Source organism: Zhongshania guokunii (genome assembly GCF_040892635.1).
Lineage (GTDB): Bacteria > Pseudomonadota > Gammaproteobacteria > Pseudomonadales > Spongiibacteraceae > Spongiibacter > Spongiibacter guokunii.
The window spans coordinates 1-57,671 of record NZ_JBFRYA010000020.1; the positions used below are offsets into that span (position 1 = coordinate 1).

General features: G+C 51.3%; 46 protein-coding genes and 1 pseudogene (1 of these 47 running past the window's edge). 43 read left to right on the plus strand and 4 right to left on the minus strand.

Annotation, left to right across the window (positions count from 1 at the left end; all coding sequences use genetic code 11):
• Positions 1 to 274: 274 nt before the first annotated feature.
• The 3 genes and pseudogenes from AB4876_RS17130 to AB4876_RS17140 all read left to right on the plus strand — a co-directional run bounded on the left by AB4876_RS17130 (position 275) and on the right by AB4876_RS17140 (position 3,152).
• Entirely contained in the window at positions 275 to 1,480 is a 1,206-nt protein-coding gene (locus AB4876_RS17130; RefSeq protein WP_368382960.1) for a tyrosine-type recombinase/integrase, read from the plus strand.
• 47 nt (positions 1,481 to 1,527) lie between these two features.
• Positions 1,528 to 2,547: pseudogene (gene ligA / locus AB4876_RS17135) on the plus strand (NAD-dependent DNA ligase LigA); the annotation flags it as partial.
• On the plus strand, positions 2,547 to 3,152 hold the full coding sequence (locus tag AB4876_RS17140; RefSeq protein WP_368382961.1) for a transglycosylase SLT domain-containing protein: 606 nt from the start codon (positions 2,547 to 2,549) through the stop codon (positions 3,150 to 3,152). The pseudogene ligA and the gene AB4876_RS17140, both read left to right, overlap by 1 nt.
• A 31-nt stretch (positions 3,153 to 3,183) precedes the next feature.
• Here the strand turns inward: AB4876_RS17140 and AB4876_RS17145 are convergent, their stop codons facing one another.
• The gene (locus AB4876_RS17145) at positions 3,184 to 3,624 is read right to left on the minus strand and encodes a VOC family protein (protein ID WP_368382962.1); all 441 of its coding nucleotides are present in this window, start codon (positions 3,622 to 3,624) and stop codon (positions 3,184 to 3,186) included.
• Between the two features lie 91 nt (positions 3,625 to 3,715).
• Between AB4876_RS17145 and AB4876_RS17150 the strand changes: the two genes are divergently transcribed.
• From AB4876_RS17150 to AB4876_RS17170, 5 genes are all read left to right on the plus strand, one after another.
• Entirely contained in the window at positions 3,716 to 4,189 is a 474-nt protein-coding gene (locus AB4876_RS17150) for an NAD(P)H-dependent oxidoreductase (RefSeq protein WP_368382963.1), read from the plus strand.
• Positions 4,190 to 4,394: 205 nt separating this feature from the next.
• The gene (locus AB4876_RS17155) at positions 4,395 to 6,773 is read left to right on the plus strand and encodes a TonB-dependent receptor (protein WP_368382964.1); all 2,379 of its coding nucleotides are present in this window, start codon (positions 4,395 to 4,397) and stop codon (positions 6,771 to 6,773) included.
• A gap of 344 nt (positions 6,774 to 7,117) precedes the next feature.
• A complete protein-coding gene (locus tag AB4876_RS17160; protein ID WP_368382965.1) occupies positions 7,118 to 9,709 on the plus strand; it encodes a TonB-dependent receptor in 2,592 nt (863 codons plus the stop codon).
• 78 nt (positions 9,710 to 9,787) lie between these two features.
• A complete protein-coding gene (locus tag AB4876_RS17165) occupies positions 9,788 to 10,765 on the plus strand; it encodes an XdhC family protein (RefSeq protein WP_368382966.1) in 978 nt (325 codons plus the stop codon).
• Entirely contained in the window at positions 10,765 to 11,364 is a 600-nt protein-coding gene (locus tag AB4876_RS17170; RefSeq protein WP_368382967.1) for a nucleotidyltransferase family protein, read from the plus strand. Before AB4876_RS17165 ends, AB4876_RS17170 begins: the two co-directional genes overlap by 1 nt.
• A 4-nt stretch (positions 11,365 to 11,368) precedes the next feature.
• On the opposite strand, the gene AB4876_RS17175 is transcribed toward AB4876_RS17170, so the two are convergent.
• Positions 11,369 to 12,247, minus strand: coding sequence for a LysR family transcriptional regulator (locus AB4876_RS17175; protein WP_368382968.1), 879 nt, complete (start codon positions 12,245 to 12,247; stop codon positions 11,369 to 11,371).
• Between the two features lie 143 nt (positions 12,248 to 12,390).
• Here AB4876_RS17175 and leuC point away from each other — a divergent pair, with 143 nt between their 5' ends.
• The 20 genes from leuC (at position 12,391) to AB4876_RS17275 (ending at position 36,013) form a co-directional block, all read left to right on the plus strand.
• Complete coding sequence (leuC, locus tag AB4876_RS17180) at positions 12,391 to 13,812, plus strand: 3-isopropylmalate dehydratase large subunit (RefSeq protein ID WP_368383008.1); 1,422 nt, start codon at positions 12,391 to 12,393, stop codon at positions 13,810 to 13,812.
• A 10-nt stretch (positions 13,813 to 13,822) separates the two neighbouring features.
• Entirely contained in the window at positions 13,823 to 14,473 is a 651-nt protein-coding gene (gene leuD / locus AB4876_RS17185) for a 3-isopropylmalate dehydratase small subunit (protein WP_008249644.1), read from the plus strand.
• Positions 14,474 to 14,519: 46 nt separating this feature from the next.
• A complete protein-coding gene (leuB, locus tag AB4876_RS17190) occupies positions 14,520 to 15,602 on the plus strand; it encodes a 3-isopropylmalate dehydrogenase (protein ID WP_368382969.1) in 1,083 nt (360 codons plus the stop codon).
• A 74-nt stretch (positions 15,603 to 15,676) separates the two neighbouring features.
• Positions 15,677 to 16,795, plus strand: coding sequence for an aspartate-semialdehyde dehydrogenase (asd, locus tag AB4876_RS17195; protein WP_368382970.1), 1,119 nt, complete (start codon positions 15,677 to 15,679; stop codon positions 16,793 to 16,795).
• Complete coding sequence (locus tag AB4876_RS17200) at positions 16,795 to 17,760, plus strand: Asd/ArgC dimerization domain-containing protein (protein WP_368382971.1); 966 nt, start codon at positions 16,795 to 16,797, stop codon at positions 17,758 to 17,760. The genes asd and AB4876_RS17200 overlap by 1 nt, the downstream gene beginning before the upstream one ends.
• 137 nt (positions 17,761 to 17,897) lie before the next feature.
• Positions 17,898 to 21,497, plus strand: a complete 3,600-nt coding sequence (locus AB4876_RS17205) for a FimV/HubP family polar landmark protein (protein ID WP_368382972.1) — start codon at positions 17,898 to 17,900, stop codon at positions 21,495 to 21,497.
• The gene (gene truA / locus AB4876_RS17210) at positions 21,490 to 22,353 is read left to right on the plus strand and encodes a tRNA pseudouridine(38-40) synthase TruA (RefSeq protein ID WP_368382973.1); all 864 of its coding nucleotides are present in this window, start codon (positions 21,490 to 21,492) and stop codon (positions 22,351 to 22,353) included. The genes AB4876_RS17205 and truA overlap by 8 nt, the downstream gene beginning before the upstream one ends.
• A 75-nt stretch (positions 22,354 to 22,428) precedes the next feature.
• Positions 22,429 to 23,064, plus strand: a complete 636-nt coding sequence (locus tag AB4876_RS17215; RefSeq protein ID WP_368382974.1) for a phosphoribosylanthranilate isomerase — start codon at positions 22,429 to 22,431, stop codon at positions 23,062 to 23,064.
• A complete protein-coding gene (gene trpB, locus AB4876_RS17220; protein ID WP_368382975.1) occupies positions 23,065 to 24,288 on the plus strand; it encodes a tryptophan synthase subunit beta in 1,224 nt (407 codons plus the stop codon).
• 12 nt (positions 24,289 to 24,300) lie between these two features.
• The gene (trpA, locus tag AB4876_RS17225; protein ID WP_368382976.1) at positions 24,301 to 25,110 is read left to right on the plus strand and encodes a tryptophan synthase subunit alpha; all 810 of its coding nucleotides are present in this window, start codon (positions 24,301 to 24,303) and stop codon (positions 25,108 to 25,110) included.
• A 184-nt stretch (positions 25,111 to 25,294) separates the two neighbouring features.
• Positions 25,295 to 26,164: an acetyl-CoA carboxylase, carboxyltransferase subunit beta gene (gene accD, locus AB4876_RS17230; protein ID WP_368382977.1), complete on the plus strand. Its 870-nt coding sequence runs from the start codon at positions 25,295 to 25,297 to the stop codon at positions 26,162 to 26,164.
• A 14-nt stretch (positions 26,165 to 26,178) separates the two neighbouring features.
• Positions 26,179 to 27,489: a bifunctional tetrahydrofolate synthase/dihydrofolate synthase gene (gene folC / locus AB4876_RS17235; RefSeq protein WP_368382978.1), complete on the plus strand. Its 1,311-nt coding sequence runs from the start codon at positions 26,179 to 26,181 to the stop codon at positions 27,487 to 27,489.
• A complete protein-coding gene (locus tag AB4876_RS17240; protein ID WP_368382979.1) occupies positions 27,486 to 28,133 on the plus strand; it encodes an SPOR domain-containing protein in 648 nt (215 codons plus the stop codon). The genes folC and AB4876_RS17240 overlap by 4 nt, the downstream gene beginning before the upstream one ends.
• An 86-nt stretch (positions 28,134 to 28,219) precedes the next feature.
• A complete protein-coding gene (locus AB4876_RS17245; RefSeq protein ID WP_368382980.1) occupies positions 28,220 to 28,744 on the plus strand; it encodes a CvpA family protein in 525 nt (174 codons plus the stop codon).
• 38 nt (positions 28,745 to 28,782) lie between these two features.
• Positions 28,783 to 30,303: an amidophosphoribosyltransferase gene (purF, locus tag AB4876_RS17250; RefSeq protein WP_368382981.1), complete on the plus strand. Its 1,521-nt coding sequence runs from the start codon at positions 28,783 to 28,785 to the stop codon at positions 30,301 to 30,303.
• A gap of 29 nt (positions 30,304 to 30,332) precedes the next feature.
• Entirely contained in the window at positions 30,333 to 31,544 is a 1,212-nt protein-coding gene (locus AB4876_RS17255; RefSeq protein WP_368382982.1) for an O-succinylhomoserine sulfhydrylase, read from the plus strand.
• Positions 31,534 to 32,463 carry an AAA family ATPase gene (locus AB4876_RS17260; protein ID WP_368382983.1) on the plus strand — a complete coding sequence of 310 codons (930 nt, stop codon included), beginning with the start codon at positions 31,534 to 31,536 and terminating at the stop codon, positions 32,461 to 32,463. The genes AB4876_RS17255 and AB4876_RS17260 overlap by 11 nt, the downstream gene beginning before the upstream one ends.
• Before the next feature lie 2 nt (positions 32,464 to 32,465).
• Positions 32,466 to 33,422: a DUF58 domain-containing protein gene (locus AB4876_RS17265; RefSeq protein WP_368382984.1), complete on the plus strand. Its 957-nt coding sequence runs from the start codon at positions 32,466 to 32,468 to the stop codon at positions 33,420 to 33,422.
• Positions 33,419 to 35,425, plus strand: coding sequence for a transglutaminase TgpA family protein (locus tag AB4876_RS17270; protein WP_368382985.1), 2,007 nt, complete (start codon positions 33,419 to 33,421; stop codon positions 35,423 to 35,425). Before AB4876_RS17265 ends, AB4876_RS17270 begins: the two co-directional genes overlap by 4 nt.
• Positions 35,426 to 35,437: 12 nt before the next feature.
• The gene (locus tag AB4876_RS17275) at positions 35,438 to 36,013 is read left to right on the plus strand and encodes a mechanosensitive ion channel family protein (protein ID WP_368382986.1); all 576 of its coding nucleotides are present in this window, start codon (positions 35,438 to 35,440) and stop codon (positions 36,011 to 36,013) included.
• Positions 36,014 to 36,045: 32 nt separating this feature from the next.
• On the opposite strand, the gene AB4876_RS17280 is transcribed toward AB4876_RS17275, so the two are convergent.
• Positions 36,046 to 36,657 carry a TetR/AcrR family transcriptional regulator gene (locus tag AB4876_RS17280; protein WP_368382987.1) on the minus strand — a complete coding sequence of 204 codons (612 nt, stop codon included), beginning with the start codon at positions 36,655 to 36,657 and terminating at the stop codon, positions 36,046 to 36,048.
• Between the two features lie 113 nt (positions 36,658 to 36,770).
• On the opposite strand from AB4876_RS17280, the gene AB4876_RS17285 reads away from it, so the two are divergent.
• From AB4876_RS17285 to AB4876_RS17355, 15 genes are all read left to right on the plus strand, one after another.
• Complete coding sequence (locus AB4876_RS17285; RefSeq protein ID WP_368382988.1) at positions 36,771 to 37,844, plus strand: efflux RND transporter periplasmic adaptor subunit; 1,074 nt, start codon at positions 36,771 to 36,773, stop codon at positions 37,842 to 37,844.
• 6 nt (positions 37,845 to 37,850) lie between these two features.
• Positions 37,851 to 40,976, plus strand: a complete 3,126-nt coding sequence (locus AB4876_RS17290) for an efflux RND transporter permease subunit (RefSeq protein WP_368382989.1) — start codon at positions 37,851 to 37,853, stop codon at positions 40,974 to 40,976.
• A gap of 168 nt (positions 40,977 to 41,144) precedes the next feature.
• A complete protein-coding gene (locus AB4876_RS17295) occupies positions 41,145 to 41,948 on the plus strand; it encodes a hypothetical protein (RefSeq protein ID WP_368382990.1) in 804 nt (267 codons plus the stop codon).
• A gap of 141 nt (positions 41,949 to 42,089) precedes the next feature.
• On the plus strand, positions 42,090 to 42,515 hold the full coding sequence (locus AB4876_RS17300) for a YibL family ribosome-associated protein (protein ID WP_368382991.1): 426 nt from the start codon (positions 42,090 to 42,092) through the stop codon (positions 42,513 to 42,515).
• A gap of 371 nt (positions 42,516 to 42,886) precedes the next feature.
• Positions 42,887 to 44,032: an acyl-CoA dehydrogenase family protein gene (locus tag AB4876_RS17305; RefSeq protein ID WP_368382992.1), complete on the plus strand. Its 1,146-nt coding sequence runs from the start codon at positions 42,887 to 42,889 to the stop codon at positions 44,030 to 44,032.
• A 39-nt stretch (positions 44,033 to 44,071) separates the two neighbouring features.
• The gene (locus AB4876_RS17310) at positions 44,072 to 44,845 is read left to right on the plus strand and encodes an SDR family NAD(P)-dependent oxidoreductase (RefSeq protein WP_368382993.1); all 774 of its coding nucleotides are present in this window, start codon (positions 44,072 to 44,074) and stop codon (positions 44,843 to 44,845) included.
• A 138-nt stretch (positions 44,846 to 44,983) separates the two neighbouring features.
• The gene (locus AB4876_RS17315) at positions 44,984 to 45,748 is read left to right on the plus strand and encodes a crotonase/enoyl-CoA hydratase family protein (protein ID WP_368382994.1); all 765 of its coding nucleotides are present in this window, start codon (positions 44,984 to 44,986) and stop codon (positions 45,746 to 45,748) included.
• A 32-nt stretch (positions 45,749 to 45,780) separates the two neighbouring features.
• The gene (locus AB4876_RS17320; protein ID WP_368382995.1) at positions 45,781 to 47,016 is read left to right on the plus strand and encodes an acetyl-CoA C-acetyltransferase; all 1,236 of its coding nucleotides are present in this window, start codon (positions 45,781 to 45,783) and stop codon (positions 47,014 to 47,016) included.
• 25 nt (positions 47,017 to 47,041) lie between these two features.
• Positions 47,042 to 48,025, plus strand: a complete 984-nt coding sequence (locus AB4876_RS17325) for an NAD(P)H-dependent flavin oxidoreductase (RefSeq protein WP_368382996.1) — start codon at positions 47,042 to 47,044, stop codon at positions 48,023 to 48,025.
• 287 nt (positions 48,026 to 48,312) lie between these two features.
• Positions 48,313 to 49,620: a homoserine dehydrogenase gene (locus AB4876_RS17330; RefSeq protein WP_301029543.1), complete on the plus strand. Its 1,308-nt coding sequence runs from the start codon at positions 48,313 to 48,315 to the stop codon at positions 49,618 to 49,620.
• A gap of 113 nt (positions 49,621 to 49,733) precedes the next feature.
• Positions 49,734 to 51,131, plus strand: a complete 1,398-nt coding sequence (gene thrC / locus AB4876_RS17335; RefSeq protein WP_368382997.1) for a threonine synthase — start codon at positions 49,734 to 49,736, stop codon at positions 51,129 to 51,131.
• A gap of 16 nt (positions 51,132 to 51,147) precedes the next feature.
• The gene (gene recJ / locus AB4876_RS17340; RefSeq protein ID WP_368382998.1) at positions 51,148 to 52,875 is read left to right on the plus strand and encodes a single-stranded-DNA-specific exonuclease RecJ; all 1,728 of its coding nucleotides are present in this window, start codon (positions 51,148 to 51,150) and stop codon (positions 52,873 to 52,875) included.
• Positions 52,876 to 52,957: 82 nt separating this feature from the next.
• Positions 52,958 to 54,056 (plus strand): peptide chain release factor 2 gene (prfB, locus tag AB4876_RS17345; protein WP_143829386.1). Its coding sequence is split into 2 segments (ribosomal slippage): positions 52,958 to 53,032 and positions 53,034 to 54,056, totalling 1,098 coding nucleotides; the frame shifts between segments, so codons are not numbered across the junction.
• A gap of 160 nt (positions 54,057 to 54,216) precedes the next feature.
• Positions 54,217 to 55,713, plus strand: coding sequence for a lysine--tRNA ligase (gene lysS, locus AB4876_RS17350; protein ID WP_368382999.1), 1,497 nt, complete (start codon positions 54,217 to 54,219; stop codon positions 55,711 to 55,713).
• A 237-nt stretch (positions 55,714 to 55,950) separates the two neighbouring features.
• Positions 55,951 to 56,604 (plus strand): Crp/Fnr family transcriptional regulator, encoded by a 654-nt coding sequence (locus AB4876_RS17355; RefSeq protein ID WP_368383000.1) that lies wholly within the window; start codon positions 55,951 to 55,953, stop codon positions 56,602 to 56,604.
• 50 nt (positions 56,605 to 56,654) lie between these two features.
• Here AB4876_RS17355 and AB4876_RS17360 read toward each other — a convergent pair whose 3' ends face one another.
• A protein-coding gene (locus AB4876_RS17360; RefSeq protein ID WP_368383001.1) for an OmpP1/FadL family transporter crosses the window boundary here: on the minus strand, positions 56,655 to 57,671 show its 3' portion. 282 nt of this gene lie beyond the right edge of the window; 1,017 of the gene's 1,299 nt are visible here — the last part of the coding sequence; its start codon lies beyond the right edge, outside the window; the stop codon is at positions 56,655 to 56,657.

Below are 57,671 nucleotides of genomic sequence, written 5' to 3' on the forward strand. Positions count from 1 at the left end.
CTGCGGGCAGTCAGGCTCATTAATTTAATCATCTAAATCCCCTAGCTTATCCGTCATAAGTAGTGTGATTTTAAATGAGGCAACGACCCCAAAGTAGTGTGATTTTTAGTGAGTCAATGCGCGGATCTGATTGGGTCAGGCTGCGCATAAGGAAGTTGCTTCTTCAGTGAAGTATCAACAGAATGTATAAATAAGGTATTAATTTCACTAGGTTTGTAGCGCGGCTGGTTAAAGGTAGAGCTGCCCTCTACTTGATGGTAATTTGGATTCACAAATGGCGCTTCTCGAGTTTACTGACGTACTGTACGAGGATATATCGATAAAAAATGTGCCCGTTCTTTTTGATGATGAATACCAAATTATCGAAGCCCCTACCGAATGGCTTATTTCAAAATCGCAAATAAGGTCCCGGAGTAGGGACACTCGGACGAATTATGCTTACGTCATTGCACACTTCTTCAACTGGCTGCAGGAAAAGGGGAAGTTATGGAATCTAATTACGAAGTCAGATATTAATCGGTTTGTGACTGAGCAGTTGCACAGTCTTAAACCTGACGGCAGTTCACTCGAAGGAGTGACGATCAACTACCGTATTGATCGAATAATGGACTTCTATAAATTCGCCTCTATGAAAGGTTACAGGCACTTTGTAGATACCGACGGCGTGAATAAAGTGCATCAAGGTGATCCAGATGATCAGCTTCTCAGCCATATTAATGGTGGGCGCAGTACTTATGTTGATCACGGCCTTAAAGTTCCGCAGGTGGAGAAGAAAGTTCAAATTATTGCTCGCCGAGATTTCATTCGAGGGTGTAAAGCTTTGAATGATGTCGCTTATGTGGTAGCGGCTGTAGTTATGTATTTGGTGGGGTTGCGCAGAATGGAGGTGGTGCAACTTGAATATCGGACACGCCAAAACACAGACTTCCTCCCCCTGCGCGAATACGAGCGATTAATCGATGAAGGTAGTTGCAGAGATCTCACCTTCAGCTTTAAGGGGAAAGGGGGGAAGTCTAGACGTATTCTGTTTCCTTTTGAACTTTGGGAATGGATAGATGATATCTATCTTCCCGTTCGGCAGGAGCGTGCGAAGCTCTATGCCGAAAAGTATGGGCAAAACCCGACGCAACTGTTGCTTACCAAAGCTGGGAACCCTTTGACTAGAACAGGAATCAGCGATCGGTTTCGAACTGTGGCGCTTGCACATGGAATTATCTTTAGGCCGCATGTCTTCCGCCATTGCTTCGCGACGGGATTTGTCATCCAGTTCCTTGATGCACACAAGCTATCGCCCACCGTTTTGTATGATCCTGGGCTGGATCTCGCTTTACGGGAGTACCTTGGGCATAGTGATATTAAGACCACTAAGAAATATATCCATTTAGTTCATATGCTTAGAGGGAGGGATCTTCTTCGGGATTACAGACCCAAGTTAGGGGAGGACTTACGTTCGGTTATTGATGGGGTTGAACGGTCATGAATGATATTTGTAGACATTTTAGTGGACAGTTGCATCTTTTTATAACTTCCGGCGCGGTGACGCCAGTTGCTAAGCTGGAACCGGTTTTTGTTGGTGGCGTTACGGTGAGCAATGCCTCGCTGCATAATTTTGATGAAGTTGCTCGTTTAGGGGTAATGATTGGCGACCACGTGGTGGTGCGTCGCGCTGGTGACGTGATTCCCCAAATTGTGCAAGTGGTGGAGGCGCGTCGCCCAGCGACTGCGCGGGCCATTATTGCGCCAGAGTTTTGCCCCGTGTGCGCTAGTGCTTTAGAGCGGGCGCCTGGCGAGGCGGTGCTGCGCTGCAGTGGCGGTTTGGTGTGTGGCGCGCAGCGCAAAGAGGCTATAAAACATTTTGCCAGCCGTAAAGCCATGGATATCGAAGGCTTGGGCGATAAACTCGTTGAACAATTGGTCGATGCTGGCATCGTGGAAACGGTAGCTGATTTATTCGTATTAACGGCCGAACAGTTAGCGGGCCTAGAGCGGATGGGCCAAAAATCCGCAGAGAATTTACTCGCCGCACTGCTTAAAGCGCGCGCAACAACGCTGCCACGCTTTTTGTATTCCTTAGGTATTCGCGAAGTGGGAGAGGCCACCGCGCTTAATTTGGCAAATCACTTTGGTGAGTTGCCAGCCTTGATGGCAGCGAGTGAAGAAGACTTAATTGCGGTGGCCGATATTGGCCCAATTGTCGCCAGTCACCTCCATGCATTTCTTGCCAGCGACTATAATCGCGAGGTAATCGCGCTGTTGCAGGAGCGCGGTGTGAATTGGCCGGCGGCGCGGCGCGAGGGCGGCGCTCAGCCTTTGGCGGGGCAAACTTGGGTGCTGACCGGTAATCTTGAGTCGATGACGCGAGGTGAGGCCAAGGAAAAATTGCAAGCCTTGGGTGCCAAGGTTGCGGGCAGTGTTTCGGCTAAAACCGATTGCGTTGCTGCGGGAACCAGTGCCGGTTCTAAATTAGCCAAGGCAGAAGCGCTGGGTGTGAAGGTAATTGATGAACAGCAATTGCTGCAAGTTTTTGTTGATAATGGTGAGCAGTAATGAAGGCTATTTTAGTGGCATTACTGCTGTTGTCGGTAACCGCATGCAGTACTTCGCCACCGCGTAATCCCGGTGATATTTGTGCTATTTTTCGTGAAAAAGACGATTGGTATGGCGATGCCAAGTCGGCATCGAAAAAGTGGAATTCGCCGATTCCGGTCATGATGTCGATCATGTACCAAGAGTCAGCCTTTGTTGCCAAGGCTAAACCACCGAAGAAATACTGGCTGGGTTTTATTCCTGCTGGCCGTATGTCTGATGCCTACGGTTACGCCCAAGCCAAGGATTCAACTTGGGCGTGGTATGTGGATAAATCGGGGAATTGGGGCGCGGATCGCGACGATTTTAGCGATGCCATCGACTTTATTGGCTGGTATAACAATGTCAGTAATAAAATGGTCGGTATTAATCCAAACGACAGTTATAGCTTGTACATGGCATATCATGAAGGTCATGGCGGCTTTAAAAAGCGCAGCTTCAATAATAAACCGTGGTTGAAGCGGGTGGCTGGCAAAGTGACGTCCCGCGCCCAAACTTACACTGCCCAGCTCGCCCGCTGCGAAAAAGATTTGAAAAGCGGGGGCTGGTTCTTCGGGATTTTTTAATCCCTAGTGCGTCATATTCCTTTAATTGGTTTTACCACTCGCCGGTATTTGGCATTGAGAGCCAAGGTTCTTGCGGGGCGAGTGCCTCGCCGCGTTGTAATAATTCAATAGATATATTGTCGGGAGAACGCACAAAGGCCATGTGGCCGTCGCGGGGCGGCCGGTTTATGCACACGCCGCCGTCTTGCAGGGTTTTGCAGCTGGCGTAAATATCGTCAACTAAAAACGCGAGATGGCCAAAGTTGCGGCCACCGTCGTACTCTTCTGGATCCCAGTTGTAGGTTAATTCAATCATTGGCGCCTGAGTGTGTTGCGCGGTTTCGACGTCTTGGGCTGCAGCCAAATAAATTAGGCTAAATCGACCTTTTTCACTTTCGTAGCGGCGAACTTCTTTTAGTCCCAGTAAATCGCAGTAAAAGTGCATGGATTGCGGGAGGTCTTTTACCCGAACCATAGTGTGTAAATATTTCATGATATCGCTTCCGTGGCATTGCTTATGTCTAGGTGTAAATTAATGGCGGCTGTGTTTTCATTGCCCTAGTTTGGGCTAGCGAGTGTGCTTTGTGTCGGATTCTGAATCAAAACATTTATTAATTGTATACCACAGCCAGTCAGGTAGAAACGAGCGCCTAGCTTATGCGGCCCAAGCCGCTGCACATAAGGCTGAGCCGCGCGTGGAGCTGCGCTTGCTGCGTGCTGCGGAGGCGGGTACCCGCGACATCATGTGGTGTGATGGTGTTTTGTTTTTTATGCCGGAAAACTTTGGTGTTTTGGCTGGGGGTATGAAAGATTTTTACGATCGTACCTTTTATCCGGTCATAGCTCGAGAGCTGCACCGTCCCTACGGCGTTTTTATGTGTACCGGCAATGACGGTAGCAATGCCTTACGCCAATTAGAAAAAATCGCCAAGGGTTACGCTTGGCGCTGTGTGAGCGAGCCAGTTATCTGCTGCGGGGAGCCGGGGGTCCAAGAATTTGAGCGTGCTGAAGAGCTCGGAGCTGGTTTTGCTGCAGGGCTTGAACTCGGTATTTTCTAAAATAGCTTGCCAAATATTTGCTTGATCTGAATTTACCTACTATTCGTAGCATGTGTTGTGCCATTCATCAGGGCGTATAGGGGTTATTCACATTTTACATTATCAGATTCCCGACTAGACTGTGTATTAGCCCCTATGTGCGCGCTAAAGGTGCGATGCAATTTGAGCTGAAATAATTAAAATAAATCTCTTGGGAGAGTCTTTGATGAGAAATCATTCCAAATCAAACCGTCACTTTATGCCCTTGGCAATGGCTGTGGGTTTGTGTGCTAATACTGCGGTAATCGCCGCACCAGCCCTAGAGGAGGTGCTGGTGACCGCGACCCTGCGAACTGAAAGCCTGCAAGATGTTCCGGTTTCAGTGAATGCCGTATCGGGCGAAAAAATGGCCGAAGCGGGTATCGACAAGATTGAAGACTTACAAGCCTACGTGCCCAACCTATCCATGTCTGAGACTGGTATAGGAACTAATATTTATATTCGCGGTATCGGCTCCGGCATTAACCCCGGTTTTGAGCAGTCGGTGGGAATGTATTTTGACGGTATCTCCTATGGACGTGGTCAGCTCACGCGGGCGCCTTTCCTTGATTTAGCGCGGGTTGAAGTACTGCGTGGTCCGCAAAATATTCTTTACGGTAAAAACAGTATCGCCGGTGCGCTGAGTTTGATATCTGCTCGTCCAGGCCAAGAAAATGAAGGCATGATTTCTGGCCTTTACGAGCCAGATCACGGTGAAAAAGTTGTAGATTTTATGGTGTCAGGTCCGATTACCGAAACCTTAGGTGGGCGTATTGCACTGCGTAAACGTGAGATGGACGGTTATATTGAAAACCTTACCTTGAATCGCGATGAGCCCCAGCGAGATGAGAGCACAATTCGTGCAATTCTCGATTGGGACGCCACTGAAAATTTAACTGCAATGCTCAAATTTGAACTGGGTAAATTTGATGTTTTGGGGCGGCAGGTGGAGATCGTAAACGATCAGCCCTCGGCCTTGCTTGGCGGCGCGACATATGCGCAGGCATTGAACGGTTCTTTTGGTGCTGACTCATCAGTATTAAATACCAAGCAAGATTACAAGCGTTCGTCGAACGGCGACTACAGTAATAACCGCACCAAAAATATAACTTTAAATGTAGATTATGCCTTGGGTGAGAGTACGCTGACCTTTATTACGGGCTTGATGCATTACGAGTTTGCTGAGCTTTGCGATTGTGATTTTACTGGGGCGCCAGTGTTTAGCGTGCCATTTGAAGAAGACTACGATCAATACAGTCAGGAAATTCGCTGGGTTTCTGCAGCTGGCGGCACCTTTGAGCATATCGGCGGAATGTATTACCAAAAAAGCGAGCTAGATTTTTATGATGCGATAGTGATCGATAGCGATATTATTCCTAAGGCAGTTTATTCGCGTGTTTACGGGCAGGCTGGCGGTGCAGCAAATGAACCGGCTTCTTCGGGTGCTGCTGGTGCTGCAATGGCGGCAATTTCAAATACCACAACACCTCGTAATTTTACTAGCGATGCTGAGTTGTGGTCGATGTTTTGGCAAACCACGTGGAATGCCTCTGATCGTTTGAGAGCTACTCTCGGACTAAGGTATTCCTATGAAGAGAAAGAAGGTAGTAGGAGCCTTACTGTTGCTGACTTGAGCGGTAATGAGCGTGCTATTGGTACCGTCGATGGGGTGCTTGCCGGTGTATTTAAGGTTGAGCGTCATGATTTGAAAGGGAAGCAGAGTGGGGGCAATCTAGCACCTTCTTTAAATATTCAATACGACGTTAATGACGACGTAATGGCCTATGCAACCTTGAGTATTGGTGATAAGTCTGGTGGTTTTGATGCGCGATCCAATGCGTCTCCAGGTGGTGCACTCGATGGTTCATTTGAATACGATGAGGAAAAGGCGACTAGCCTAGAAGTTGGTGCGAAGACCAGTTTTATGGATGGTCGCGGCGAATTAAATATTGCCGGCTTTTTTACCAAGTATGACGATCTTCAAGTGAGTATTTTTGATGGCACCTTGGGTTTTAATGTCGGTAATGCCGGTGCAGCAGAGATTAAAGGTATCGAGCTTGATGGCCGCTTTGCACTTACGGATCGCTTGATGATGGGTGCTGCGTTAGCATTCCTTGATTTTGAGTTTACCGACTTTAAAAACGGCCAGTGTTACCAAGGGCAGGTACCAGATAACGGTATTTATTGCGACTATACAGGCAAAACCAACCAGTACGTTGCTGACTACTCGGGTAATGTCACCTTTACCTATACCCGTGAATTTGGTGATGCTATGGAGTTAAGAGCCGGTACCGATTTTGTCTTCACAGACAGCTATAACTCCTCGCAGAACTTGGATCCTAGCCAAGAGCAGGATGGCTATGTGAAGGTAAATGCGCGCTTGGCAATTGCGGATGTTAAGTCGGGTTGGGAAATTGCCTTGGTGGGTAAAAACCTGACCGATGAAGATGTCATTTCTTACTCAAATGATGTGCCTTTAGCTAATAGCAGTTTTGGTAGCATTGGCCATTACGCGTTTATTGAGCGTCCTCGCAGTGTCGCGGTGCAGGTTGCTTACCGCTGGTAGTAAGTTGCAGGGCTAGCCGAGGTGGCTAGCCTTTTTAGTTATTTTTAATGCCGCTTGTGCGGCATTTTTCTTTTCAGGCCTGGCGGTAATTGCTATTTTATTACTTATGCCTCTGGCGTGAAGCGTGGCTTAGATAGTTAGCGAGATAGTATTTTTCCTGTGTATAGTTGCTATATCAAATTAAAACCCCGATTTATTGAACCAAATGCCAAAATACGATATGTTTTCAATGCAAACATTTTGGTAAAATCGTATAATGTCGACTACTTTCTACTGAAGGCTGCTTTCTTGGTCTAGTATCAAGTCGCGGCATATAAAAAAAATCCACTGCATCTGGAGGTCTTATGACCTTGAAAAAAACCATTTCCGACTTTCGTCTATCCGCTTTAGCCGCTGCAGTTGTGCTGTGCTCGGCGCAAACCCAGGCAGCAGGAGTGCTAGAGGAAGTCATCGTTACGGCCACCTTGCGTGCCGAAAGCTTACAAGATGTTCCGGTATCGGTTAATGCGGTATCGGGTGAGAAAATGATGGAGGCGGGGATTAGTAAGGTTGAAGACCTGCAAGCCTACGTTCCCAACTTGACCATGTCCGAAACTGGCATTGGTACTAATATTTATATCCGCGGTATCGGTTCCGGTATTAACCCCGGCTTTGAACAGTCTGTTGGTATGTATTTCGACGGCGTGAGTTATGGTCGCGCGCAATTAACGCGGGCACCCTTCCTAGATTTGGCGCGTGTTGAAGTATTGCGCGGTCCGCAAAATATCTTATTTGGTAAAAATAGTATTGCTGGTGCTTTAAGTCTTATTTCGGCTCGCCCAGGGCAGGAGTTTGAAGGCCTGGTATCTGGAACCTATGAAATAGAAACAAATGAACGCGTAGTGGACTTCGTTGTTTCTGGACCACTAACAGATAATGTTGGTGGTCGCTTGGCAATCCGCAAACGCCAAATTGACGGACACATGGAAAACCTGACTCTCAACCGCGACGAGCCTCAGCGCGATGAGCAAACTATCCGCGCCATGTTTGAGTGGGATGCAAGTGCAGATTTAACTGCGGCGTTAAAATTTGAAATTGGCCAATTCGATGTAAATGGTCGTCAAATCGAAATTATTAATGATCAGCCGTCAACCTCTGACACAGATGCGTTTAATGGTCGTACCTATGGCCAAATTTTAGATAGAACGACAATAGCGCCGGTTCCGGGTGTGGTGCTAGTTGACGTAGATGCCGACTCGTCGGTTTTGAACAACTACCAAGACTTCAAACGCTCGTCTAATGGCGATTACAGTTACAACGACACTCACAACGTGACACTGAATGTTGATTACGTTTGGGGTGAACATACCTTTACGTTTATTACCGGTATTTTGGGTTATCAAACGAAAGAGCTGTGTGACTGTGATTTTACTGGTGCTTCGGTATTCAGTGTTGCGGCAGAAGAGGAATACAATCAGTTTAGCCAGGAATTTCGTTGGGTATCACCCGTTGGTGAAACCTTTGAGTTTATTGCTGGCGCGTTCTTTCAGCACAGTGAGTTAGATTTCTTTGACAGTATTCGTGTCGAAAGCGATATTCTTCCGCAGTTGTTGAACGCAGCAGACATTCAGGAAGGGGGGGCTCGCGGTGAGCGGCCTACAGGGGGTGATGTGACGGGTGGGCCATTCGATAATGTTACTCAGGCCCAGGTCGCCGGTACGCCGCTGGCGGCGCTATTCCAACCGCTATTTGACGCCGGTGTGTTAGAGCTTGGTGGCATAGGTGATGCTGGCGATGAAATAGTAAATCTTGGTACGCCTCGCGACTTTAGTTCCACCACGGACCTTATCTCGGGTTTCGTGCAAGCCACGTGGAATGTAACCGACCTGACTCGCGCAACACTCGGTCTGCGTTATTCTTATGAAGAAAAGGAAGGCAGCCGCCGTCTAAATTTCAACGATATCACTACTGGTGCGATCCGCCCCGAGGGTGAAGTGGATACCGTTGTTGCTAAAAACTTCTCTGCTGAGCGGCACGACCTAAAAGGCTCGCGTAAGGGCGGAAATTTGGCGCCGTCGTTAAATATCCAACACGACTGGAGCGACGATGTGATGCTGTATGCAACGGCAAGCATTGGTTATAAATCGGGTGGTTACGACGCGCGCTCAAACGCCTCCCCCGAGGCTAATGTGATACGTCCATTGCAAAACCTTGATACTGCTCCAATCGTTTTAGTTGGTAGCTTTGAATATGATGAAGAGCAGGCCACTAGCTTGGAGGCGGGTGCTAAAACAACTTTGCTAGATGGCGCGGCTGAGTTGAATGTTGCAGCTTTCTACACCCAGTATGATGATCTTCAGGTTAGTATCTTTGACGGTACCCTGGGCTTTAACGTGGGTAATGCTGGTGCAGCAACTACCATGGGTATTGAGCTTGATGGTCGAGTTGCACTAACTGAAAATCTGATGATGACCGGCGCGTTGGCAATCTTGGATTTTGAGTTTACCGACTTTAAAAATGGTCAGTGCTATCAGGGCCAGACGCCAGATTATATAGAAGCTGGCAACCCTTACTGTGATTACAAGGGTAAAACCAACCAGTATGTCGCAGATTACTCAGGTAATATGACCTTTGTTTACACCACAATGGTGAGCAAAGATTTAGAATTCCGTGGCGGCGCTGACTTTGTCTTCACTGGTGCGTACAATTCTTCGCAGAACCTTGATCCAAGTCAGGAGCAGGATGCGTATATTAAAACCAATCTGCGATTCTCTTTGGCTGACGTAACTGAAGGCTGGGAAGCAGCTCTGCTGGTTAAAAATGCGACAGATGAAACGACAATTTCTTATTCAAACGATACGCCACTGGCCAATAGTATATTTGGGGCGGCGGGTCACTACGGTTTCGTAGAGGCGCCACGTACAGTTGCACTACAGGCTACTTACCGCTGGTATTGATTTTGTCTGAGAGACGATAGATCACAACGCCGCGTAAGCGGCGTTTTTTTTGGATGGTATAAACACGGGCGCTGGGCATTGAAGACAATAGATCAATTGGTACTGGCGGCGGCGCTTGAATTTTTGCAGCGCGCTGAAACTGGTTATTTATGCACGGTGGTACAAACCTTTGGCGCGTCGCCTCGCCCGCTTGGGTCGATGATGGCGATGGATTGTCACGGCAAAGTGCATGGGTCGTTATCGGGTGGCTGTATCGAAGATGAGCTGCTGGCTAAATTGCACGATGGCGAATTAGCTATTTCGGGGCCGGAGCTTTTGGAGTACGGGGTCAGTCCCGAAGAAAATGAACGTTTCGGCCTGCCTTGTGGTGGTCGCATGCATATTTTGATTGAGCCACTACAGACAGTTAAACACTGTAAGTTGGTGGCCGGGCTCTGTGCTGCGCTGGATGCGCGGCGGCCAATTCGGCGCCACGTTGATATGCGCAGTGGGGCTTGGCGGCTTGAATCTATTGCTAACTGCCAGCCGTTGGTAATAGATGAACGTAGCTTAAGGCAAGATTTTGGCCCGCGTTTTCAGTTGTTGCTTATTGGCGCAAATGAGTTGGCGCGCTGTATAGCTGAGATTGCCTTGGCTATGGATTACCGTGTGCTAGTTTGCGACCCGCGTAAGGATCGTCGCGAGCAGTGGGCGGTTGCCGGTGCCGAGCTTTTGGCTAATATGCCCGACGAGGCGGTATGCGAATATGGAGATACGTTTACCGCAGTGGTGACCTTGACCCACGATCCACGAATTGATGATATGGCATTAATGCAGGCCCTAACCCAAAGCTTGTTTTATGTGGGGGCGCTTGGTTCGCAGCGCACATCCGATAAGCGCCGTGTCCGTTTGAAGGAGCTAGATATTAGCGATCAGCAGTTACAACAATTGCATGCCCCGGTTGGGCTGCCTATTGGCAGTAAATCTGCCATGGAAATCGCATTGGCGATTATGGCCGAGTTAACGCAGTTGCGGGCGGGAAAGAGGCGGGCAGACAATGAGGTGCCAGCAAACTGATGAGTTTGCCGATACTGATTTTGGCGGCGGGAAAAAGCCGGCGCTTTGGCGAGGCAGATAAACGTTTTGCACCACTACCTCACGGCGGTGTATTGGTGAATGCCTTGGTGCGGCGGTCGCGCAAAGCGGGTCTTGATGTTTCGGTGGTCATTGACGCAGATGACGATGTTTCTGCTCGCATCGATGCGCCGTGTATTTTGTCGGCCAACGCGAGCTTGGGTATGGGGCATAGCATAGCTGACGGGGTCGCGTATTTAGGCTTAAGGTCGTCGGCGCTGGGGGTATTGATTCTGCCGGTGGATTTGCCGCTGTTGCGAATAGAATCGCTGCTTGCAGTCGCAAAAATTCTTAGGCCAGACAATATTGTGATGCCGGTGTGTGCGGGGCGGCGGGGCCACCCGGTTGGTTTTGGTCGCAACTTCTGGCCGCAATTGTGCGAGTTGCGTGGCGATGTTGGCGCAAAGTCGGTATTAACAAGTCGGGCTAAATTTGTTGAAGAAGTAGTTGTGGGCGACAAAGGGATTTACCAAGATGCGGATACCCCAGCGCAAATGGCCGAACTATTACTCAGCCTGAAACCGCGCCTGCGGCCGGAATAAGTCCTTATTTTGGCGCGCGCTCTGCCAGCAGTAACTCGATAAAGGCGTCGGCGGCATTTGATAAGCTGCGGCTGCGGTGGTGTACGCAGCCCAGGGTGCGCGACAATGCCTGGCCCTGCCATTGCAGCGCCACTACGGTGTCGTCGAGCAGGGTGAGCGGCAAAATACTCCAACCTAAGCCAATACTGACCATCACCTTGATGGTTTCCAAATAGTTGGTCGACATGCCAATGTTCATGCTCAGGCCCTGCCGGTCGAATAACTCCTTAATGATTTGCCCCGTGTAGGTGTTTAAGCCCGGCGGTAGCGCGGTGTGTTGGCTGAGCATGTCGGCGCTCACGATGTCGAACTGGGCCAGAGGGTGGTCTTTGGCCACGGTGACGGACAGTGGGTCTTCCCAGATCGGGATCGATAGCAGTTGTTGATCGTCGCTGGGTGATAGGGTGATCACCGCTAAATCCATCTCGCCATGCAAAATGCGCTGGTGGGCCAGTTCCGAATCCATAAAGTCGATATCGAGTTTTACCTCGGGATAGCGCTGGCTGAACTCGCGCAATACTGGCGGCAGGCGGTGTAAGCCTATGTGGTGGCTGATGCCCATCGACAGGCGGCCACTAACGGAGCCGCGCAGGTCGTGAATGCTGCGCACCGCCTCTTTAATGTCTTGCAGTATGCGCCGACTCTGGGGCATGAGCGCGCGACCGGCCTCGGTTAAATGGATGTTGCGGCCAATGCGGTCAAATAATTTGCAGCTTAATTGCCGCTCTAGCGCGGCTATACGCTTACTCACCGCGGGTTGGGTAATATGCAGTTGTTCTGCTGCCAGCGAAAAGGATTGTTGTTCGGCAACGGCGAGAAAAGCTTTTAGAGATTCGGTATCCATGCCGAATTGTATTTGTATTCCGTTATGGAATGCAAATAATGAAAAATATGAATTTGTGTTATTTGATGTGCCTGCGTAATATTGCAGCTCTGAAAATTACTCTTTTAGTCAGTACGGCGGAACGGGATATGGCTGGTCAAGATATGAAAGGACAAACACTTTACGACAAACTGTGGGCGGCTCACTTGGTCAAAGAGCGCGACGATGGCACGGCGCTGCTGTATATCGACCGTCATTTGGTGCACGAAGTCACCTCGCCACAGGCTTTTGAAGGTCTGCGTTTGGCGGGTCGCAGCCCCTGGCGGGTAACGGCAAATTTGGCAACGCCAGACCACAATGTGCCCACCGAAGCGGTTGAGCGCAGCGGCGGGGTAGAGGCCATTGCCGACGAAGTATCGCGTATCCAAGTGCGCACCTTAGACGAGAATTGCAGCGAATTTGGCATCACCGAATTTTCAATAAATGACGTGCGCCAAGGCATTGTGCATGTGGTTGGTCCCGAGCAGGGCGCAACTCTGCCAGGTATGACCGTGGTGTGTGGCGATTCCCACACGGCTACTCATGGCGCCCTAGGGGCATTGGCCCACGGCATTGGCACCTCTGAGGTAGAACACGTCCTTGCCACCCAGTGCCTGATACAAAAGAAAAGCAAAAACATGCTGGTGCGGGTCGACGGTGAACTGGGTCCCGGCGTAACCGCAAAAGACGTGGTGCTGGCCATTATTGGCAAAATCGGTACGGCGGGTGGCACTGGCTACGCGATTGAGTTTGGTGGCGAGGTGATTCGCAAGCTGTCTATGGAAGGTCGTATGACTATCTGTAATATGGCGATTGAAGGCGGCGCTCGTGTCGGTATGGTTGCGGTAGACGATATTACCCTCGACTACGTTAACGGTCGTCCCTTTGCGCCCAGCGCTGCAGAGTGGGATGAAGCGGTTAAGTACTGGCGCTCCCTGCACAGCGACGATGACGCGGTATTTGATGCCACGGTCGTGCTTAATGGCGCCGATATTCTGCCCCAAGTCACCTGGGGTACTAGCCCCGAGATGGTGTTGCCGATCAATGGCATTGTACCTAGCCCCAATGATTACACTGACCCTGCCAAGCGCAGCGGCTGTGAGCGGGCGCTGGAGTATATGGGCTTAAAAGCTGGCCAGGCGATTACCGATATTAAATTAGATCGCGTATTTATTGGTTCTTGTACCAATTCACGAATTGAAGATCTGCGCGAAGCAGCCGCTGTTGTACGCGGCAAAACAGTGGCTGCCAATGTGAAGGAGGCTTTGGTTGTGCCGGGTTCTGGCTTGGTTAAGAAGCAGGCCGAGGCCGAAGGTTTAGATAAAATTTTTATCGAAGCGGGTTTGTTGTGGCGCGAGCCAGGCTGCTCAATGTGCCTTGCCATGAATGCCGATAAGCTCGGCGCGGGCGAGCACTGCGCCTCGACCTCTAACCGCAATTTTGAAGGCCGTCAGGGCTTTGGTGGTCGCACCCATTTGGTGAGCCCCGCGATGGCAGCGGCAGCGGCGATAGCAGGTCATTTTGTTGATGTTCGAGACTGGATTTGAGGAATTGGCTATGAAAGCATTTACAGTGTTAGACGGTATTGTGGCGCCAATGGATCGCGCAAATGTAGATACCGATATGATTATTCCCAAGCAGTTTTTAAAGTCGATCAAGCGCAGCGGCTTTGGTCCTAATTTGTTTGATGAGCTGCGTTATCTTGATGAAGGGCAGCCGGGTCGCGACAATAGTCAGCGCCCGCTAAACCCAGACTTCCCCTTAAACCAGCCGCGTTATCAAGGCGCCGAAATTTTGTTGGCACGAGAAAATTTTGGTTGCGGCTCAAGTCGCGAGCACGCGCCCTGGGCATTAGAAGATTACGGCTTTAGCTGCGTGATTGCGCCGAGCTTTGCCGATATTTTCTTCAATAACTGCTTCAAAAATGGCATTTTGCCGATTGTTTTGCCAGCGGCCAAAGTGGCTGAGCTGTTTGCTGCAATGTATGCCGATGAAGGCTATAAGCTCAAAATAGACTTGCCAGCGCAGACGGTAATTACTCCAGCAGGCGAGTCGATCCCCTTTGAGGTGGATGAATTCCGCAAGCACTGCCTCGTTAACGGCTTGGACGATATTGGTTTAACGCTGCAAGACGCCGATGACATTCGCGCCTATGAGAGTAAGTTGATGACGAAGTCGCCGTGGCTGTTTCGTGAGCACATCGCTTAATAAATTGGTTTAGTAACAGTAAAAGCTATTTTAAAAGGAATATAAGGTGTCTACACAAAGAACGATTGCAGTATTACCCGGCGATGGTATTGGTCATGAAATCATGGCCGAAGCGGTGAAGGTCTTAGAAAACATCAATACCCGTTTTGGCTTGGGTTTAAATTTAGAGCATGCCTTAGTGGGCGGTTCTGCTATTGATGCCCACGGTAGTGCGTTGCCCGAGGCGACCTTTGAGCTGTGCGCCCGCGCTGATGCAATTCTACTGGGTGCAGTGGGTGGTCCTAAGTGGGATAAACTGCCGGTTGCAGAGCGCCCGGAGAAAGCGGGTTTATTAGAAATTCGTCGGCGTTTGGATTTGTTTGGTAATTTACGTCCCGCAATTTTGTATCCGCAGTTGGCAAATGCCTCGTCGCTGAAGCCCGAGTTGGTTGCGGGTTTGGATATTTTGATCGTGCGGGAGCTGACCGGCGGTATTTATTTTGGCCAGCCTCGCGGTATTCGAATTTTAGAAAATGGCGAGCGCGAAGGCTATAACACCTACGTGTACAACGAGTCCCAGATTCGGCGCATCGGTAAGGTGGCCTTTGAAGCGGCGCAAAAGCGCGGTGGTCGCCTTTGCTCTGTCGATAAAGCCAATGTCTTGGAAGTAACCATGCTGTGGCGAGAAGTGATGGACGACATGGCCAAGGACTACCCCGATGTTGAGCTAAGTCATATGTATGTCGACAATGCCGCCATGCAGCTGATTCGCGAACCCAAACAGTTTGATGTAGTGGTTACTGGTAATATGTTTGGTGATATTTTGTCTGACGCCGCCGCCATGCTCACGGGTTCAATTGGCATGCTGCCGTCCGCCTCGCTGGATGTGAATGGCCGGGGTATGTACGAGCCTTGTCACGGTTCGGCGCCTGATATTGCAGGACAAAACAAAGCAAACCCATTGGCGACGATTTTGTCGGTAGCGATGATGTTGCGTTATTCGCTGGCAGAGCCGGATGCGGCGCAAGCGATTGAAGACGCCGTAAGCAAAGTACTGGACAAGGGGCTGCGTACTGGTGATATCTTCTCGCCGGGCAACACCCTCGTGAACACCGTAGAAATGGGCGATGCCGTTATCGCTGCGCTCTAAGGCGCACAAGACTTTTCGCGGTAGATATTAGCGCTGGCGGTGTCGCTGGTCGCAAAACAGCTTTAGGAGTCATTATGAAAAAAGTAGGATTTGTAGGTTGGCGCGGTATGGTTGGCTCAGTATTGATGGGTCGGATGCTAGATGAAAAAGACTTTGACAGTATTGAGCCGGTATTTTTCACCACCTCTAATGTCGGTGGACAGGGTCCTGCGATTGGTCGTGATATCGAGGCCTTAAAAGACGCCAATGATGTGGCTGAATTGCGTCAAATGGACATTATTATTTCCTGCCAGGGTGGCGACTACACCAAATCAGTGTTTCCAGCCTTGCGCGAGGGCGGTTGGGATGGCTACTGGATTGATGCGGCATCTTCACTGCGCATGGATGACTCGGCGATCATCACCCTCGACCCCGTTAACCTCGACGTGATTAAAGACGGTTTGAGCCGCGGCGTTAAAAACTTTATCGGCGGCAACTGTACCGTGAGCTTAATGCTGATGGCTGTTGGCGGCTTATTCCGTGAAGGCTTGGTGGAGTGGGTTAGCGCTCAAACATATCAGGCGGCTAGCGGCGCCGGCGCACAAAATATGCGTGAATTGATTAACCAGATGGGCACTGTACGGGACTGCGTTGCCGACGAATTGGCCGATCCGCGCTCTAATATTCTCGATATTGACCGTAAAGTCGCCGAGATGATGCGCAGCGATGCCTTTCCTAAAGAGCAGTTTGGCCACGCCTTGGCGGGCAGCTTACTGCCGTGGATTGATACTCAGCTGGAAAACGGTCAGAGCCGCGAAGAGTGGAAGGGCCAAGCCGAGACCAATAAAATTCTTGGCCGCGAACAGTCGCCTATCGCCATTGATGGTAACTGCGTGCGTATTGGCGCCATGCGCTGCCACAGCCAGGCATTGACAATTAAGCTCAACAAAAACGTTGCGATTAACGAAGTGGAAAGCATCTTGGCCAGTGCCAACGATTGGGTGCAGGTTGTGCCTAATGATCGCGCCGAAACTCTCGCCAAACTCACGCCGACTGCCGTCACCGGCAAGCTTCATGTGCCCGTTGGCCGTTTGCGCAAATTGAATATGGGCGAACAGTATCTGTCGGCCTTTACTGTAGGTGACCAGTTGTTGTGGGGCGCTGCCGAGCCGCTGCGCCGGATGCTGCGAATTCTGCTTGGAGATATCAAGTAATGGCCTTTAAACGCGTTGCGATTTTTGGTGCCACCGGACTTGAAGGCGAGTCACTGCTGGAAGCCTTGTCTGGAATGGAGCTTGGCATTGAAACTGCGAGCGTGTTTGCGGCAGATGCCGAGGGCGAAACAGCTATGTTTCGCGGTCGTCCTGTTGCGGTAAAAGCGCCGGACACGGCTGACTTTAGCGCCTTAGATCTGGCTATATTTCTCCCCGAGGTCGGCAGCGATGCCGCCTTGGTGGACGCCGCCTGTGACGCTGGTATTGTAGTGTTAGACGCCACCGATACCTTGGCGCAGCGCGACGATGTGGCCATGTTTTGCGAGGGTGCTGAGGTTGCGGCGGGCAAGCTATTCGCAATCGCGGATGCCGCCACTAGTCATGTCGCGGCGTTGCTACAGCAATTGGCGCCGACCACCATTAAGCGGGTTGATATTAGTGTTGCGCAAGCGGTATCGGTGGCGGGGCGCGATGGTATCGAAGCGCTAGCGGCTGAGACTGCGCGGCTGCTTGGCGGGCAAACCCCTGACACCACGGCGCTTGGTCAGCAGATTGCCTTTAATGTACTGCCGCAGTCTGCCGATCGCGCAGCGGCTGAGTTAGAGCATAATTTAAGTCGCTTGCTGGGTGACAATATTGCAGTTATAGCCAATGTCATGATGGTGCCGGTCTTTTATGGTCACACAATTATGTTGCGGGTGGCCTGTGAGGAGCGGCCTGATTTGTCGGCACTGCGTGGTCGGTTAAACGAGGATTCACGCTTCCGTTTATTTCCAAATGAAGACGCTGAGCAAGCCTCGCCGGTGTGCTTGCAAGGCAGCGATTGTATCGATGTAGACCAACTTTATTACGACAGACGTGACGAAACAGCCTTTCGTTGTACTGTTGTCGGTGATAATCTCCGTAAAGGTGCGGTGTTTAACATTATTGAGCTGCTTAAAAACTTGATAAAAATCAACATCTAGCTAATATCTACGCATGTGATTTGGAGGTGTGTTAAGTCTCCACACTCCGTGGTTCCTGAAATGTAGAGTTACTTTATAAAGACAGTATTTCAGTTTAGTAGCTGAAAGCTGAGCGCTAAGACACAGACGGTGACAATATGGTTAGTAAGAGGCTTGCAACTGCGGTACTGGTGACGGGTGCCTTGCACAGCGGCATTGCGAGCGCGCTTGGCGTTGGGGATATAACCCTTGAGTCTGCATTGAATCAGCCTTTTCGCGCGGAAATTCCCCTGCGAGATGTCGGCGAGCTTGATGTTGAGCAAATCAGAATTGCCTTGGCAGACGATACCGCATTTGAAAACGCCGGTGTGGAGCGCAGCCAGTTTCTCAGCGCGCTGCAATTTCAAGTTGAATTGCAGCGGGGTGGGCGCGGCCGAATTATTGTCACTACCGAAAAGGCAGTTCAGGAGCCTTATCTCGATTTTATCGTAGAAGTGCGTTGGCCCAGTGGAAAGATGAATCGTGAGTATACGGTTCTTCTCGATTTGCCTGTGTTTGCGCCGGCGGCAGCTGCGCCTAGTGTAACTGTTGCAAGTGCGCCTAAAGTAATAAAGCCCGTGCAACGTTTAGAGGCTGAGCAGCAAGTAAGGGAGCAGGGCGGAAGTATTGGCCCAGCGAGTCGTGTGGCTCCTCAGGTTCGCGTTGCCGGTCAGCAACAGATGCTGCCAGAGGCAAAAGATTCAACTGAGTATCGCGTTCAACATCACGATACAATGTGGAAAATAGCAGAAAAGCTCCGCCCCAGCTCCTATGTAACCACCCAGCAAACTATGCTGGCTCTTCTAAAGAAAAATCCCAAGGCCTTTGTTGGCGGCAATGTTAACCGCATAAAATCGGGTTATGTACTGCGTATCCCGACGGAGGCGGAAGTTCATGAAATTAATCACGATCAAGCCGTAGATGAGATTCGTGATCAAGCGCGGGTTTGGCGCGGTGAAAAAGTTAAAACATCTAAGCCTGCAAAACAGGAGCCCGCTGCAAATAAAGCCACGATAGCTACTGCCAACGCGCCGCAACTTGATGCCACCGATAAGTCCGGGCGCGAGCCTGTGGTTGCACAAGATCAGGCTGTTAAATTTTCGGTTGGTAGTGCTGGAAGTGACACCACCGCCAGCAATGATGTTGATGCATTGCGCCAAAAAGTGCGTGAAGAGCAGGAGAATCTCGATAAGAGCTTGCTTGAAAACGAAGCGATGCAAACCCGTGTTGCGGAAATGGAAAAACAGATTCGCACACTGCAGAGCCTCATTACCCTTAAAAATAGTCAATTAGCTGCTCTGCAAGACGGCGCAGCTAGTGGAGACGCAGCGTTAGCGGCTAGCCAACAAAGCGCAGATTTGGATGCGCAACGCGATGATGCCAATGCTGCAGCTGCGAGTGAGTCAGCTGAGCCTTCGTCTGAATCGGTTATCACTGCAGATGAGAATGCTGCAGATGAGAATATGGCGGCCGATAAGGGCGCTGCTGAGAAAGCCGAAAGGCCAGCGCTGACTATTGCTGAGGGTGAACCTGAAACTAAACCTGTGTCGGCGCCAGAAAAGCCCGATGCTATGGTTGCTAAAGCCCAAGAGTGGCTAAGTAATGGTTTGGTGAAATACATAGGTCTTGGCTTAGCGGTACTGGCTTTGCTGGTGCTGATTTTCCGCAGAAAGACCGCCCACGGTGATGACGAGGCGGATTTGGCTGCGTTTGAAGCAAGCCTGGCCGCAGAGGAGGCTACCGAAGGCGATGTATTTGCTGCTGCCCCAGAGTCCTTCGATTTTGATATTGGCAATACCGACGCCACCGAGCTCAGTGGTGAGCAAGAGCCAAGTTTTAATGCTACTGATTTCGACTTTGATGATATTAACGTTGAAAGTGGTGGTGTTGAGAGCTCAACTGCTGGTACAGAAGATCTTGAACGCGATATCGATTTATTTGCAGCAGATAGTAATGAAGCTGAAGCAGTGCAGCCGCAGACCGGTGATATCGTTGCTGAGGCCGATATATATGTGGCCTATGGCCGCTATGATCAAGCGGCTAGCCTGTTAAAAACTGCAATTAACCAAGATCCGGATAATGCTGATTTGCAAGTTAAGTTGGCAGATATATACCTAGATACCCGTGACCGCGACAGCTTTGTGGCGGCTTATGCTGGCCTGCAAAGCCTCGGTGACACTGCTGCAATTGCGCGTGTCAAAGAGTCGATGTCGGCAATTGACGGCGTGAGTGATTGGCTAGAAGAGGAGGAATCTGCAGATCTAGCGAGCGCTGATGACGAATCTGCTGACGATGTTGTCGACATGGAACTCGATGGTGATTTTGATTTAGGTGAAGACCTCGACTTTGAACTCGATGACGAGAAGCTGATTGCAGAGGATGCGGCTGCTGTAGGCAGTCCGATTGAAAGCCCAGAAGCCACGGGTGTCGGCGCCGAGCTTGGAGAGGGTGCAGTTGCGGGCTTAGATACCGAGTCAGATCTAACTGATTTGGATTTCGAGGTAGAAACGGATCTAGACGTGCCTTCAGTACTCGAATTAGGCGCTGAGTTGGGGGATGACGGCGTAGAGGGCGAGCTTGATGAGGCGGCCTCTCTGCGCAGTGCTGAAGCAGACGCACTAGCATCACTAGATGAAGACTTAGCAGATCTCGATTTTGATTTTGAAGATGATTCCCTGTCTGCGCCGGCAGTAAGTGAGGAGGGAAAGCCCGGCGTAGAAACGGATGCGGATATAGATGTTGCTGATTTATCGGCACCCCTGTCGGCTGCCGCTAGTGAAACTTTGTCTTCCTCAGATTTAATGACCGATGCAGAGGAAGAGCTCGACTTCGATTTTGGCGACCTAGACTCTGGCGACTTGACTGCTGAATCTACGGAGTTGCTGGAGTCAGTGGCTGATTCCGTGGAGCTGCGCAGCTTAACCGATGATGCCGACGATGAATTAGATTTAGACTTTTCATCTTTTGATAGTGGCAGTGCCGACATTGAAAGCACTAGCACCGATTTTGAGAAAGACATCGCGCCAACAGAAAAAGGCGAGGCTGATACTGAAAATGTCAGTAGTGAATTAGATGTAGAAAGCGTCGCTATAAAAAACGCGCCAGATGATATTAGTGCCGACGAAGAATTTTTCCTCGGTGAAGAGGATGGTGACGGCGAAATAGAGGGGCTGGATAGCAGGGAGTCAAAAATCGCGGCGGTTGACCTGCCAAGCGAGCTTGGCTTGGATGATCTGGACTTTGAATTGGAAGAAAAGCTCGATCCTGCAGAGCACGATACCGATGAAATAGATCAGTCTGAACTAGACGTTGATCTGGCCGATTTCGATATGCCTGCTAATTTGGTCACTGCTTCGCCGGTAGCTGATTCGGGCTCCAGTGTAAATGACATCGCGACGGAAAACACATCCGAAACGGATGATGATTTTTTTACCGAAGGCGACTCGCCAGACGCGCTGTCACCGCTAAATGCAATTGGTGAAGGTGATGCCATTGCCGTTGAAGATCTCGTGTTCGATGAATTTGACGCGGGCGAGGGTGATGAAAACTTTGACAACCTACTCGACGACGAGTCGGTTGCAACCAAGCTTGATCTCGCCCGCGCTTATGTGGATATGGGTGACAGCGAAGGTGCTAAGGAAATGCTTGAAGAAGTCCTCGTCGAAGGCGATGCTCAGCAGCAAAGTGACGCTCAGGCGCTATTGGATTTGATTGGCTAAATATGAAGTGGCAGTTGGCATGACGATCTTTGAGCGCTTTGCCGATGAGCGTTTACCGGTGGGTAGCCGCATAGCGCTGGCCTTTGAGTATCAAGGCAGTGCCTATCGCGGCTGGCAGAGTCAATTAAAACCCCAGGTTGCAACAATTCAGGAAGCATTGGAAGGTGCTATTTCTGCGGTTGCCGCTGCGCCAGTAACGGTGATGTGCGCTGGCCGGACTGATGCTGGAGTGCATGCAACGCACCAAATTGTGCATTTTGACGCGCCGGCGACGCGCTCGCTTAAAGCCTGGGTAGCAGGGGTTAATGCCAAGCTGCCCAGTGATATTGCGGTGCTGTGGGCGCAGCAGGTGCCTGAGGATTTTCATGCGCGCTTCTCGGCAACTGCGCGTCGATACCGCTATGTTATTTTGAATCAAGCTCGACGCTCGGCACATCTAGCTAAGGGTGTAACCTTGGTTGAGACTTTGCTTGACGAAAATCTGATGCACCAAGAAGCCCAAGTTTTGCTGGGAGAACAGGATTTTAGCGGCTTTCGAGCGGCATCTTGCCAATCTAAAACGGCGATGCGCAATATTCATTTTGCCAATGTCAGCCGGCGCGGTCGCTATGTTGTTATTGATATTGCCGGCAATGCCTTTTTGCATCATATGGTTCGTAATATTGCCGGTGTGCTCATTGCTGTGGGCTGCGGCGAGATGCCAGCGGGCTGGACGCGCCAAGTTTTAGAGGGTCGCGACCGCAGTAAGGGCGGTGTTACTGCCAAGCCAGACGGCTTGTATTTAGTCGATGTGACTTATCCAGAACAATTTAATTTGCCACAAACCTATTTGGGGCCGGATTTTGTTGTGCCCTAAGCTCGGCTTTTACAGACAGGTCACTTGCTTATTTGTTAATATTCGCCTCAATTCATTGTCTGGTTGTACATCCGAGTGTCCCGTACCCGCGTAAAAATCTGTGGAATAACCCGTGCTGAAGATGCCGCGGCTGCGATTAGTGCGGGCGCGGATGCCTTGGGCTTTGTCTTTTTTGCCAAAAGTCCTCGGGCGCTTACTGCGGCGCAGGCGGCGCTAATTATTGCCAGCTTGCCGCCGTTCGTCACCAAAGTAGGGTTATTCGTTAACGCCAACGCTGATTATGTGCGCGAGGTTTTGGCGATATGCAGCCTAGATTTACTGCAATTTCACGGTGATGAAACGCCACTATATTGTGAGTCGTTTGCTAAGCCGTATATGAAAGCCTTGCGCATGCGCGAGGATATTGATCTAACAGCTCAATTGGCGGCGTATAGCAGTGCAAGCGCCGTTTTACTAGACAGTTATAAGGCGGGTGTGCCCGGCGGCACCGGGGAGGTCTTTGACTGGGAACGTATCCCTAGTGATCTATCTTTGCCCCTCGTATTGGCGGGCGGTTTGCGTCCAAATAATGCTGGAGCCGCAATCGCGGCCTGCCAGCCCTATGCACTGGATGTTAGTGGCGGGGTCGAAAGTGCGCCGGGTATTAAATGTGCCGATGCCATAACACGATTTATTGAAGCGGTCAGCGCCGCTGACCGACGGGAGGATTGAGTGAGTAGTAAGGTAAAAACACCAGATTTTAGTCAGTTTCCAGATGCAAAAGGCCATTTTGGTCCCTACGGTGGGCGCTTTGTTTCTGAAACCTTGATACACGCGCTCGACGAACTTTCCGCAGGCTATGAGCGCTTGCGCAAAGATCCTGAATTCCAAGCGGAGTTCGATCACGATCTCGCTCATTATGTTGGCCGCCCTTCGCCACTTTATTACGCTAAGCGTTGGTCTGAAGAAGTCGGCGGCGCGCAAATTTTCTTAAAGCGCGAAGACCTCAATCACACTGGCGCCCACAAGGTTAACAATACGATTGGCCAAGCACTACTGGCTAAGTATATGGGTAAAAAACATGTGATTGCCGAGACTGGCGCAGGTCAGCACGGCGTCGCATCTGCCACAGTGGCGGCTCGTTTGGGTATGAGCTGCAAGGTTTTTATGGGTGAGGACGATATTCGCCGTCAGGCCTTGAACGTTTACCGTATGAAATTATTGGGAGCTGAGGTTATCTCGGTTAAATCCGGTTCGCGGACCCTGAAAGATGCGATGAACGAAGCGATGCGTTACTGGGTAACCAATGTTGACGATACGTTTTACATCATTGGCACCGCCGCTGGCCCGCACCCTTACCCAATGTTGGTTCGCGACTTTCAATCGGTGATTGGTCGCGAAGCGCGGGAACAGTGTTTGGCGCAAAATGGGCGTCTGCCTGATGCGCTGGTGGCTTGCGTAGGTGGTGGGTCAAATGCAATTGGTTTATTTCACCCCTTTTTGAATGATGAAGGCGTGGCGATGTACGGTGTTGAGGCCGGTGGTCACGGCGTTGAAACCGGTGAGCACGCCGCGCCCTTAAACGACGGTATTCCAGGTATTTTGCATGGTAATCGCACCTACCTGATGCAGGATGAGGCGGGGCAAATTATAGAAACCCACTCGGTTTCTGCCGGTTTGGATTACCCTGGTGTTGGCCCTGAGCATTCATGGTTGAAAGACATGGGGCGCGTGAACTACGTGGCGATCAACGATAATGAAGCCTTGGCGGCGTTCCGCAAGCTAACCTTGGTTGAGGGAATCATGCCCGCACTGGAGTCCGCACACGCTGTCGCCTACGCCGAAAAGTTAGCAAAGACCATGAGTCCAGATCAGAGCATTGTGGTGAATTTGTCTGGCCGTGGTGATAAAGACATACATACCGTCGCAACACTCGACGGCATTGGCATTGAATAACGGGGAAGTACTTTGAGTCGTTTAACTGCTTTATTTACAAGCTTAGAAGCCGCAGGGCGTAAAGCGCTGGTGCCATATATTGTTGCAGGTGATCCGCGGCCGGGTGTTACCGTGGCGTTGATGCATGAGTTAGTGCGCCAAGGTGCCGATATCATCGAGCTGGGTATTCCATTTTCAGACCCCATGGCCGAGGGGCCGGTTATACAGTTGGCTCACGAGCGCGCCCTAGCTCACAAAGTTACCTTGACTATGGCTATTGCAATGGTCGCTGAGTTTCGTCAAACCGACAGCAAAACTGCAGTGGTCTTAATGGGCTACGCCAACCCTGTGGAGCGCATGGGTTATTCGGTATTTGCCGAGCGCGCGGCAGCGGCTGGGGTCGACGGGTTGTTGACGGTAGACATGCCGCCGGAAGAGGCTGAGGAGCTAAGTCTCATTTTAAAAACGGCTGGTATTGATAATATCTTCCTGCTTGCGCCGACCACTGATGATGAGCGGATTGAGAAAATTGCTGCCCTTGCCACTGGTTATTTGTATTGCGTAGCGCTAAAAGGCGTAACCGGTGCGGGTAATTTGGATGTTGGTGCGGTCAGCGAATTGCTGGCAAAAATTAAAGCCCACACCGATTTACCGGTTACTGTTGGTTTCGGTATTAAAGACGGTGCTTCCGCGGCTGCTCTCGCGCCGCTGTGTGCAGGTGTGGTTGTTGGCAGTGCGTTGATCGAGGGAATGGTGAGTGCCGACCAAGGCTTGCCGGAAAATGAGTGGCTGCAATCGGTAGCGGGCTTGATTGGTGAGATACGTGGGGCGATAGACGCATAGCTATGCAGCGGCTGGCAGGCTGGGGCTGTGAATCATATCGTGCCATTTTTGCGCTGAATACGCTAAAGTAGCGACCACCATATAGCTGCTAGATAGCCGCAAAACCAAATAATTGGCGCTTGTAGACTGCTCGCAGAAGCCGGCACAAGCGCAGATAGATTGAGATAACTTACAGGAATGGATTATGAGCTGGGTTGATAAAATTCTTCCTTCGGGAGTGCGACGGGTAGAGTCCGAAGGGCGCAGCGCCAAGGGCGTGGTACCAGAGGGCTTGTGGAAAAAATGTGTTAAGTGCGAGGCGGTTCTCTACCGTCCCGAACTCGAAAGCAATATGGATGTGTGTCCAAAGTGCGACCACCATATGCGCATTGGCGCTCGGCGGCGCATAGCGCTGTTTCTCGATGAGGCTGGTCGCGAGGAAATTCTCTCGCATATCGAGCCGGTTGACCGTCTCAAATTTAAAGACAAAAAGAAGTATCGCGATCGTTTGAGCGCCGCGCAGAAATCCACCGGCGAAAAAGACGCGCTAATTGCCTTTAAAGGCAAGGTTAAAGACCTGCCCGTAGTCGTTGTGGCTTTTGAATTTAACTTCCACGGCGGCTCTATGGGTTCGGCCGTGGGCGAAAAATTCACTCAAGCCGCCAATGTTGCAATGAAAGAAGGCTGCCCGCTTATTTGCTTCTCAGCCTCCGGTGGTGCCCGCATGCAGGAAGCTCTTATCTCCTTGATGCAAATGGCCAAGACCAGCGCGGTGTTAGAGCGCATGAAACAAAACAGCGTACCTTATGTGTCGGTGATGACCGATCCAATTTACGGCGGGGTATCGGCCAGCTTGGCGCTACTCGGTGATATCAATGTTGCCGAGCCGGGGGCGCGTGCCGGTTTTGCGGGACCAAATATTATTGAGCAAACGATTCGCCAGAAATTACCGCCGGGCTTTCAGCGCAGCGAGTTTTTATTGGCCCACGGTGCAATTGACATGATTGTGCGCCGCGCCGATATGCGCGACACCCTTGCGCGTCTGCTGTCTAATTTAACTCATTACCAACACTAGGCTCCGCCTGAGCAATGCGCTTTACACAGGTCGATGATTGGTTGGGGTGGATGGAAACCCAACACCCCCGTGCAATAGACATGGGCTTGGAGCGCACTGCACATGTGGCGAAAACCCTAGGCATAGAGCTCACTATGCCGGTGCTCAGTGTTGCCGGTACCAATGGCAAGGGTAGTTGCGTAGCACTGGCGTCGTCTATTTTGGCCGCCGCTGGCTACCGCGTTGGCACTTATACCTCGCCGCACCTCATACACTATCATGAACGGATTGGCATCGACGGTCGCGCTGTTAGCGACGAAGAGTTGCTCGCTGCATTTGCGGCAGTCGATCGCGCGCGGGAAGCGACCTCACTAACATACTTTGAATTTGGCACTCTGGCGGCACTCTGGCTGTTTCAGCGCGCAAAGCTTGATGTAGTGGTGCTCGAAGTTGGTCTGGGCGGGCGTTTAGATGCGGTGAATATTATTGATGCCGACGTTGCTATCGTCAGCTCAATAGCACTCGATCACGAAGCTTGGCTAGGTAGTGACCGCGAGACGGTAGGACGCGAAAAAGCGGGTATTTTCCGTGCTGGCCACGCGGCAGTCATCGGCGATATTGATCCTCCCCAATCGCTGCTGGATTACGGTCGTGAAATTGAGGCTAAATTACTCTGTCGAAATCGGGACTTTAGTTTTAGCAAAATGGCCTCAAGCTGGGACTGGGAGGGGCAGGGCGCGCGGGGTGAATCCATTGCATATGCAGCGTTGCCACTGCCCACGCTCCTAATCGACAATGCGGCAACCGTGTTGCAAGCTTTGGCGTGTATGTCTTTGACGGTGTCGGAACAAGCTATTCAGCGGGGCTTGCTGCAGGCTTCAGTGCAAGGGCGCTGTCAGCATATTGATATTGCTGGTGTTGATATTGTGCTTGATGTCGCGCATAACCCCGCCGCAGTTGTTACACTGCGGGAACACTTGCAAGGCTTGCCAGTGGCGGGCAAGACAATATGTGTTTTTGCGGTGATGGCCGACAAGGCAATTGCCGAGATGAGCGCTATTTTGCAGGGCTGTTTTGAAAGCTGGTTATTAGCCACCCTGCACGATAACCCTCGCGCGGCACGAGCTGTTGATGTCGCGGCGCAGTTACGCAGCCAGCAGCTTGTTAATATTGAGATTAGCGGCAGTGTGGCAAGTAGTGTGCAACGGGCTATGTCGCTATTGCAGCCAGGAGATCGTTTGGTGGTGTTTGGTTCATTTTTTACGGTGGCAGAGGGGATGGACGTTTTGTCAGCATTGGTGGAATCAAACGCGACGCAGACAGTTAACTGTGAGAACTCCTTATGATGAGACAACGTTTAATTGGTGCGCTGGTGCTGCTGTGTGGCGGGGTGATTTTGTGGTCGCTACTGTTTACCGGGCCAGCCAACTCTAAACTTGATCGCCACAGCCAAATCCCCGCCGCGCCGCAAATTGAACCCTTGGTCGACGTGGGGCCAGAAAAGCCCGAGGGTATTCTGCCGGCAGATACGGTGTTGGTGCCTCCCCAACCGATTGCCAAGGTTGATGACGAAGCTGCTGCGGCCTCTAAAATGGTGCTGCCACCGCCTGAGTCTGGGGTAGATAACGCAAAGCCTTCAAGCGCCGCGCCATCAACTGCAAAGCCTACGACTGTAAAGCCGGCCAGCACGTCTAAGCCGGTCGCACCCTCGGCAGCGCCACAGAAGCCTGGGCTCGATGAGCATGGTTTGCCGCGGGGCTGGGTGGTGCAAGTTGGGGTGTTCGGCAATAGCGATAATGCGCAGGCCTTGAAAAAATCACTGCAAAGCGCGGGCTATAAAACCTTTATTGATTCCATTCAGCGGGATTCTAAGCGCCTGCACCGAGTGTTGGTGGGGCCGGTGTTGAGTGAAGACAAGGCAATTTCCCAGCAGCAGGCCATTAATAAGCGCTTCAATGTGAAGTCGATCGTCAACCGGTTTGAACCCTAATTAAGGTCCCAAGTGAAATCTTACTTGGGCTGGGGCCGCGGGCTTGTTAGAATTCGCGTCTCTAAATTCCATGGGAGCTGTTTAGGGTGCTAAGCACGTTTGTTTGGGTTGACTGGGCCATTATTGGCATAGTCACCATGTCGGCACTAATTAGTTTAATTCGTGGTTTTGTCAAAGAAGCCCTGTCGCTGCTGTCGTGGGCCATGGCCTTTTTTGTCACGGTCGCCTTTCATGTGCAAGCGGTTGCCTTGCTCGAAAATCTAGTTGATAAAGTCTATTTGCGCGAAATATTGGCGTATGTCCTACTTTTTGCCTTCACTCTGGTGTTGGGCAGCTTGCTTACCCATTTAATTGCCATGGTGGTAAAACGCACCGGTTTAAGTGGTACAGATCGCCTGTTGGGCATGATTTTTGGTACGGCCCGCGGCTTGATCGTGGTGCTGGCTGGATTAGTGTTACTCCCGTCGCTATTAACGGGTATTGAAAACGATCAGTGGTGGACGGATTCACAGCTGATACCCGAGTTTCTGTTGATGAAGGACTGGTCAGAGCAGAGCTTTAACGATGTTGTTAACTGGGCCTCGGCGCTATTGTCGAATAATCCAGTTTAAAACAGCATTGATCTTCACCCTAATTGAGGTAGTACTGCATGTGTGGCATTGCAGGCATAGTCGCCAAGTCCAACGTAAACCAAGATTTATATGATGCCTTAACGGTATTGCAGCACCGAGGCCAGGATGCCGCCGGTATTGTGACTTTCGCTGATGGCAAGCTGAATCAACGCAAAGACAACGGCCTAGTGAAGGATGTGTTTCACACTCGCCATATGCAGCGTTTAACGGGCCATATAGGTATTGGCCACGTGCGCTACCCCACTGCGGGCAGCTCCAGCCCAGCTTTGGCACAGCCTTTTTACGTTAATTCGCCCTACGGTATCAGCCTAGCCCACAACGGCAATCTGACCAATGCCGCGGAATTATCCCAAGAGCTATTTCAGTCGGATCTACGCCACCTAAACACCGATTCCGACTCTGAAGTACTGCTCAATGTGTTTGCTCACGAATTACAGAAACTCGGTAAACTAGTCCCAGCTGCTGAAGACGTTTTTGCGGCGGTTAGCGGTGTTCATGAACGCTGCAAAGGCGGCTATGCGGTGGTCGCCATGATCGCTAATTACGGCGTTATCGGCTTTCGCGACCCCAATGGCATTCGTCCATTGGTCTATGGAGTGCGTGAGTCTGCGGGCGGTAAAGAGTATATGCTCGCTTCAGAGAGCGTGGCATTAGATGCGCTGGGCTTTAAGCTAATAGCCGATGTGGCGCCTGGCGAAGCGGTCTACATTCAAACCACCGGCGAAATTCATGTGCGCAAATGCGCCGCGGCTGCTGATTACCGTCCCTGTATTTTTGAGCATGTGTATTTTGCGCGGCCAGATTCCATTATGGACGGTATCTCCGTTTATAAATCTCGCTTGCGCCAAGGTGAGCGTCTCGCTGAAAAAATCCTGCGTGATCATCCCGATCACGATATTGACGTAATTGTGCCGATTCCTGATTCTAGCCGCATTGCCGCGCAGTCGATGGCCGCTAAGCTCGGTGTGAAATTCCGCGAAGGCTTGGTTAAGAACCGCTACATTGGCCGAACCTTTATTATGCCGGGCCAGAGCGCGCGCAAAAAGTCGGTTAAGCAAAAGCTCAATGCGATTGGCTTGGAATTTAAAGACAAGAACGTAATGTTGGTCGACGACTCGATTGTGCGCGGCACGACCTGTCAGCAGATTATTGAAATGGCCAGAGACGCCGGCGCTCGCAAGGTGTATTTTGCCTCGGCCGCACCACCAGTGCGCTATCCAAATGTCTATGGTATAGATATGCCGTCGGTTGACGAGCTGATAGCCCACGGTCGCTCGGTAGAAGAAATTCGCCTCGAAATTGGCGCCGACTGGCTTATATATCAAGACTTAGACGATTTGGTCAGCTGCTCCTCTGAAGGCAATCCCAAAATCAATGATTTTGAATGCTCGGTGTTTAACGGCGATTACGTTACCGGCGATGTCGATCAAGCCTATTTAGACAAGCTGGCGGCGGATCGCAATGACGATAGTCAAAGCACACGCAATACTGCCACGGGTGACGGTGGCTTAATTGGTTTACATAACGACGTATCCTAACGGCGCTAGCTCTGGAGTGAATTAGCATCATGACTGAACAGGAATATTTGGCTCAGCGGGTAGCGGTATTGCAGGCGGCTGAACTCGACACTCAAGCGGTGCGTAGCGGCCAGCGACGCACCGCGGAAGGAGAGCACTCAGAGCCTATTTTCACTACTTCGAGCTATGTTTTTGGCTCGGCGGCTGAAGCGGCTGCGCGGTTTTCTGGTGAGCAACCCGGTAATGTCTACTCGCGGTACACCAATCCCACAGTGCGCACTTTTGAAGAGCGTATCGCGGCACTCGAAGGTGCCGAAATGGGGGTTGCGACCTCGTCCGGTATGGCGGCAATACTCAGCACCTGCATGGCCCTGCTCAAAACTGGCGATCATATTGTGTGCTCGCGCAGCGTGTTTGGTACCACCACCGTGTTGCTGACTAAATTTTTGGGCAAGCTGGGGATTCGCACCAGCTTTGTTGATTTGGTTGACCCGCAAGCATGGCGGGCGGCCATTTGCGCTGACACGCGCTTATTGTTTTTAGAAACGCCGTCCAACCCGTTGTCGGAAGTCGCTGACATTCGCGCCCTGGCCGATCTGGCTCACGAGCACAACTGTTGGTTGGTGGTGGATAACTGTTTTTGCACCCCAGCCTTACAGCTGCCGCTCGCCTTGGGCGCCGATATCGTTGTGCATTCGGCGACTAAATACCTAGACGGCCAGGGCCGCTGTATTGGTGGCGCGGTAGTTGGTCGCCGCGAACAAATGGAAGAGGTGCTGGGCTTTATTCGCACAGCGGGGCCGAGCATGAGCCCCTTCAATGCATGGGTCTTCCTAAAGGGCTTAGAAACTCTGCGCTTGCGGATGATGGCCCACAGTGCCAGCGCGTTGAGCTTGGCGCAGTGGCTGCAAGCGCAGCCGAATATCGACAAAGTATATTACTCTGGCCTAGAAGATCACCCCCAGCACGCACTGGCAGCGGCTCAGCAAAAAGCCTTTGGCGGCGTGATGTCCTTCGAGGTGCGCGGTGATAAAGCTGCCGCGTGGCGCTTTATCGATGCCACTCGTTTGGTGTCGATTACCGCCAATCTTGGTGACGCCAAAACCACCATAGTGCATCCGGCAACTACCACTCACGGTCGTCTCACGCCAGAGCAGCGCGCAGAGGCGGGTATTCGCGATAACCTCATTCGGGTTGCGGTAGGTTTAGAGGATATCGCCGACCTACGCGCTGATTTACAGCGCGGACTCGATGCAGTCTGAGCGCTTGACTATTCTCGCCGAGGTTGGCGCTGAAATTGGCCGGGTGGTGCTGGGCAAGGATCGCCAAATTCAGCAGGCGCTGTGCTGCTTGCTGGCGCGGGGGCACCTGCTAATTGAAGACGTACCAGGGGTGGGTAAAACCACCTTGTCCCACGCCTTTGCTAAGGTAACGGGCCTAGATTATCAGCGCATGCAGTTTACTAGCGATTTGTTGCCAGCCGATATTCTCGGGGTGTCGATATTTGACCGCAATAGCAATGGCTTTCATTTTCATCCCGGGCCGATTTTTACTCAGTTTTTACTTGTTGATGAAATTAATCGCGCCAGCCCCAAAACCCAGAGTGCGCTATTAGAAGCCATGGCTGAGCAGCAGGTCAGTATCGAGGGAGAAACCCGTGTACTGCCCAAGCCGTATTTTGTGATGGCAACCCAAAACCCCTTGTTTCAGTCGGGTACATTTCCATTGCCTGAGTCTCAGCTCGACCGCTTTTTAATGCGGATTTCGCTGGGCTACCCCGACGAGCGCTCCGAACGGCGCTTGTTGGCCGGTGGTGATTCCCGTGCCTTGCTAGGCCAGTTGCGACCGCTTTTGAGCGCGGACAAAATCATTGCCCTGCAAGACGCCGTCGATAAAATTGAAGTGCGCGACAGCGTGCTGTCTTATGTACAGCGCCTGATTGGTTTCACTCGGCAAGACTCGCACTATGCTTTTGGTTTGTCTACGCGGGCGGCGCTGGCGCTCATTCAGTGTGCCAAGGCGTGGGCAATGCTACAGGGTCGCGACTACGTTTTGCCCGACGATATTCAGCTAGTGCTAGAGCCGGTGGCGGGGCACCGACTTAGCGCAGCGGCCGACAGTCAGGGCGATGGCCCCGACCTGATTAAGCGTCTGATGTCGCAGGTACCGGTAGTGGTATAGCGATGACAAGCCGGATTCGAGCGCTGTTTCGTCGACAATTCAACAAGTGGCTAGACAAGCGCAGCCCGCGCTGCAGTGAAATTACTCTCAATCAACGTCGTATTTTTATTATTCCCTCCAGTGCTGGCTTGGGCTTTGCAATTATGTTGCTAGGTCTATTATTGCTGGCGATTAATTATCAAAATAACCTCATCTTTGCTTTGTGTTTTTGGCTGTTCAGTATTTTCTTGGTGGCCATTCTCCACACCTACGCAAATCTGGCGGGGCTAGTATTACGTGCTGGCGCTGCCGAACCGGTGTTTGCTGGCGAGCTGGCGCGTTTTCATTTGCATTTGGGCGCGGGGCAGCGTGATCGTCATCGTTTAAATGTGGGCTTTCCTGGTCAGCAATTAGAAATATGCGATATCGACGCCGAGACCGGGGCCAGCAATCTCATCATTCAATACCCAGCCCAACAGCGCGGCGCATTGCGGCCCGGGCGCTTGGAAATTGCCTCGCGCTTTCCGCTGGGAATATTGCGCTGCTGGAGCGCACCGTCGTTAGATTGGCACTGTCTTGTGTACCCGCGGCCGCGCTATTTACGGCCGCTTTTTAACGATGCGGATAATGGCGAGGGCAATATTCCCGACCGCAGCAGCGACAGCGATGAATTTAGTGGGTTTAGTCGCTACCAAGCGGGGCAGTCGCCGCGCCGGATTTTTTGGAAGGCCTACGCGAAAGGGCAAGGTTTACTAACCAAACAATACGAGCAGTCCCAAGCCGATGAGCTGCTTTTAGCCTGGGATAGCCTTGATGGCCTCGGCGTGGAGGATCGTCTCAGTACGCTGTGTGCGTGGGCACTGGATTGTGACAAGCGCGGTGTGGCATTCGGATTAAAACTGCCAAACCGAAGTTTGTCCGCGGCCTGCGGTGCGGCCCACTTAGCTAAGGTTCTGCGCGAGCTGGCGGTGTATCGATGAGTGCGGTGAAAATCAATTTTGTCGCGGAGCGGCAATCGGTAATGTGGCTGTTAATCGCCCAGCTGGTGACGATTTTACCTCAGCTAGGCAATTTGCCAGTATGGGTTGTGGCGGTGTGGGCGGGGGTCGCGTTTTGGTATTGGCGAATTGTTACCAAGGCTTGGTCTTATCCGCCGCGCTCAGTTAAAAGCGGTTTGGTATTGATGGTTGTCGCTGGGGTGTACTTCACTTTTGCTTCTTTGTTTTCGCTGGAGGCCATGGTTACCATCTTGGTGTTGGCGATTATTCTTAAATTACTGGAGTTAAAAACCGCGCGTGATCACTGGCTGGTATTGATGCTCAGCTATTTTGTGCTTGCCTGCGGGTTTTTATTTTCCCAGCAAATTGCTGCGCTGTTATTGGCGTTAATCCAAATTGCACTGCTGTTAATGGCCCAGCAGTCGCTGCACCGCAGCAATGCCAAGGCTCAGCCAATGTTGAGGCTGGTAGCGGTGATGGCCCTACAATCCCTACCGCTGATGTTGATACTGTTTGTCATTTTTCCCCGTATTGGCCCCTTGTGGACAATGCCTTTGCCAGGTGGCGAGGGGGTGACGGGTATGTCGGACTCCCTAGAATTTGGCGATATCGCCAAGCTCAGTCAATCGGGTGCACTGGCTTTTCGGGTGCGTTTTGACGGGGCAAAACCAGCTCCGCAAGATTTGTACTGGCGGGGTTTGGTGTTGGACGAGTTTGACGGCCGCCGCTGGAGTCGTAGTTCTTGGTCACTGTGGTCTAATAAAACGACGCCACCGGCGTTAGCATCGCCGTTGCTTAATTACACTGTTACCTTGGAACCTAGCGCGCACAAATGGCTGTATGCCTTGCCGCTAGCCGTGGTGAATCGAGATGATATAGCGTACAACAAGCAACATCTGTGGCTGACGAAACGGCCTTTGAACGGCCGTTTGCAATACACCGCGAGCAGTCAGTTAGCCCAGTATTTACCCGACGCTGATGCCATTAATCGCAGTAATTTACGCTTGGTGGGCGACAGTAATCCTCGCGCTCGGGCCTTGGCGGCGGAGTGGCAGCGTCAGTGGCCTGCCGGCTCAGATCGAGTGGCTGCAGCGGTGCAATATTTAAAGCAGAACCCCTTTGTGTATACCCTCACGCCGCCGCGCTTGGGCGAAAACAACGTTGATGAGTTTTTGTTTGATACACGGCAGGGCTTTTGCGAACATTTTGCCGGTAGTTTTGTGTTTTTGATGCGCGCGGCGGGAGTACCCGCGCGGATTGTGGTGGGGTATCAAGGGGGTGAGTTTAATGATCGCGACGGTTATTTGCTGGTACACCAGTCCGACGCCCACGCCTGGGCTGAGGTGTATATAGAGGGGCAGGGCTGGCAGCGAGTAGACCCCACCGCAACGGTGGCACCGTCGCGGGTGCGCTTGGGCGCAGAGGCCGTGTTTCGAGGCAAAGATGGGTATTTGGCGGGCGATGCTATGTCGCTGCGCAAATACGAGTGGGCTAAGCGTATGCGCTATTTTGTCGATAATATAAATTATGCGTGGGCGCGCTGGGTTTTAAATTATGACTCAGGTATCCAAAACAATTTTCTTGAGAAGGTATTGGGTGATATAAACCCACAGCGTTTAATGCTGCTGATATTAATGGCCGGCGGGATACCCTTGGCCACGGCGGCATTTTTTAGTTTGCGATTGCCGCGGTCTGCCAGCGAGGATTTGGCGGCGCGCTATTATTTGGCGAGTTGCCGAGCCTTAGCGAAACGGGGGATTGTACGGCGCAGTGCTGAAACCCCCGCAGATTTTGCCCAGCGGGTTCAGCGTGAGCAACCCTGTTGGGCCGGCTGGTTGGTGGCGCAGACGCATTTGTTTAGTCAGTGCAGTTATCTGCCCTGTGACAGCCATGCATACAAGCAGAATTTAGCACTATTGAAACGCGCCCAACGGCCCAAGAAATGGATCGATCGCGACGTTCAATCCACAGCAGTTGATAAATAGGGTAGATCGCCAATGAGTAAGTTTTTCATATTGTTATTTGCTAGCGGGGTTATGTTTTACCTAAACCGTATGCTAAATAGCATGCTAATTAATTTTGCCGAGAAGAATCAACACTCAGCGCTACGAGTTGGCTATGTGCGCAAAACCTTAAATTTTGGGTCGTTGCTACTGGGCTTTGTGTTGGTGTGTTTTTTTCTCGGCCTTGGCTACCACCAAGTGTTTATTTTTATGTCTTCTTTTTTGGCGGTGCTGGGCATCGCTTTAATTGCGCAGTGGTCGATGCTTAGTCATTTAACCGCTGGCGTAATTATCTTTTTTGCCTTCCCTTATCGTATTGGCGACCGCATTAAAGTGGTTGATAAAGACGATGATATCACCGGCCGTATTCTCGAGATCGCCCTGTTTCATGTGTTAATCCGTCGCGATGATGGCACTACGGTGGTCTACCCAAACAGCATGATATTGCAAAAAGCGGTGATCAAATTGCCTGCGTACGCGGTAGTAAATCCGCCGCCTGGCAACTCTAAACCCGCTATTGATTTAGGCGCGGCGCCGGCCCAGCAAAAGGAAATGGATGATCAGGTGTAGGTCCTTGCCGACAAATTCGCAATGTTGAATTTTCAGCTGCGGTAGGCCTTTAAAAAAATCTGCACGCAGCTGCGAGCATAGGCTTCTAAGTCGGCAGGGGATTTGCTCTGTGTGAGACAGAGCAAACTGCGAAACTGGGTCTCGCTGTGGATCATTGCAATTAATTGACTGGTTGCGAATTCAATATTGTTAATCTGCAAGTGACCGAGGCGACATTGCTCGCCGAGGTAGTCGTACAGCCGCTGGCGAATTTTGCCCGGCCCCGCCGCCCAAAACAACTCCCCAACTTCGGTGTTGCCACTTTCGCGCACGCAAACGCGAAAGATGGCAATGGCCTCATCGCTACTTAATAGCGAGGTAAGGTGCGTGCAGAAGTAGTTTAAATAGGTTTCAAAATCCATTTCAGCGCCGTGCTTTTCTGGTACTAGGTCGTACTCCTCGCATTTGGCGTCGATGGCGGCAGTGAATAATTGCTGCTTATTGCCAAAGTGACTGTATACCGTCTGTTTGGAAACCCCTGCGGATTTTGCAATCCCTTCCATGCTGACTTTTTCAAAGCCGTGTTCGACAAAGAGCGCACCTGCGGCGTCAATAATTTGGCCGCGTTTTTCTTCATCTTTCGATCTACCACGTTTTTCTTGCACGTCGCTTAACTCGCATTGCTTTTTTGTTATGTTAACTTAAACAAAATAGACTGGACAGTCCAGTTTGATTTATCTATATTCGTGCCAATCTGTATCCGGTGAGAATATTGACCATGAAACGCTTTTATCCCTTAGCGGCAATGTTTAGTTTAGCTATTTTAATGCCCGCGTGGGCGCTGGCAGACATGCCAAAGCGTGTGGTGAATAGCCTCGTTATTGAGCGTCAGCCGACTTACGAGGCGAAGCGCTTATTTGCGGGCCGCGTTATTGGCAGCCAGCGCGCCGAAATTGGATTTGAGTTGGCGGGTAAAGTGCTCAGTGTCAATGTTGAAGACGGGGATCATGTCGAAGCGGGGCAGCTGCTTGCCACCTTAGATTTGCGAGCGCTACATATTGAGCGCACGGAGCTAGAGGCCGCTCAGCACGAAGTGAATACCCGATTACAGCAAATAGACAAGGATCTGTTACGCTTTCAGGCCCTGCACGAAAAGGCCTATGTTTCGGATGGCCAGCTAGAAAGTTTGCGCTCAAATCGCCAAGCCACTGCCGCGCAATTGGCGCAGGTCGAGTCCAAGCTTAAGGGTGTAGCCTTAAAACTGAAAAAATCTCAGTTAATTGCCCCCTTTGCTGGCGAGGTTGCCACTATGCAGTTGGAGGCGGGGGTACTGGTTGCGCCTGGTCAAGCGCTCATGCAGGTGGTGCAAACCAATAGTAATGAGGCGGTTTTTGGCATCTCTGACCAGCTTGGTCGCAACCTGGTGATCGGCCAGGCGCTTACCGTATTTGGCGATTTTGGCGAGTGGCAAAGTAGTTTGATTGCGGTTTCCCAAAACCTTGATTGGCGCACTCAGACCCGCACGGTGCGCGTATCGCTGCCAGTGCAAGCGCCCGCGGTAGACGGCAATACCGCGTATCTAGAGCTGCCAGAAAGTCGCCCGGTAGCGGGCTTTTGGTTGCCTTTACAGGCTCTGCTTGAAGATGTACGTGGTACATGGGCGGTTTATCAGCTTGTTCCCAACCCAGAAATAGAGGATAGCTACCAACTCCAAAAGCGCTCGGTGCAGCCGGTGTATCAGTTTGATGGTCAGGTTTATCTGAGCGCAGAGTTACAGAGTGGTGATCGCGTTGTTAGCGGCGGCATTCACCGCCTTGCTCCCGGCTTGCATGTTAGCCTGGCGCAGGAGTAAACAGTGATGAATCAAAAGCTACTCAATAACCCGCGCATGGTGGCTCTGGCCTTCGTCTTAATTGTGGTTGCGGGACTTGCAGCTATTGCCAGCTTACCTAGAACCGAAGATCCGCATATGACGAATCGTCATGCGCTGGTTGTAACCACTTTTGCCGGTGCTAGTGCTGAGCGGGTGGAAACCTTAATTTCGGAGCCGTTGGAAAATGTGATTCGTCGCGTTCCCGAAGTTGTTCACGTCACCTCGCACTCTAGCAGTGGGGTATCGGTGATTGTGGTGCAGCTTAGTGACGAAGTGTACGGCAAAGAAAACGTCATACTGTGGGCTGATATTCGCGACAAAATTGAACAGGCGAGACACCTGTTGCCAAGTGGCGCAGGGGCGCCAGTGGTCGATTCTGAGCGCGGTCACGCCTTTACGTGGATTGGTGCGCTGGTTTGGAAAGGCGAAGGTGAGGGCGACGAATTGCGTTTAGGCCGCTATGCCCAAGAATTAGCCAGCCGACTGCGCAGCTTGTCGGGCACTGACTTGGTGTCAATTTACGGTGCACCACGTGAGGAGGTGCAGGTTAAGGTTGATGTTGTTAAAGCGGCCGCGGTTGGTCTGGATGTGCCGCAAATAGCTGCACTGTTAAATAATAGTGATGCTAAAACCGCTGCGGGGGAGTTAAATAACGGCCGCCAGCGTTTATCTCTGGAGCTGGAAGGTGGCTTTGACGAGCTGGAGCGCATTCGCCGTACGCCATTGCTCACACTGGCAAGTGGCGGTTCTCTGCAGCTACAGGATATTGCCAAAATCTATCGCGGTGAGCCCGACTCGCCGTCGGACTTTGCAATTATTGACGGTGAGCGCGGCGTGGCGGTGGCTTCGCGCATGTTGCCAGACCGGCGTGGTGATCATTGGACGACCGCCTTGCAGGCCGAGGTCGCTGCCTTTGCCAAAACCTTGCCCGCCGAGATTGGCGTGCAGGAATTATTTGTGCAGGAGCGCTATAACGATGTGCGCCTTGGCGACCTCGTTTCTAATATTTTTCTGGGCTTTATCTTTATATTTTTGATTCTGCTTTACACCTTGGGTTGGCGATCTGCGGTGATTGTTGCGGTGTCACTGCCATTGACCATGCTGTTTTCGCTGGCGTGCATGCGTTTTTTCGACTTGCCTATTCACCAAATGTCGGTTACTGGTTTGATCGTGGCGCTGGGAATTATGGTTGATAATGCCATTGTGGTTGTCGATATTGTGATGCGTAATCGGCGTCAGGGCTATTCCTCAATCGCGGCTGCCACCAAAGCCTTGAGGCATCTCTGGGTACCCTTGTTGGGGTCAACGTTAACCACCATTTTAACCTTTATGCCGATTGTATTGATGCCAGGGCCGGCGGGGGAGTTTATTGGGCCACTACCTAGGGCGGTGATCTTTTCTCTGGTTGGCTCATGGATAATTTCGCTGTTTATTATTGCGCCTATTGCTGGCCGCTGGCTGGCGAAAGATCAGGGGCGCGGTATTGCGCATCCCAGATTGGATCAGAAATTTCGGTCGGTATTGGCATGGATTCTAGAGCGGCCGCGACGGGTTATTTTACTGTCAGCCATTCTACCGCTGTGTGGGTTTATGGCGATTAAAACTTTACCAGAACAATTTTTTCCGCCCTCCGATCGCGACATGATTAATTTTGAATTCTTTTTACCCGCGGGTAGCAGTATTCACGAGACGAGAGAGGCGACGGAGCGGCTTAGCGAAATTATAAATAAACACCCTGAAGTTTTGGCCCTCAATTGGTTTGTGGGTAGAAATGGCCCCTCGTTTTACTACAACTTAAAAGACAGTCGCGATGGCTCGTCTAATTACGCACAAGCCATGATTACCATGGTCGACTTTAGTGCTGCCAATCGCCTTGTCGGTGAGTTGCAGGAAGAGTTGGATGCAGCTTTTCCAAATTACCAAATAGTGATTCAGCGTTTGGCGCAGGGGCCGCCATCTAATGCGCCGGTAGAGCTGCGCTTATATGGCAGTAATTTAAGCCAGTTGAAAGCAATGGGCGATCATTTGCGGCGCATCGCTTTAGAAACTGAAGATGTTATTCAGGTACAGGACTCCCTTGGTGAGGTTGTGCCAAAAATCTGGATAGACGTTGACGAAAGTGAGGCCCAGCGCAGCAAAGTTGGCCTTAAAGATTTATCGCAGTTACTAGCGGCCAGTGTCGATGGCGTACTTAGCAGCAGCCTACTTGATCGCACCCAGCAAATCCCTGTGCGGGTGTCGGGTGCTGACGTGAAACAGGTGAGTGTAGATAAACTGATGTCTTTCCCGTTGGCACTGCCAACAGGGCCTAGGCCGCTATCTGCCCTAGCTGACGTTAATCTGCGGCCGGCGCAGGCGCGAATATCACGGCGCGATGGCCAGCGTATGAATAGCGTGGGCGTTTTTGTGGCTAATGGCGTGTTGCCCGCTGTGGTTTTAGAGCGAATTAAGGCTAAATTGGCTGCTGAGGACTTTCAGGTTCCCGATGGCTATACCTTAGAAATTGGTGGCGAGGCTGAGGAGCGCAATAATGCAGTAGGCAAGCTCTTAGGTAGTGTGGGTATTATCGCGGTACTGCTGCTGGTTACGGTACTCATGGCTTTTGATTCCTTCCGTTTGACCGCGCTGGTATTTGCAGTGGCGATACAGTCGGCAGGTATGGGTATGTTAAGCCTGTGGCTAGGCCAATTCCCCTTTGGATTTACGGCCATTATTGGCCTTATGGGGTTAATGGGCTTGGCAGTTAACGCGGCTATTGTGATCTTAACCGAACTCAAAGCCTCGCCGCTGGCAATGGCTGGCAATAGGGCGGAAATCGTTGAAACCGTGGCCACCTGTACCAAGCATATCAGCTCGACCACCATTACTACGGTAGCCGGCCTAATTCCTCTTATTCTGGCAGGAGGCGGGTTTTGGCCGCCGTTTGCCATTGTGCTGGCCGGCGGGACCGTGTTGACCACGATCTTGTCGCTGTTTTTTGTGCCAGCCGCCTTTTTAGTGCTCCGTAAACCCTATGTTCTCAAATACCTACCCAAGAGCGGGCAAAGCGCCTTAGCAGAGGGCGGGCTTGAAATCCCTGCGCCGGTAGAGTCTTCCAACGCGGCCCGCTAGGGTCGCGATCTCGTCACTATTCTTTCTTTGGCAAAGCCTGGCCTTGCATAGCTTATTGACCTGTGACACAATAACTTTCGGTTTGATGGCGCTATGCCTATTCATTGATGTTTTTATTGTGTCAGGCCATTAGCGCCTGCTGTGTAATATAAAAAGAAGGTAGAAGCTATGACAGCACCCTATGATCACCCCCTAAATTTAACGATGCAGGCTATCCTGACTTACGGTAGTTGGGCATTGACCTTGGTATTTTTGGTGCTGGCACTGCGCATGAGCGCGAAAGAGCGCACGCCTTTTTATGTGTTGATAATTTTGGCTGCAATGGTTGGCGCTTTTGCTGAGCCTTTGTATGACGAAGGCTTGATGCTGCTGTTTTACGTACCTGGTATTTGGACGCATTTTTCGGCGTTTAATATTCCCCAGCCTCTTTGGACCCACAGTGGTTATGTGGTTTTGTACGCGAGTGCAGCAATTTATATTTGTCAGCAAATCCACGCAGGCACCCTAACCAAAAAAGCACTTTATGGCTGGGCATTAATTGAGCTGGCAATGTCTTGCACTTTTGAAATGATTGGTATTAACGGCGGCGCTTATGAATATTGGGGCCCCCACGTATTCCGCATCTTCAATTACCCTTTAGTAATTGGCGTGTTAGAGGCAGCTCAAGTAATTTGTTTCAGCGTTGCTGCGGCAGAGCTGCGCAAGCGGGTTAGCGGGCCTATGGGCTTGCTGGGGCTATTTTTAGTATTCCCTTGCACATTCTATTTGGCGAACTTCGGTGCGGGATCTTTTGTAATTATTGCCCTGCACTTAGATCAGCCTTCAACATTGCTGGTTACCATTGCTACCTTGCTAAGCCTTGGTTCGGCATTGCTGTTAATTCGCGCTGCTGCCTCATTTTTGCCAGACGAAGCCACTGCGCTTGCGAAAACGCGAGCCACCGGCGAATTAGGTGCTACTGTAAACGGTTAATTTTTCGAATTTAGGCCTCTTTTTACCACCCTTCGGGGTGGTTTTTTGGTTTGTGGGTAAGCGTTTTGGAATGGGTAATATTACTAAGCGCGGCAGCTTTGTGAATCTTGCTTGCTAGTTGTTGGTATACTGCCGCGCAATATGCCTGCCTATGAAGCTGGCTGGGGCCACGGTCTGCCGTGTTTGCAAACCCTTAGAGAAATTGACACCATGAATTTGAACCAAGATATTCAGCAAATTAACAATAAAATTGATTTGTTTCGTCGCAAATTAGAAACTGCCAAGCTGCGTGACGATCAAAAGTCGGTCCTGCATTTCAAGAAAGAGTTGAGCACCCTCAATCGGAAAATTGCGAGCATCAAAGGCATGCAAACTGCACAAAACAGCAGTAAGGCCGACGCTTTAAAAGAATTGGGCTTTCACCGAGCTTTGACTAAAGCCGAGCAGGCGGATATGGGGAAATTTAAAAAGACGGTCAGAGGTTTGGTGGTAGTGCATCCGCTTACCGCGCTAGGCCGCGAAATGGGGATTAGCGCAGTGACTGGCTACGCGCCAGCGAAGTTTTAATTTCTATGCGCTCTCACTCCTAAATAATCGCTTTGGACGAGGCCTTTTGATACAGGGGGATTACCTCCGCCTGGCGATATGGCGATAATAATACACCTGCTATCGTATTTAAGGCGATGCAAGGTGGCCGCTGCTTAGTCACGCCAGTGTCTAAAATATTGGTTTTTGCCGGTAATTCTTTTTAACCCCGATTTAGCTCCTACCTAGAACACCTGTTTAAGCCCGGGTTTGTAACAAAATGTCTTTTTTTTTGTTGCCTATCGACATGGTTCCCGTCGCTGCTTTTACGACAGAATAGGCCTCGATTTTTTCGGCGTGCGCAGGGTTTGCTGCGATTAGGCGAAAACCAGCGAGTCATTATGGTGGAGTATATGGAAAGAGATTGTTTTACCGAGGAGCAGAGTCAATTTCGCGATGCCTATCGGCGCTTTTTAGACAAAGAAGTGGCGCCTTTTCGTGAAGAATGGCGCAAGGCGGGTATTGTTCCTCGTGAAATATTCAAGAAAATGGGTGAGCAAGGTTATTTGCTCACTTGGGCTGCTGAGGAGTTTGGCGGCCTTGAAATCAATGATTTTCGCTACCAGCAAATTATGATTGAAGAGGATGGCCGCAATGGCGAAGTGGGGCTTTTCCACACCTTGCACAGTCGCCTCGTCGCACCATATTTAAAACATTTTGGAAGTCCCGAGCAGCAGCAGCGCTTTATACCGAGCTGTGTTAGTGGCGATAGTATTCTCGCCATTGCGATGACTGAACCCGATGCGGGCAGTGACTTAGCGGGTATGAAGTCGCGGGCCGAAGACAAAGGTGACCACTGGCTGTTAAACGGTTCTAAAGTGTATATCTCCAATGGCATTTTGGCCGATGTGGTGATTGTCGCGGCCAAGACTAACCCTGAGAGGCCTCGGGAAATGACCTTGTTTCTGGTTGAGGCTGGCATGGATGGTTTTGAGCGTGGCCGCAATTTAGATAAGCTGGGTTTGAAAGCGCAGGATACCGCCGAGTTGTTCTTTACCGATGTCAAAATCCCCAAGGCAAACGTGTTGGGTGAAGTCGGTCGGGGTATGCACCATCTAATGCAAGGCCTGGCCGAAGAGCGCTTGATCACGGCCTGTATCTCCTTGGCCGCCGCTCAAAGTGCCTTCGATTTGACTAAAGCCTTTGTTGAGGAGCGCAAAGCCTTTGGGAAGTTCTTGTCTGAACAGCAAAACACTCGTTTTAAAATGGCCGGTATGCGTACCGAGATTGACGTGGCGCAGGCTTTTATTGATCAGTGTGTGGCGCAACATAATGTTGGGCGTTTAACAGCAGATTCCGCATCTAAGGCTAAACTGTATTGTTCCGAAGTAGAGGGCCGCATGGTTGATGAGGGTGTTCAGCTCCACGGCGGCGCGGGTTATATGCAGGAATATGAAATTTGTAATCTGTATGCCAATGCACGAATCAGTCGGATTTTGGCTGGGACCTCTGAAATCATGAAAGAAATCATAGCGCGGTCAGTTTTTGACAAGCGTTAATCACTAATTATTTACGTTCACTAAAGCAGGAGAAAACTCATGGATATTAAAGGTAAAGTTGCAATTGTTACTGGTGGTGCTTCTGGGCTAGGTGAAGGAACCGTCCGTGCCTATGTAGCTAAAGGTGGAAAGGTTGCTATTTTTGATATGAACGCCGACCGCGGTAATGCCATTGTCGCCGAGTTGGGTGCAGACAATGTTAGCTTCCACAATGTAAACGTGGCTGACGAAGCCTCTGTGGCGACCGCGATTGCTGAAGTGATGGCGAATTTTGGCGCCATTCATATCTGCAATAACTATGCAGGCATCGGTAATGCCGTTAAAACTTTGAGCAAAAATGGCGCATTCCCCTTAGACGCCTATAAAAACGTGATTAACGTTAATTTGATCGGCACGTTTAACGTGGCTCGCCTTGCGGCTGAGCAAATGGCTAAGAACGAGCCTTACGACGGCGCTAATGCCCGTGGTGTTATCATCAATACCGCTTCCGTAGCTGCCTACGAAGGTCAGGTTGGTCAGGTTGCCTACAGCGCGTCTAAAGGCGGCGTGGTTGGTATGACTCTGCCAATGGCGCGGGATTTGGCGTCTTACGGTATTCGCGTAAACACAATTGTACCTGGTCTGATTCACACGCCTCTGTTCGATACTCTGCCAGAAGCGGCTTACAAATCACTGGAAAACAGCGTTGTTAACCCTCAGCGTCTGGGTCGTCCTGACGAAATTGCACATTTGTCGGTCATGATTGCCGAAAACGAGTACATGAATGGCGAATCCATCCGTTTAGATGGCGCAATTCGCATGCAGCCTCGTTAATTTAGCTGACTTGGCATTTGCTGGCACTGCGCCTTTGCTGCAGTGTCGCATCCAATCAATGTGAATCTATATTGATACGTGTCGGTAGTGCTTTGCTACAAAATTTCCCTAGGCCTGAGTAACGAATGGAGAATAATGATGAGCGATGAAGTATTAGTCAGTGTTGAAGATGGCGTGATGATTGTGACCATCAACCGTCCGAAAGCAAAGAATGCAGTCAATCTTGCTGTTGCCCAAGGCATCGCTGCGGCAATGGAAGAGCTGGATAGTAACGATTCGATTCGCGCGGCAATTATTACCGGAGCCGACAACACTTTTTGCGCAGGTATGGATTTAAAAGCGTTTGTAAGTGGTGAAACCCCAGTAGTAAAAGGGCGCGGTTTTGCTGGCTTGTGCGAGAAGGGCCCCAAGAAGCCACTTATCGCTGCCGTTGAAGGCTTTGCCCTGGCTGGCGGTTTTGAAATTGCAATTAGCTGCGACTTGGTTGTTGTTGCCGATAATGCCAAATTTGGTATTCCCGAAGCTAAGCGTGGCTTGGCGGCGGCGGCTGGTGGTTTGATGCGTTTACCTCGTCAAATTCCATCGCGTATTGCTATGGAAATGGCCTTAACCGGTGACTTTATCACCGCTCAGCGCGCCTATGAGTTGGGTCTGGTCAATCGTGTGGTTGAGGCTGGTGGTGCTCTTGAAGGCGCTAAAGCTTTTGCGCGCAGCATTGCAGCCAACGGTCCAATGGCAGTAATTGCGAGTAAGCAGGTGGTGATTGATTCGCAGGATTGGCAGCAAGACGAAATGTTTGCCAATCAAGGCAAGATAGTTAACCCAGTATTTACCAGTAAAGATGCTATTGAAGGCGCCACTGCCTTTGCAGAAAAGCGCGCACCCAACTGGAAAGGTTGTTAATCGCCCGCAGGGCATTAGACGAGGATAGGAATATGAAAGAAGCATGGATTATTGATGCCTGCCGCACGCCTCGCGGTATTGGTAAAGCGGGTAAGGGCGCATTAGCCGGTATTCACCCCCAGCAATTGGGTGCCACGGTACTTAAGGCCTTAGCTGAGCGGAATAATTTAAACACTGCCGATGTCGATGACATTATCTGGGGTACTAGTGCCCAACGCGGTCGGCAAAGTGGTGACCTAGGACGAATGGCGGCACTGGATGCAGGTTACGACGTGCGCTCTAGTGCAGTTACCTTAGACCGTTTCTGTGGGTCAGGTATCACCGTGGTTAATTTGGCGGCCGCAAATATCATGTCTGGTATGGAAGATGTGGTCATTGCCGGTGGCACCGAGATGATGTCTACCTACGCGGAAGATGGCAAAAACCAGTCACCCTTTATGGATGCCGGTAATACCCGCTTGCGTGAAAGTCACCCGCAGCCACATCAGGGTATTTGTGCGGATGCTATTGCGACCTTGGAAGGCATCTCCCGCGAAGATTTGGATCAATTGGCAGTTACTAGCCAGCAGCGCGCTGCGCATGCGATTGCCAATGGCCATTTCGATAAGAGCTTGGTGCCGGTTTACCATGAAGACGGTACGCTCGCGCTAGACAAAGAAGAGTTTCCGCGTCCGGGCACGACCTTAGAAGGTCTGTCTCAGTTAAAGGCTGCGTTTTCTGAATTGGCTTATTACCCTTTGGATGAACAGGGTACGACTTACGCCGGTTTGGTTAATAAGGTTTATCCGGACCTTAAGATCAGTCACGTACATCACGGCGGTAACTCCTCTGGTGTGGTTGATGGCGCGGCAGCCCTTTTGCTGACTTCACCTGAATATGCAAAAGCCCACGGTTTAAAGCCTCGCGCTAAAATCGTCGCTATGGCCAATATGGGTGATTCACCAACCTTGATGCTCAACGCACCTGTACCAGCAACCTTGAAAGTGCTGAAAAAAGCGGGTTTGACCATCGACGATATCGATCTTTTCGAAATCAACGAAGCCTTTGCCGTGGTTGCGGAGAAGTATATTCGCGACCTGAAATTGGATCGCGATAAGGTCAATGTAAACGGTGGAGCAATGGCCTTGGGTCACCCCATTGGTGCAACTGGCGCCATCCTTATCGGTACCTTGTTGGATGAGCTTGAGCGTCGTGGATTAAAGCGTGGCTTGGTTACCATGTGCGCTGCCGGCGGCATGGCGCCAGCCATTATCATCGAACGCATCTAGGTGGTATTAAGGTGAGGGTTGGCCAATGAGGACGCGTATTACCGATATGCTGGGGATTAAATACCCCATTATTCAAGGCGGTATGCAGTGGGTTGGGCGCGCCGAGTTGGCCTCGGCGGTGTCGAATGCCGGTGGTTTAGGTATATTGACCGCGCTGACCCAGCCAACGCCAGAGGACTTGTATCAGGAGATTTTGCGCTGTCGTGAAATGACCGATCAGCCCTTTGGCGTTAACCTGACTATTTTGCCAACAATAAACCCCGTGCCCTATATGGAATATGCGGAGGCGACGATTCGCGGCGGCGTTAAAGTGGTGGAAACCGCTGGCCGCAGTCCTGAAGCGTTTATGCCGCTATTTAAGGCCAATGGGGTTCGGGTTATTCATAAATGCACCTCAGTCCGTCACGCCCTTAAGGCGGAGCGAATTGGCTGTGATGCGGTGAGTGTAGACGGCTTTGAATGTGCTGGTCATCCCGGCGAAGACGATGTCACCAATATGATTTTGCTGCCCGCTGCTGCGGCCAAACTGAGTATTCCTATGATCGCCTCCGGCGGTATTGGCGATGCCTTGGGTTTGGTGGCGGCGTTGGCGCTGGGCGCTGAGGGCATCAATATGGGCACGCGTTTTGTTGCTACCAAGGAAGCGCCGGTACATGACAATGTGAAGCGCGCCATGGTAGCTGCAGACGAGCGGCAAACTACCTTGATTTTCCGCAGTTTGAACAATACCGCGCGGGTTTTTCGCAATAGTATTGCCGAGCAAGTAACGGAAATAGAAGGTCGCGACGGTAAAACCGACTTTGCCGACCTGCAGTCACTGGTTGCCGGCGCCCGAGGGCGAGTGAATGTATTGGAGCAGGGCGATACCGAGGACGGTATTTGGACTGCTGGCATGGTCATAGGCTTAATCAATGACATTCCCAGTTGTCAGGAATTGCTAGACCGCATGGTTAGCGAAGCTCAAGCAATCATTCGTCAGCGTTTGGTGGGTTTTTGCAGTGATGACTAGTGTATTTGTATTATTTGACTAGCTTTATTTAGCGAGCTTGAAGCCCTGCTGTTTCGATAGTTCGAGACGCAGGGCTTTTTTATTGCCCTTACACGTCGTGATTTTGGCAGTGAGACGCATTTGTGAGCGAATAAACCCATTTGAATCCGCCCAGACCATAGCCTTAGCGGCCCAGCTTGACTAAAATGCACTCCTTTCGGCTTGGAATTTAACAGTTTCCGTGCCAGTCCCAGTATTGTCGGGTTTTTAGCGCCCGAGATATTGCCTGATGTTTTAAAGGAGCAATAGTGGATTCGGTCAAAGTAGGAATATGTGGTTTAGGGACCGTGGGCAGCGGTACGTTTGCGGTATTGAAGCGCAATGCAGCAGAAATCTCCGCTCGGGTTGGCGCCGACATCGTGGTGGCGCAAATCGGTTCGCGTCGCGATAATCCCAAGTGCGACACCGGTGACGTGGCGATTAACCGCGACGTGTTTGCCGTGGCTGAAAACCCCGAAATCGATATTCTGGTTGAATTGATTGGCGGCACCACCGTTGCCAAAGAATTGGTTTTAAAAGCCATTGCCAATGGCAAGCATGTGGTTACCGCCAATAAAGCGCTGATCGCTGAGCATGGCAATGAGATCTTCGCCGCCGCAGCAGAGAAGGGCGTGACCGTGGCCTTTGAAGCTGCCGTCGCTGGTGGTATCCCCATCATTAAGGCCCTGCGTGAAGGCTTGGCCGGCAATAAAATTCAGTGGCTGGCCGGCATTATCAACGGCACCGGTAACTTTATTCTTTCTGAAATGCGTGAGAAGGGTCGCGACTTTGCCGATGTGTTGGCAGAAGCGCAGGAGCTGGGCTATGCCGAAGCGGATCCTACGTTTGACGTGGAGGGCATCGACGCTGCGCATAAGCTGGTTATCCTTGCCTCTTTAGCCTTCGGTATTCCATTACAGTTCGACAAGGTCTTCACCGAAGGCATTAGCCGTATTGCTCAAGAAGACGTGATCTATGCTGAAGAGCTTGGCTATCGCATCAAACACTTGGGTATTGCCCGTGACACGAGCGAAGGCATCGAGCTGCGGGTTCACCCGACCTTAATCCCTGAAAAGCGTCTGATCGCCAATGTAAACGGCGTTATGAACGCGGTGTTAGTGCAGTCAGATGCCGTTGGCCCTAGCCTGTATTACGGCGCTGGCGCCGGTGGTGAGCCGACCGCTTCTGCGGTGGTCGCAGACATTATCGATGTGGCGCGCACTTTAAGTTCTTCGCAAAGCAGCCGCGTACCGTATTTGTCATTCAAAACTGAGTCACTGAGCGCTCACCCGATACTGCCCATCGACGCCGTAGAAACCGCTTACTATCTGCGCATGGCGGCAGTGGACAAGCCCGGTGTACTGTCTAAAGTAGCGCAGATCCTCAGCGACGGCGGCATCAGCATTGAAGCCCTGATTCAGAAAGAACCCGCTGACGGCGCGAACTTGGTGCCGATGATTATCCTGACCAACCGCACCATCGAAGCCAAACTGTCGGCTGCAGTAAGCCAGATCGAAGGCTTGGAAAGCATTGTGGGTGAAGTGACTCGGATAAGAGTGGAGTCATTGGCGGGTTAAGGCCGCTTTACGCGGCACGGGAGACGGGAAACGCCAGTGCGGCTTTTGCGTCTCCCGTCTCCCATCAAGCGTTTAACTACTATAATTTAACGAACATTGAGAGCTAAAAGCACGTGAAATACATCAGCACCCGCGGCAAAGCGCCCGCCCTGAATTTTGAAGACGTTCTGCTCACTGGCCTCGCGCCAGACGGCGGTTTGTATGTGCCCGAGTCTTTGCCCAAGTACAGCAAAGCGCAGATTGCGTCGTGGGCGTCCTTGTCGTATACCGATTTAGCCTTTCAAATTATTCAGCCCTTTGTCGGCGGTTGCATTCCCGATGACGATTTAAAAGCGATCATTGACGATACCTATGTGGATTTTCGCCATCCTGCGATTGCGCCGCTGGTGCAGTTAGATCGCAACGAGTGGGTGTTGGAATTATTCCAAGGACCGACCTTGGCCTTTAAAGATTTTGCTCTGCAAATGTTGGGTCGCCTGCTCGATTACGTGCTTGAGCGTCGTCAGCAGAAAGTGGTCATTATGGGCGCGACCTCGGGCGATACTGGCTCGGCTGCGATCCAAGGCTGCAAGCGTTGCAGCAATATCGATATTTTTATTCTGCACCCTTATCAGCGGGTATCAGAAGTGCAGCGCCGCCAGATGACTACCGTGGTGGGCGAGAACATCCACAATATTGCGGTGCGCGGTCACTTCGATCACTGCCAAGCCATGGTTAAGGCCAGCTTTGCTGATCAGAGCTTCCTGCCTGAAGGTCGTCAGCTCGTTGCCGTTAACTCGATTAACTGGGCGCGGATTATGGCCCAGATCGTTTACTATTTTTATGCCGCCTACGCCGTCGGCGCGCCAGAGCGTTCGGTGAGCTTCTCGGTGCCTACCGGTAATTTCGGCGATATCTACGCCGGTTATTTGGCAAAGTGCATGGGTCTGCCAATTGAGCAGTTGGTGGTAGCGACGAACCAGAATGATATTCTGCATCGCTTTATTAGTGGCAATAAATTTGAAAAGCACGAGCTGCAGCACACCTTGTCGCCGAGCATGGACATTGTGGTATCGAGCAATTTCGAGCGGATGTTATTCGACTGCTATGATCGCGATGGTGCTGCCATTGACGATTTAATGACGCGCATGAACACCGAGACAGTTTCGATTCCAGATGCCGCTTTCGCTAAAGTGCGCGGCCTGTTCGACAGCTACGGCGTTAACGACGAAGAAACCGTGGCCATGATTGCTTCGGTTTACGAGAATAATGAGTATCTGCTCGATCCTCATTCAGCGATTGGTGTTAAGGCTGCCCGCGAATGCCGTCGCGATACCGCCACGCCAATGATCACCTTGGCCACTGCGCATCCAGCTAAATTCCCCGAAGCGGTGATGAAGGCGGGCTACCCCACAGCGCCAGCGCTACCCCATCACATGAGCGATCTCTTCGATTTGGACGAGCGCTATGAGGTCGTCGACAATAAGTTGGAAGACGTGCACGCAATGATTGCCGCGAATATTCGCGCATGATCTGTTCCTCGATTACGTGAGCGATTTTCCCAAGATAATCCTTCGTGAACCCGCCGCCGCAGAATTTTCTGCGGCAGTGCCGACCCTTCTGCAAAGACTCTACGCCAGCCGTGGCTTGTCTCGCGATGCTGATCTGGAGTCTGGCTTAGAACATTTACCCAAGCCAGAAATGAAAGGCATGAGTGATGCTTGCACCTTGCTCGCCAATGCTTTGGAAAAGCAACATCGCTTGTTGATTGTTGGCGATTTTGACTGCGACGGCGCCACCAGTACTAGCCTTGCAGTCTTGGGTTTAAGGGCCTTGGGCGCGGTGGATGTCGACTACCTTGTGCCCAATCGTTTCGAATATGGCTACGGCCTCACGCCTGAAATTGTCGCAGTAGCGGCGGAGCGCCAGCCAGATTTAATCATTACCGTGGATAACGGTATCTCCAGTATCGACGGTGTTGCCGCGGCGGCTAAGCTGGGCATTCCAGTACTGGTTACTGATCACCATTTGCCCGGTGATTCACTGCCCCACGCGGCCGCGATTGTGAATCCCAATCAGCACGGCTGCCCCTTTGCTGGTAAATCCTTGGCTGGGGTAGGGGTGATGTTTTATGTGCTGCTGGCATTGCGTAGTGAATTGCAGCAGCGGGGCTGGTTTAGCGCCGAACGGGCAAAGCCTAACTTGGCCGAGTTTCTTGATTTGGTGGCCCTTGGCACTGTGGCCGATGTGGTGCCGCTGGAGCAGCTAAACCGCATTCTTGTTGAGCAGGGTTTGCGCCGTATTCGCGCGGGTCGCTGTCGGCCTGGTATTCAGGCCTTATTGCGGGTTGCGGGTAAAGAGTCGGGGCGTTTGGTCGCCTCAGACATGGGCTTTGCGATTGGCCCGCGCTTAAACGCGGCGGGTCGCCTAGATGATATGAGTTTGGGTATTCGCTGCTTGCTCACTGAAGATGCCGATACCGCGCTGAGTCTGGCCGCCGAGCTAGACGACTTAAACCGCGAGCGTCGCTCGATAGAGCAAAGCATGAAAGACGACGCGATGCGGGTGCTAGCGCATTTGCAGCTAGACCCCACAGCGGTGCCAAACGGGATATGTCTTTACGATCCCACATGGCACCAAGGCGTAGTGGGTATTCTTGCTTCACGAATTAAAGACCGTTACCACCGGCCAGTCATCGCCTTTGCCGACGCGGATGGAGATGAAATAAAAGGCTCGGCGCGTTCCATTGCTGGCCTGCATATGCGCGATGCGCTGGATTTAATCGCCAAGCGCCATCCGGGCTTGCTCAATAAATTTGGTGGCCACGCCATGGCGGCGGGCATGAGTTTGGCCAAGGCTGATTACAGCCGTTTTGCTGAGGCCTTTGACGCGATTGTGGCGGAGCTAACCAGCCCAGAGCAATTGACTGCTGCGGTATACAGTGACGGCGAATTAACTGCGCAGGACTTGTCTTTAGAGCGCGCAGAATTACTGCGCGGTGCTGGCCCGTGGGGACAGAACTTTCCTGAGCCGCTGTTTCACGGCCGGTTTCGTCTGATGCAGCAGCGTATTGTTGGTGCGCGGCATCTGAAAATGGTGTTGGCGCCAGAGCAGGGCGGTGAACAAATTTTTGATGCCATCGCCTTTAATATTGATACCGATGTGTGGCCGAGTCCCGATACGGAATACGTCGAGCTAGTGTATAAGCTCGACAGCAATCTGTTTCGCGAGCGCCTGTCTTTGCAGCTTATGGTCGAACATCTGCGCCCCTTGTGAGTAATTGCCCCCACGATGCTTTGCGGGAGCTGGCTCATCAGGTAAAATGCCGCCCTTTCCACGTGATACCGGATAATCTTCAATGTTAGAAGTCAACGCCATACGTCAGTCCCTTAAAAGCATGAGCGAAAGAACCGACGTGCTTCGGGGGTATCTTTGACTACGCTAACAAGAAAGAGCGCTTATTTGAGGTAGAGCTGGAACTGGGCGACCCGAAAGTATGGGACGACGCCAAGCGCGCCCAAGAGCTGGGGCGCGAGCGCGCCGCGCTCGAAGCGGTAGTGGCGACCATAGATGAATTAGATAGCGGCGTGTCCGATTGCAAAGAGCTTTTGGACATGGCGGTTGAAGAGGGTGACGAAGACACCATCAGCGGTATGCAGGTCGATGTCGACCGCTTGGAAGCCTCCTTAGGTGCCCTTGAATTCCGCCGCATGTTCTCTGGCGAGATGGACCCTAACAATTGCTATCTGGATATTCAGTCTGGCTCTGGCGGCACCGAGGCGCAGGACTGGGCCAATATGGTCTTGCGCATGTATTTGCGCTGGGCGGAAGCCAAGGGCTTCAAAGCTGAATTGGTGGAACTGTCAGACGGTGAAGTGGCGGGCATTAAAAGCGCGACTATTCATATTCAAGGCGAATATGCCTTCGGTTGGCTGCGCACCGAGACAGGTGTGCATCGCCTAGTACGGAAATCGCCTTTCGATTCGGGAAATCGCCGTCACACCTCGTTCTGTTCGGTCTTTATCTCGCCAGAGATTGATGACGATATCGAAATTGATATCAACCCATCTGACGTGCGTACCGATACCTATCGGGCCAGCGGCGCCGGTGGTCAGCACATTAACAAAACCGACTCGGCGGTGCGTTTAACCCACGTGCCGACGAATATTGTGGTGCAGTGCCAAAACCAGCGCTCGCAACATCAAAACCGTGACAGCGCGTGGAAAATGCTAAAAGCAAAACTCTACGAACTGGAAATGCAAAAGCGTAATAGCGCCGCGCAAGAGCTAGAAGACAGCAAATCGGATATCGGCTGGGGCAGCCAAATTCGCTCCTACGTATTAGATGATCAGCGTATTAAAGATCTCCGTACCAATGTGCAAACCAGTAATTGCAATGCGGTGCTAGATGGTGATTTGGATCAGTTTATTGAAGCAAGTTTGAAGTTCGGCCTGTAAAGGCCGGTCGGGTGTCGGAAGTCTGACGTCTGACGAGTAGTTCGCACAAGTGTTAAGTATGGCGCTGAGATCGGCGCCTAGTTTTTAAATACAAATAAGCAGCGCGCTGCTTTTAATACGTCCGACGTCAGACCTCCGACGCCCGACCCAGGAACTTAAAATGTCTGAGAATCACAACGAAGTAGAACAGGTCCAAGAAGAGAATCGCTTAATCGCCGAGCGTCGCGCCAAGTTGAGCGCGATTCGCGAAAAACGCAATGCCTTCCCTAATCACTTTCGTCGTGAAGACTACGCTCAGCGTTTGCAAGATGAATTGGGTGCTAAAGACAAAGAAGAGCTTGAGGCCCTTGGGCGTCAGGCGAGTATCGCTGGCCGCATTATGGCCAAACGTGGGCCGTTTATGGTGCTGCAAGATATGAGCGGCCGTATTCAGGTTTATGTCGATAAAAAGCAGTTTCCCCAAGAACTGGCTGACGAGATTAAAACTTGGGACATTGGTGATATTATTTCTGCCACTGGCCCAGTGCACAAGTCGGGCAAAGGCGATCTGTATGTGAACATGACCGAGACGTCGCTGCTGACCAAATCTTTGCGACCACTGCCGGATAAATTTCACGGACTGACCGATCAGGAAATTCGCTACCGTCAGCGCTATGTCGATTTGATCATGAACGAATCCTCGCGTCGCACTTTCGCGATTCGCTCAAAAATGATCAGCTCTATCCGTAATTTCTTGCAGCAAAAAGATTTTGTAGAAGTTGAAACCCCAATGATGCAGGTCATTCCGGGCGGAGCCAGCGCACGGCCATTTGTGACGCACCACAATGCCCTGAGTATGGATATGTATTTGCGTATCGCGCCTGAGTTATACCTGAAGCGTTTGGTTGTTGGCGGTATTGAACGGGTGTTTGAAATTAACCGTAACTTCCGCAACGAAGGGCTTTCTACTCGGCACAATCCAGAATTCACCATGATTGAATTCTACCAAGCCTATGCCGATTACAAAGACATGATGGACTTGACCGAAGCCATGCTGCGCAATACCGCGCAGGAAGTTTTGGGCACCACGGTTATTAATTATCAAGGCAGCGAATACGATTTCGGTAAGCCATTTACCCGCTTGTCAGTGTTTGATTCTGTGCTGCAATACAACCCTGAGATCACTGCTGAACAGCTCAGTGATATGGCCCAGGCCACTGCGATTGCCGAAAAACTTGGTGTTAAAGTTAAAGATACTTGGGGCCTGGGTAAAATCCAGATCGAAATTTTTGAAGAGACTGTTGAGCACAAGCTTGATCAGCCGACCTTCATTACCGAATACCCCACGGAAGTTTCGCCACTGGCGCGCCGTAGCGACGGTAACCCCTTCGTGACCGACCGCTTTGAGTTCTTTGTCGGCGGTCGAGAACTGGCTAACGGCTTCTCCGAGCTTAATGACCCAGAAGATCAGGCTGAGCGCTTTATGGCACAAGTTGCCGAGAAAGACGGCGGCGACGACGAAGCCATGCACTACGACGCCGACTACATCGCTGCGCTGGAATACGGCCTACCACCAACAGCGGGTGAAGGGATTGGTATTGACCGTTTGGTAATGTTGTTCACTGACTCTCCGTCGATTCGCGATGTGTTGTTGTTTCCGCATATGCGGCCTGAGTGACGGGAGAGGCTTGACGGGAGGGAACGCTTGACGGGAGACGGGAGACGCTAAGAAAAGACGCCGCAACGAGTGCCTGCGTTAGCAGGTATTCAAGTGAGCGCAGCGAATGCCCCAGCGTCTCCCATCTCCCGTCCAGCATAAAGCTTCTCACCTCCAGCGTAAAACCCGCCTAGACAGCCACTTACGCAACTATGCTATAGTGGCCTCCACGTTTTATCGTCCTTGGGGAATGTGGTAATGAGTATCGAAAACGTCGATTTATTTGACGGCCTGATGCCGGAAGAGATCCAAATTTTGCGCGACACCAGTGTGTTGCGGGACTTCGCCAAAAACACGGTGTTAATTCACGAGGGCGATGTTGCAGACTCCTTGTATGTAGTGGAATCAGGACGCGTTAAAGTGTATTGCAGCGATAAAAGCGGCAAAGACTTTGTGCTGAATATCCTTGAAGATGGCGACTATTTTGGCGAATTAGCCCTGTTGGATGACGACAAGCGCTCGGCCTCGGTACGCGCGATGGAAGCCACCAAGGTACGTATTGTTTATAAAGAAGATTTTAAAGCTATTCTGGATATGCATCCAAATATCACCCGTATTCTCAATAAAAACTTAACCCGCCGTATTCGTAAGCTCACCAACGATGTGAAAAGTTTGGCCCTGCAAGACGTGTATGGCCGCGTAGTTAAAGTGCTAACAAATCTGGCTCAGCCTGCCGGTGAAGACGGCAGTATGCGCATTGAAGAAAAACTCACTCAGCAAGAGATTGCGGATCGGGTTGGGTCATCGCGGGAAATGGTAGCGCGTATTCTTAAAGACCTCACTATTGGCGAGTACATCGATGTTGATGGTCGCCACATTGTTATTAAACGCAAACTCCCCGAAAGCTATTAAAATAATTTTCTGCTGTTATACGGCGCGCCTTGATAGGCGCGTCGTTATTTTTACCACTGGTAGCTAAGGCCAAACGCTACTGAGTATCCTCCGAATGTTTCTTTAGCATCGCTCCCTAATGGCAGCTGAGTATTTGTGTACTCGGTCTCAACTGTCGGTATGTAAGTGTATGCGAGCGACGAAGTCCAATGCGGGCTATATTTATGCTTTATGCCTGCCGTTATATTCCAATCGGTGATGAGGTTGTTCAGTGGGGATTCATAACCATGTTTTACTAAATTTCCGACATGATTAATGCCGCCACTAATTTGTGTTCGGTCATTGATTTGGTATTGAGCGCCGACGGATGTCGAAAATTGGTCGTGACCGCCAAAATCACCTTTAATTGTTATATTGCTAGGTGCGCCGTTCGTTTGCGGGTTTGATAACTGGGTGGTGACCTCGCCAAGAGCTTGGCTCCAGCGATACCAATTAAGGTCGCTACCGATGCTGAGCTGCGGCGTGATGTGCCATGCAAATCCAATCCCCAGCTCACTGGGTAGCGACAAGCCATCAATTTGTGCAAAATTATATTTTACACGACCAAGCCCCATAGCTTCGAAATTTACCATAGCGTTGCCATCGTCGAGAACCAGCTCAGTTGCAGAGCCATAGGCCAGACCAATAGTGACTGTGTTGCTGAGATCATATTGAACACCCGCCCGCCACGCGTAGCTCACGCCGCTTAAATCGCTAATGTCTAAACCGGCAAAACCGCTGCTGGCGTCGGAGGTGTTAGGGAATAACTCTTGTTCAGCTTTGGAATAATTGATTGAAGCGCTAAGCCCGATGCGTAAGCGCTCTGTTAGTTTCCATGCGATTGCTGGTGCAATTCGGAAAACACCAAAGGTGGCGCTAATATCGTCTTTGTTGCCAAACACAGTATTTAAATCTTGATATCCGAAACCTACGCCACCCTGGGCGAAAACACCCAAGCCCGCTGTGATGTCAGGGTGGCTTTTGATTGGCGATATCCACGCGCCACTTATGAGTAATGGGCGGTCATTATTTGTACGTTGATCGTTACC

Excerpts from the sequence above, each read along its gene's own strand:
- AB4876_RS17130 (WP_368382960.1), top strand. The coding sequence starts at position 275 with ATGGCGCTTCTCGAGTTTACTGACGTACTGTACGAGGATATATCGATA.
- AB4876_RS17140 (WP_368382961.1), top strand. The coding sequence starts at position 2,547 with ATGAAGGCTATTTTAGTGGCATTACTGCTGTTGTCGGTAACCGCATGC.
- AB4876_RS17145 (WP_368382962.1), bottom strand. The coding sequence starts at position 3,624 with ATGAAATATTTACACACTATGGTTCGGGTAAAAGACCTCCCGCAATCC.
- AB4876_RS17155 (WP_368382964.1), top strand. The coding sequence starts at position 4,395 with ATGAGAAATCATTCCAAATCAAACCGTCACTTTATGCCCTTGGCAATG.
- AB4876_RS17160 (WP_368382965.1), top strand. The coding sequence starts at position 7,118 with ATGACCTTGAAAAAAACCATTTCCGACTTTCGTCTATCCGCTTTAGCC.
- AB4876_RS17170 (WP_368382967.1), top strand. The coding sequence starts at position 10,765 with ATGAGTTTGCCGATACTGATTTTGGCGGCGGGAAAAAGCCGGCGCTTT.
- AB4876_RS17175 (WP_368382968.1), bottom strand. The coding sequence starts at position 12,247 with ATGGATACCGAATCTCTAAAAGCTTTTCTCGCCGTTGCCGAACAACAA.
- leuC (WP_368383008.1), top strand. The coding sequence starts at position 12,391 with ATGAAAGGACAAACACTTTACGACAAACTGTGGGCGGCTCACTTGGTC.
- leuD (WP_008249644.1), top strand. The coding sequence starts at position 13,823 with ATGAAAGCATTTACAGTGTTAGACGGTATTGTGGCGCCAATGGATCGC.
- asd (WP_368382970.1), top strand. The coding sequence starts at position 15,677 with ATGAAAAAAGTAGGATTTGTAGGTTGGCGCGGTATGGTTGGCTCAGTA.
- AB4876_RS17200 (WP_368382971.1), top strand. The coding sequence starts at position 16,795 with ATGGCCTTTAAACGCGTTGCGATTTTTGGTGCCACCGGACTTGAAGGC.
- AB4876_RS17205 (WP_368382972.1), top strand. The coding sequence starts at position 17,898 with ATGGTTAGTAAGAGGCTTGCAACTGCGGTACTGGTGACGGGTGCCTTG.
- accD (WP_368382977.1), top strand. The coding sequence starts at position 25,295 with ATGAGCTGGGTTGATAAAATTCTTCCTTCGGGAGTGCGACGGGTAGAG.
- folC (WP_368382978.1), top strand. The coding sequence starts at position 26,179 with ATGCGCTTTACACAGGTCGATGATTGGTTGGGGTGGATGGAAACCCAA.
- AB4876_RS17240 (WP_368382979.1), top strand. The coding sequence starts at position 27,486 with ATGATGAGACAACGTTTAATTGGTGCGCTGGTGCTGCTGTGTGGCGGG.
- purF (WP_368382981.1), top strand. The coding sequence starts at position 28,783 with ATGTGTGGCATTGCAGGCATAGTCGCCAAGTCCAACGTAAACCAAGAT.
- AB4876_RS17255 (WP_368382982.1), top strand. The coding sequence starts at position 30,333 with ATGACTGAACAGGAATATTTGGCTCAGCGGGTAGCGGTATTGCAGGCG.
- AB4876_RS17260 (WP_368382983.1), top strand. The coding sequence starts at position 31,534 with ATGCAGTCTGAGCGCTTGACTATTCTCGCCGAGGTTGGCGCTGAAATT.
- AB4876_RS17265 (WP_368382984.1), top strand. The coding sequence starts at position 32,466 with ATGACAAGCCGGATTCGAGCGCTGTTTCGTCGACAATTCAACAAGTGG.
- AB4876_RS17270 (WP_368382985.1), top strand. The coding sequence starts at position 33,419 with ATGAGTGCGGTGAAAATCAATTTTGTCGCGGAGCGGCAATCGGTAATG.
- AB4876_RS17275 (WP_368382986.1), top strand. The coding sequence starts at position 35,438 with ATGAGTAAGTTTTTCATATTGTTATTTGCTAGCGGGGTTATGTTTTAC.
- AB4876_RS17285 (WP_368382988.1), top strand. The coding sequence starts at position 36,771 with ATGAAACGCTTTTATCCCTTAGCGGCAATGTTTAGTTTAGCTATTTTA.
- AB4876_RS17290 (WP_368382989.1), top strand. The coding sequence starts at position 37,851 with ATGAATCAAAAGCTACTCAATAACCCGCGCATGGTGGCTCTGGCCTTC.
- AB4876_RS17295 (WP_368382990.1), top strand. The coding sequence starts at position 41,145 with ATGACAGCACCCTATGATCACCCCCTAAATTTAACGATGCAGGCTATC.
- AB4876_RS17300 (WP_368382991.1), top strand. The coding sequence starts at position 42,090 with ATGCCTGCCTATGAAGCTGGCTGGGGCCACGGTCTGCCGTGTTTGCAA.
- AB4876_RS17305 (WP_368382992.1), top strand. The coding sequence starts at position 42,887 with ATGGAAAGAGATTGTTTTACCGAGGAGCAGAGTCAATTTCGCGATGCC.
- AB4876_RS17310 (WP_368382993.1), top strand. The coding sequence starts at position 44,072 with ATGGATATTAAAGGTAAAGTTGCAATTGTTACTGGTGGTGCTTCTGGG.
- AB4876_RS17315 (WP_368382994.1), top strand. The coding sequence starts at position 44,984 with ATGAGCGATGAAGTATTAGTCAGTGTTGAAGATGGCGTGATGATTGTG.
- AB4876_RS17320 (WP_368382995.1), top strand. The coding sequence starts at position 45,781 with ATGAAAGAAGCATGGATTATTGATGCCTGCCGCACGCCTCGCGGTATT.
- AB4876_RS17325 (WP_368382996.1), top strand. The coding sequence starts at position 47,042 with ATGAGGACGCGTATTACCGATATGCTGGGGATTAAATACCCCATTATT.
- lysS (WP_368382999.1), top strand. The coding sequence starts at position 54,217 with ATGTCTGAGAATCACAACGAAGTAGAACAGGTCCAAGAAGAGAATCGC.
- AB4876_RS17355 (WP_368383000.1), top strand. The coding sequence starts at position 55,951 with ATGAGTATCGAAAACGTCGATTTATTTGACGGCCTGATGCCGGAAGAG.